Annotated in this window: 48 protein-coding genes, 1 tRNA gene and 1 pseudogene; 23 read left to right on the top strand and 27 right to left on the bottom strand. The window is 64.7% G+C overall.

All coding sequences use genetic code 11. The features are described from left to right. From J0M27_RS16130 to J0M27_RS16110, 5 genes and pseudogenes are all read left to right on the top strand, one after another. Positions 1-489: pseudogene (locus J0M27_RS16130) on the top strand (SDR family NAD(P)-dependent oxidoreductase); the annotation flags it as partial. Beyond that, the gene (locus tag J0M27_RS16125; protein ID WP_294993889.1) at positions 477-893 is read left to right on the top strand and encodes a CopD family protein; all 417 of its coding nucleotides are present in this window, start codon (positions 477-479) and stop codon (positions 891-893) included. The pseudogene J0M27_RS16130 and the gene J0M27_RS16125, both read left to right, overlap by 13 nt. A 349-nt stretch (positions 894-1,242) precedes the next feature. Further along, positions 1,243-1,896 carry an HNH endonuclease signature motif containing protein gene (locus J0M27_RS16120; protein ID WP_294993887.1) on the top strand — a complete coding sequence of 218 codons (654 nt, stop codon included), beginning with the start codon at positions 1,243-1,245 and terminating at the stop codon, positions 1,894-1,896. Between the two features lie 117 nt (positions 1,897-2,013). After that, a complete protein-coding gene (locus J0M27_RS16115) occupies positions 2,014-3,066 on the top strand; it encodes a hypothetical protein (RefSeq protein ID WP_294993884.1) in 1,053 nt (350 codons plus the stop codon). Between the two features lie 841 nt (positions 3,067-3,907). Beyond that, a complete protein-coding gene (locus tag J0M27_RS16110) occupies positions 3,908-5,077 on the top strand; it encodes a THUMP domain-containing protein (RefSeq protein ID WP_294993881.1) in 1,170 nt (389 codons plus the stop codon). 149 nt (positions 5,078-5,226) lie between these two features. Here the strand turns inward: J0M27_RS16110 and J0M27_RS16105 are convergent, their stop codons facing one another. The 3 genes from J0M27_RS16105 to J0M27_RS16095 form a co-directional block, all read right to left on the bottom strand. After that, positions 5,227-6,129, bottom strand: a complete 903-nt coding sequence (locus J0M27_RS16105) for a hypothetical protein (RefSeq protein ID WP_294993878.1) — start codon at positions 6,127-6,129, stop codon at positions 5,227-5,229. Positions 6,130-6,426: 297 nt separating this feature from the next. Next, positions 6,427-7,563 carry a PilT/PilU family type 4a pilus ATPase gene (locus tag J0M27_RS16100; RefSeq protein WP_294993875.1) on the bottom strand — a complete coding sequence of 379 codons (1,137 nt, stop codon included), beginning with the start codon at positions 7,561-7,563 and terminating at the stop codon, positions 6,427-6,429. A gap of 127 nt (positions 7,564-7,690) precedes the next feature. Further along, a complete protein-coding gene (locus J0M27_RS16095) occupies positions 7,691-8,734 on the bottom strand; it encodes a type IV pilus twitching motility protein PilT (RefSeq protein WP_294993872.1) in 1,044 nt (347 codons plus the stop codon). A gap of 46 nt (positions 8,735-8,780) precedes the next feature. Between J0M27_RS16095 and J0M27_RS16090 the strand changes: the two genes are divergently transcribed. The 4 genes from J0M27_RS16090 to J0M27_RS16075 all read left to right on the top strand — a co-directional run bounded on the left by J0M27_RS16090 (position 8,781) and on the right by J0M27_RS16075 (position 11,339). After that, positions 8,781-9,476 (top strand): YggS family pyridoxal phosphate-dependent enzyme, encoded by a 696-nt coding sequence (locus J0M27_RS16090; RefSeq protein ID WP_294993870.1) that lies wholly within the window; start codon positions 8,781-8,783, stop codon positions 9,474-9,476. Next, a complete protein-coding gene (gene proC, locus J0M27_RS16085) occupies positions 9,473-10,285 on the top strand; it encodes a pyrroline-5-carboxylate reductase (RefSeq protein WP_294993867.1) in 813 nt (270 codons plus the stop codon). The genes J0M27_RS16090 and proC overlap by 4 nt, the downstream gene beginning before the upstream one ends. A 185-nt stretch (positions 10,286-10,470) precedes the next feature. Continuing rightward, the gene (locus J0M27_RS16080) at positions 10,471-11,049 is read left to right on the top strand and encodes a YggT family protein (RefSeq protein ID WP_294993864.1); all 579 of its coding nucleotides are present in this window, start codon (positions 10,471-10,473) and stop codon (positions 11,047-11,049) included. Continuing rightward, the gene (locus J0M27_RS16075; RefSeq protein WP_294993861.1) at positions 11,046-11,339 is read left to right on the top strand and encodes a DUF167 family protein; all 294 of its coding nucleotides are present in this window, start codon (positions 11,046-11,048) and stop codon (positions 11,337-11,339) included. The genes J0M27_RS16080 and J0M27_RS16075 overlap by 4 nt, the downstream gene beginning before the upstream one ends. Positions 11,340-11,358: 19 nt before the next feature. Here J0M27_RS16075 and J0M27_RS16070 read toward each other — a convergent pair whose 3' ends face one another. From J0M27_RS16070 to J0M27_RS16040, 8 genes are all read right to left on the bottom strand, one after another. Then, complete coding sequence (locus tag J0M27_RS16070) at positions 11,359-11,595, bottom strand: hypothetical protein (protein WP_294993858.1); 237 nt, start codon at positions 11,593-11,595, stop codon at positions 11,359-11,361. A gap of 84 nt (positions 11,596-11,679) precedes the next feature. After that, positions 11,680-11,886 carry a hypothetical protein gene (locus J0M27_RS16065; protein ID WP_294993855.1) on the bottom strand — a complete coding sequence of 69 codons (207 nt, stop codon included), beginning with the start codon at positions 11,884-11,886 and terminating at the stop codon, positions 11,680-11,682. Between the two features lie 231 nt (positions 11,887-12,117). Continuing rightward, positions 12,118-13,401 (bottom strand): dihydroorotase, encoded by a 1,284-nt coding sequence (locus tag J0M27_RS16060; protein ID WP_294993852.1) that lies wholly within the window; start codon positions 13,399-13,401, stop codon positions 12,118-12,120. 245 nt (positions 13,402-13,646) lie between these two features. Next, positions 13,647-14,402, bottom strand: a complete 756-nt coding sequence (locus tag J0M27_RS21400) for a DpnI domain-containing protein (RefSeq protein ID WP_365962968.1) — start codon at positions 14,400-14,402, stop codon at positions 13,647-13,649. 26 nt (positions 14,403-14,428) lie between these two features. Next, positions 14,429-15,397, bottom strand: coding sequence for an aspartate carbamoyltransferase catalytic subunit (locus J0M27_RS16055; RefSeq protein ID WP_294993908.1), 969 nt, complete (start codon positions 15,395-15,397; stop codon positions 14,429-14,431). Positions 15,398-15,402: 5 nt separating this feature from the next. After that, on the bottom strand, positions 15,403-15,900 hold the full coding sequence (pyrR, locus tag J0M27_RS16050; RefSeq protein WP_294993906.1) for a bifunctional pyr operon transcriptional regulator/uracil phosphoribosyltransferase PyrR: 498 nt from the start codon (positions 15,898-15,900) through the stop codon (positions 15,403-15,405). Continuing rightward, positions 15,887-16,348 (bottom strand): Holliday junction resolvase RuvX, encoded by a 462-nt coding sequence (gene ruvX, locus J0M27_RS16045; protein WP_294993849.1) that lies wholly within the window; start codon positions 16,346-16,348, stop codon positions 15,887-15,889. The genes pyrR and ruvX overlap by 14 nt, the downstream gene beginning before the upstream one ends. Next, positions 16,341-16,913: a YqgE/AlgH family protein gene (locus J0M27_RS16040; protein WP_294993846.1), complete on the bottom strand. Its 573-nt coding sequence runs from the start codon at positions 16,911-16,913 to the stop codon at positions 16,341-16,343. The genes ruvX and J0M27_RS16040 overlap by 8 nt, the downstream gene beginning before the upstream one ends. Positions 16,914-16,973: 60 nt before the next feature. Between J0M27_RS16040 and J0M27_RS16035 the strand changes: the two genes are divergently transcribed. The 4 genes from J0M27_RS16035 to J0M27_RS16020 all read left to right on the top strand — a co-directional run bounded on the left by J0M27_RS16035 (position 16,974) and on the right by J0M27_RS16020 (position 21,061). Further along, the gene (locus J0M27_RS16035) at positions 16,974-18,401 is read left to right on the top strand and encodes a deoxyribodipyrimidine photo-lyase (RefSeq protein ID WP_294993843.1); all 1,428 of its coding nucleotides are present in this window, start codon (positions 16,974-16,976) and stop codon (positions 18,399-18,401) included. Between the two features lie 383 nt (positions 18,402-18,784). Beyond that, entirely contained in the window at positions 18,785-19,675 is an 891-nt protein-coding gene (locus tag J0M27_RS16030) for a 2-dehydropantoate 2-reductase (protein WP_294993840.1), read from the top strand. 97 nt (positions 19,676-19,772) lie between these two features. Further along, complete coding sequence (locus J0M27_RS16025) at positions 19,773-20,153, top strand: HIT family protein (protein ID WP_294993837.1); 381 nt, start codon at positions 19,773-19,775, stop codon at positions 20,151-20,153. Beyond that, the gene (locus J0M27_RS16020) at positions 20,150-21,061 is read left to right on the top strand and encodes a phosphorothioated DNA-binding restriction endonuclease (protein WP_294993834.1); all 912 of its coding nucleotides are present in this window, start codon (positions 20,150-20,152) and stop codon (positions 21,059-21,061) included. Before J0M27_RS16025 ends, J0M27_RS16020 begins: the two co-directional genes overlap by 4 nt. Before the next feature lie 83 nt (positions 21,062-21,144). Here J0M27_RS16020 and J0M27_RS16015 read toward each other — a convergent pair. Then, positions 21,145-21,220 (bottom strand) — tRNA-Arg (locus J0M27_RS16015). A 103-nt stretch (positions 21,221-21,323) separates the two neighbouring features. Here J0M27_RS16015 and J0M27_RS16010 point away from each other — a divergent pair. Beyond that, on the top strand, positions 21,324-21,761 hold the full coding sequence (locus tag J0M27_RS16010) for a c-type cytochrome (protein WP_294993831.1): 438 nt from the start codon (positions 21,324-21,326) through the stop codon (positions 21,759-21,761). 61 nt (positions 21,762-21,822) lie between these two features. Here J0M27_RS16010 and J0M27_RS16005 read toward each other — a convergent pair whose 3' ends face one another. From J0M27_RS16005 to J0M27_RS15995, 3 genes are all read right to left on the bottom strand, one after another. Then, positions 21,823-23,802: a UvrD-helicase domain-containing protein gene (locus J0M27_RS16005; RefSeq protein WP_294993828.1), complete on the bottom strand. Its 1,980-nt coding sequence runs from the start codon at positions 23,800-23,802 to the stop codon at positions 21,823-21,825. Positions 23,803-23,855: 53 nt separating this feature from the next. Further along, the gene (locus J0M27_RS16000; protein ID WP_294993825.1) at positions 23,856-24,536 is read right to left on the bottom strand and encodes a DUF4197 domain-containing protein; all 681 of its coding nucleotides are present in this window, start codon (positions 24,534-24,536) and stop codon (positions 23,856-23,858) included. A gap of 65 nt (positions 24,537-24,601) precedes the next feature. Then, positions 24,602-26,272, bottom strand: a complete 1,671-nt coding sequence (locus J0M27_RS15995; protein ID WP_294993822.1) for a long-chain-fatty-acid--CoA ligase — start codon at positions 26,270-26,272, stop codon at positions 24,602-24,604. 230 nt (positions 26,273-26,502) lie between these two features. Here J0M27_RS15995 and J0M27_RS15990 point away from each other — a divergent pair, with 230 nt between their 5' ends. Then, the gene (locus J0M27_RS15990; protein WP_294993820.1) at positions 26,503-27,318 is read left to right on the top strand and encodes a hypothetical protein; all 816 of its coding nucleotides are present in this window, start codon (positions 26,503-26,505) and stop codon (positions 27,316-27,318) included. Here J0M27_RS15990 and J0M27_RS15985 read toward each other — a convergent pair. Further along, the gene (locus J0M27_RS15985; protein WP_294993816.1) at positions 27,218-28,000 is read right to left on the bottom strand and encodes a helix-turn-helix transcriptional regulator; all 783 of its coding nucleotides are present in this window, start codon (positions 27,998-28,000) and stop codon (positions 27,218-27,220) included. The two genes, J0M27_RS15990 and J0M27_RS15985, sit on opposite strands and share 101 nt — an antisense overlap. Before the next feature lie 140 nt (positions 28,001-28,140). Here J0M27_RS15985 and J0M27_RS15980 point away from each other — a divergent pair, with 140 nt between their 5' ends. The 6 genes from J0M27_RS15980 to J0M27_RS15955 all read left to right on the top strand — a co-directional run bounded on the left by J0M27_RS15980 (position 28,141) and on the right by J0M27_RS15955 (position 33,875). Continuing rightward, the gene (locus J0M27_RS15980) at positions 28,141-28,614 is read left to right on the top strand and encodes a YiaA/YiaB family inner membrane protein (protein WP_294993813.1); all 474 of its coding nucleotides are present in this window, start codon (positions 28,141-28,143) and stop codon (positions 28,612-28,614) included. Positions 28,615-28,637: 23 nt separating this feature from the next. Further along, positions 28,638-29,087 carry a hypothetical protein gene (locus tag J0M27_RS15975; RefSeq protein ID WP_294993810.1) on the top strand — a complete coding sequence of 150 codons (450 nt, stop codon included), beginning with the start codon at positions 28,638-28,640 and terminating at the stop codon, positions 29,085-29,087. Continuing rightward, on the top strand, positions 29,087-29,965 hold the full coding sequence (locus J0M27_RS15970) for a DUF2145 domain-containing protein (protein ID WP_294993807.1): 879 nt from the start codon (positions 29,087-29,089) through the stop codon (positions 29,963-29,965). The genes J0M27_RS15975 and J0M27_RS15970 overlap by 1 nt, the downstream gene beginning before the upstream one ends. 39 nt (positions 29,966-30,004) lie before the next feature. After that, positions 30,005-31,879: an MFS transporter gene (locus tag J0M27_RS15965; RefSeq protein ID WP_294993803.1), complete on the top strand. Its 1,875-nt coding sequence runs from the start codon at positions 30,005-30,007 to the stop codon at positions 31,877-31,879. A gap of 218 nt (positions 31,880-32,097) precedes the next feature. Next, positions 32,098-33,672: an anti-phage dCTP deaminase gene (locus J0M27_RS15960; protein ID WP_294993800.1), complete on the top strand. Its 1,575-nt coding sequence runs from the start codon at positions 32,098-32,100 to the stop codon at positions 33,670-33,672. 11 nt (positions 33,673-33,683) lie between these two features. Next, positions 33,684-33,875 carry a hypothetical protein gene (locus tag J0M27_RS15955; protein WP_294993798.1) on the top strand — a complete coding sequence of 64 codons (192 nt, stop codon included), beginning with the start codon at positions 33,684-33,686 and terminating at the stop codon, positions 33,873-33,875. 115 nt (positions 33,876-33,990) lie between these two features. Here the strand turns inward: J0M27_RS15955 and lipA are convergent, their stop codons facing one another. From lipA to J0M27_RS15900, 11 genes are all read right to left on the bottom strand, one after another. Continuing rightward, positions 33,991-34,926 carry a lipoyl synthase gene (gene lipA, locus J0M27_RS15950; protein ID WP_294993796.1) on the bottom strand — a complete coding sequence of 312 codons (936 nt, stop codon included), beginning with the start codon at positions 34,924-34,926 and terminating at the stop codon, positions 33,991-33,993. Continuing rightward, positions 34,923-35,543 (bottom strand): lipoyl(octanoyl) transferase LipB, encoded by a 621-nt coding sequence (gene lipB / locus J0M27_RS15945; RefSeq protein ID WP_294993903.1) that lies wholly within the window; start codon positions 35,541-35,543, stop codon positions 34,923-34,925. Before lipB ends, lipA begins: the two co-directional genes overlap by 4 nt. A gap of 8 nt (positions 35,544-35,551) precedes the next feature. Beyond that, positions 35,552-35,764, bottom strand: a complete 213-nt coding sequence (locus J0M27_RS15940) for a DUF493 family protein (RefSeq protein ID WP_294993901.1) — start codon at positions 35,762-35,764, stop codon at positions 35,552-35,554. 160 nt (positions 35,765-35,924) lie between these two features. Next, positions 35,925-36,800: a D-amino acid aminotransferase gene (locus J0M27_RS15935; RefSeq protein ID WP_294993795.1), complete on the bottom strand. Its 876-nt coding sequence runs from the start codon at positions 36,798-36,800 to the stop codon at positions 35,925-35,927. Beyond that, complete coding sequence (locus J0M27_RS15930; RefSeq protein ID WP_294993794.1) at positions 36,797-37,927, bottom strand: D-alanyl-D-alanine carboxypeptidase family protein; 1,131 nt, start codon at positions 37,925-37,927, stop codon at positions 36,797-36,799. Before J0M27_RS15930 ends, J0M27_RS15935 begins: the two co-directional genes overlap by 4 nt. Positions 37,928-37,984: 57 nt before the next feature. Next, positions 37,985-38,953, bottom strand: a complete 969-nt coding sequence (locus tag J0M27_RS15925; RefSeq protein WP_294993793.1) for a septal ring lytic transglycosylase RlpA family protein — start codon at positions 38,951-38,953, stop codon at positions 37,985-37,987. Then, positions 38,950-39,987 (bottom strand): rod shape-determining protein RodA, encoded by a 1,038-nt coding sequence (rodA, locus tag J0M27_RS15920; RefSeq protein WP_294993898.1) that lies wholly within the window; start codon positions 39,985-39,987, stop codon positions 38,950-38,952. The genes J0M27_RS15925 and rodA overlap by 4 nt, the downstream gene beginning before the upstream one ends. A gap of 68 nt (positions 39,988-40,055) precedes the next feature. Beyond that, complete coding sequence (gene mrdA / locus J0M27_RS15915; protein ID WP_294993895.1) at positions 40,056-41,951, bottom strand: penicillin-binding protein 2; 1,896 nt, start codon at positions 41,949-41,951, stop codon at positions 40,056-40,058. A 153-nt stretch (positions 41,952-42,104) separates the two neighbouring features. Beyond that, complete coding sequence (gene mreD, locus J0M27_RS15910) at positions 42,105-42,626, bottom strand: rod shape-determining protein MreD (protein ID WP_294993792.1); 522 nt, start codon at positions 42,624-42,626, stop codon at positions 42,105-42,107. Beyond that, positions 42,626-43,543, bottom strand: coding sequence for a rod shape-determining protein MreC (gene mreC, locus J0M27_RS15905; protein ID WP_294993789.1), 918 nt, complete (start codon positions 43,541-43,543; stop codon positions 42,626-42,628). Before mreC ends, mreD begins: the two co-directional genes overlap by 1 nt. A gap of 90 nt (positions 43,544-43,633) precedes the next feature. Then, complete coding sequence (locus tag J0M27_RS15900; RefSeq protein ID WP_294993787.1) at positions 43,634-44,677, bottom strand: rod shape-determining protein; 1,044 nt, start codon at positions 44,675-44,677, stop codon at positions 43,634-43,636. Between the two features lie 199 nt (positions 44,678-44,876). Between J0M27_RS15900 and gatC the strand changes: the two genes are divergently transcribed. Next, positions 44,877-45,164 (top strand): Asp-tRNA(Asn)/Glu-tRNA(Gln) amidotransferase subunit GatC, encoded by a 288-nt coding sequence (gene gatC / locus J0M27_RS15895; RefSeq protein ID WP_294993785.1) that lies wholly within the window; start codon positions 44,877-44,879, stop codon positions 45,162-45,164. A gap of 5 nt (positions 45,165-45,169) precedes the next feature. Continuing rightward, positions 45,170-45,705, top strand: a 536-nt coding sequence (locus J0M27_RS15890) for an amidase (RefSeq protein WP_294993892.1), incomplete at its 3' end; no start/stop codon positions are given.

The following is a 45,705-nucleotide window of genomic DNA, read 5'->3' as shown; positions in this document are numbered from 1 at the left end:
GAACGCCGCCTGCGCCGCTTCGGTCGCCAGCGCGGGCGCCGCTGCCAGGTCAGCATCCTGCGCGCGCCGGGCATCTATGCCGGCGACCGGCTGCCGCTGGAGCGCCTGCAGCGCGGGCTGCCGCTGATGCTGCACGCCGACGATAGCCACACCAACCACATCCACGCCGAGGACCTAGGGCGCGCCTGCATCGCCGCGCTGGCCCGCGCGCGACCCAACCGCGCCTACAACATCAGCGACGACTCGGCGCTGGCGATGGGCGAATGGTTCGACGCGCTGGCCGACGCCTTCGCCCTGCCGCGCGCCCGGCGCCTGCCGCGCGAGGAAGTGCGCCGCGCGGTACCGGCGATGCAGTGGTCGTTCATGAGCGAATCACGCCGGCTCGACAACGCCCGCATGAAGCGCGAGCTGCGACTGCGCCTGCGCTATCCGACCGTGCACGACGGCATCGCCGCCGCGAAACAGGGAATGACGCCATGCTCTGGGTAAAAACCTTTCACATCGTCTTCGTCACCAGCTGGTTCGCCGGACTCTTTTACCTGCCGCGCATCTTCGTGAACCTCGCCATGGTTCCCGCCGACAGCGTGGCCGAACGCGAGCGCCTGCTGCTGATGGCGCGCAAGCTGTTCCGCTTCATGACCCCGCTCGGCGTGCTTGCCGTGGCGCTCGGCCTCTGGCTGTGGTTCGGCTACGGCTTCACGGGCGGCTGGCTGCACGCCAAGACTGCGCTGGTGATCGGGCTGGCCGCCTACCACGCCTGGTGCGGCATGCTGCTCGCCGAATTCACCGGTGGCAGTTCGATCAAGAGCCACGTATGGTTCCGCTTCTTCAACGAGGTGCCGGTGCTGGCGCTGGTCGCCGTCTGCTACCTCGTGGTGCTGAAGCCTTTCTGAACCGTGAGTGCGGGAAACCACCTCGCCTCACTTGGATTGCCGTAGCGTCAGCGCCGACTTTTGACGTCATTCCCGCGTATGCGGGAATCCAGCTTCGATGGGACATGCCGGGACTCGCCCCGGCGAGCGAGGTACTTTCCTGTTGCGCGGCAAGAAAGTAGCCAAAGAAACGCGGCAGCTCCTTCCGGCCACTTCCCGTCATTCAATAGCTATCCCCATAGCAGTCATTCGGCATGGAGTAGTATGTGACTTGGATCTTTCTTCATGCAGGATTTTCGGGAGAGTTTAGTTGGCACAATAGTAAGTCGACTTGCCGAATCCTTTGATAAGCGGACATTTTGCTTGACGTGTGTTCCAGGTTCTGCAACAAGCCGTCTGCGAAGCCCTGCAACATTTCTGCCCGTTTCACGTTAGCTATAAGGAACTCCGCGTGGTCACACGAACCCAAATTCTCGCTGCGTTTCGGCGCTTTGAAAAAGGTGATCGTCCTTCTTCGCATCGGAAACCGAAACGGTGGTTCGTCCAAGGAAATTCCTCGCGACTCTACCCGCTCAAGCTCATCTACTCGCTAGCTACTGAGCTTCCTCCACCACGTTTTCATACCAATGACGCCAAGCGCGAGCTAACAAGCATCGGGTTCATAGTTGTGGATGTGACTACCGCAGATGAAGTTGGAGACCACTTTGAGGACGCCGTTCGTTGGTCTCTCGCAGATCCAGCTCGCAGAAGGGAGCGGCTAAGCAAGGCTTCGGCGCATGCGCCGGAGCAGTTTGTCATCCAGCGAGTATTTCAACGAAACCCTGACGTTGTTGCAGAAGTTCTTTCACGCGCAAAAGGGGTCTGCCAAGCTTGCAAGAAACCGGCGCCGTTTCTCAAGAAATCGGACGGCGAACCGTACTTGGAAGCTCACCACGTCAAGCAGTTGGCTGACGGTGGGGAGGACACCGTCGAAAATGCCATCGCGGTTTGTCCAAACTGCCATCGCAAGGCTCATTATGGCTAACCCATCAGTCACCGGACAGCCCGAGATGCAGCGCTACGCGCAGCTCTTGGATGCCCTCCGCGCTTTGTTAGGCTGCACAGAAACCACTATGCGTCGCACAGCTTGGAGTATTCAACAGTGAAGTCTCTGGTCCTAGTGCTCGGTGCAGGTGCAAGCAAGGAGGTGAGCCTTCCAATCGGAACGGAACTCAAGTCCGACATTGGCCGCTTGCTTGACATACGCTTCGAGCACGGGCTTCGGCAAGCGAGCGGTGACTACAAAATCGCAGAGGCACTTCGCCTGATCGCGTCCAAAGAGAAGGAGCAAACCAGGAATATCAATCCGTTCGTGCACATGTGCTGGCGCATCCGCGATGCGATGCCACAAGCGATATCAATCGACAACTTCATTGACTGCCATGCTGATGAGCCGAAGATCGCCGTTTGCGGCAAGCTGGCGATTGCCCGGGCGATTCTGGCGGCTGAGGGGAAGAGTACCCTGACCATCAATGGGAGAAACATCCACAACAAGCTCGACTTCGCGAGGAACGCCAAGACTTGGTTCAACAGCTTCTTCCAACTGCTCACTGAGAATTGCCGCGCTGAAGATTTGCCGGCGCGCCTTCGCAGCGTCGGAGTCATTACGTTCAACTACGACCGATGCTTCGAGCACTATCTATTCAACGCAATCCAGAACTACTACGGCTCCAGTGCTGATAAGTCCGCTGAGCTACTCACAAACCTGGAGGTTCACCACCCATACGGTATGGTTGGCAGTCTTCCATGGATGCGGCGGCAAGCCTCGATTGACTTCGGAGCCGACATACATGTCAATGAGTTGGTCACCGTGTCGCAACAGCTCAGAACCTTCACTGAAGGTACCGACCCGACTGTCAGCGACATCGATTCAATTCGCGCCACTGTCGCTGATACGAAGCGCCTAGTTTTCCTCGGCTTCGCCTTTCATCGTCTGAACATGGAACTGCTATTCGGCACCAGTGGATCATCGATGAAAAAGACCACGCAGGGCGTCTTTGGTAGCGCGTTTGGGATCTCCCCAAGCGACTGCAAAGTGGTCGCCGATGAGCTTTCATCTCACACAGGGCTGAACATTGGCCCGATTCAGCTCCGAAATGACCTAACCTGCGCAACGCTCGTTCAAGAATATTGGCGCAGCCTCTCGTTGGTCTAACATGCATGTGAGTGAAGGGCAGCGTAACCATCCCCCGGCAAAGCCGGGGGCTTTCGGGATTGCGGCCCCCTCAAAGGGGGCTTATCGCAATCCAAAGTCGAGAACCCCGTGAAACAACCGCCGCGAACATATGCAATCCTGCAACAGCAGATTCCGGCACTCCAGAAAATGTCAAACTGCTACTGTCACCCCGGCAGAGCCGAGGGGCTTCCTGACTTGGCTAAAACCTTCAATCGAGCGGACGTCAAAACGACTGCGCCTTTTGGACGCCACTCATGTCGAACTTTGAACTTCTGCTTTCCCAAGCGACTAACTTCCGCTTAGGGCACAGAACGGATGTTCCAACTCATCGACCTCCGGCCTTCTTTCTGCACCGCAGCCGCAATGCGACGGTCTTCCTTCTCCTCTGACCCGCCGAGCGAGGAAGGTTCGCCGGGGGAAGTCCGGGCACTTTGTTCGACGCCGGCCGCTTTTAGGCCGGCTAGTTTAGCGACCGGCCCGGCGGGCCTTCCGCAGAGAGGGGTGGGCGCGGGTTTTCGCAAGGCCGATTGATTGGCCTTGCGCCGCGCGAACGGGCGAGCCTCTGGCGAGCCCTCCGCCGTCAGGCCGTGGAAGCGGGGCGCGCTTCTTTGGGTACTTTCTTGCCGCGCAGCAAGAAAGTACCTCGCCCGCCGGGGCGAGTCCCGGCGACCTTGCATTGCTTCTGGATTCCGGCTTTCGCCGGAATGACGGAACATCAAGAGTCGGCGCTGGCGACACGGCGATCCAAGCCGTTCCGATGCACTCGGACCAAACCAATTGCAACGATAATGTCGGCGTCGACCGCCACAGGACTCCCGCCGTGAACCACTATTTCGCCACCTGCCCGCGCGGCCTCGAAGCGCTGCTCGCGGAAGACCTCGTCCAAGCCGGCGGCAAGGAGGTGGCGACGGTGCCGGGCGGGGCCAGTTGCAGCGGCGGCATCGACACCGGCTACCGCATCAACCTCGAATCGCGCATCGCGACGCGCGTGCTGTGGCGCGTCGCGCGCGGCGCCTATCGCAACGAAGCCGACATCTACCGACTGGCCCACGACATCGACTGGACGCGGCTGTTCTCGGTCGATCGATCGATCCGCGTCTATGTCACGGCGATCCGTTCGCCGCTGAAGAGCATCGAGTTCATCACGCTCAAGGTCAAGGATGCCGTCTGCGACCGCTTCCGCGCCGACACCGGGCGCCGCCCCAGCGTCAATACGAAGAACCCCGAGGTGCGCATCCACCTCTTCATCACCGCCGACCAGGCCACGCTCTACCTCGACACCTCGGGCGAACCGCTTTACGTGCGCGGCCACAAGCTGGCCAAGGTCGGCGCGCCACTCAAGGAAAACCTCGCCGCCGGCATCCTGCGCCTTTCCGGCTGGCAGCCCGGCACCGCCCTGCTCGACCCGATGTGCGGCAGCGGCACCTTCCTGCTCGAAGCGGCGCAGATGGCGCTCGACGACGCGCCCGGCCTCTCGCGCGAGCCGGGCGACTTCGGCTTCGAACACCTCAAGTCCTTCGATGCCGGCCTCTGGCGCACGTTGCAGCGCGCCGCCGCCGAGCGCCGCCGCGAGGCGCGCGCGCTGCCGCTGTATGGCAGTGACATCGACGCCGACGCCGTCGCGCGCACGCGGCAGAACCTAGCCGGTGCCGGGCTGGACGACCTCGTCACGCTGGAAAGGGCCGACCTGCTGAGCCGCACCGCCCCCGCCCCGGCCGGCGTGCTGGTGGCCAACCCGCCCTACGGCGAACGCCTGGGCAGCGAAGAAGAACTCGCCGCCTTCTATCCGGCGCTGGGCAATGCCCTCAAGCAGCATTTCGCCGGCTGGAGCTGCTGGTTCCTCTCCGCCGACACGCGCCTGCCGAAACTGATCCGCCTGCAAACCTCGCGCAAGATCCCGCTCTTCAACGGCGCGCTCGAATGCCGCCTCTACAACATCGAAATCGTCGCCGGCGGCAACCGCCGCGAACGGGGGACTGAAGGGGGCTGAGCAGCGTGTGGCGACGGCATTGCCGCGAGGCGAGGGTGGAGAGGTAAATGTTTCCGAATCCCCAGGCTCCGAAAGTCAGATCACTCGGAGGTAGGCCGGCTTTACGGTTTTCCGATGGTCGCCGGCACGGCGCGCGCCATCGGACGGGATCACTTGAAGTACAACTTCGCCAACAGGATAAGCACAATCACGGCAATCAGATACTTGTTGGTCGCCAGCATCATCAAGAGATCGATAACGCGCTTCAGCAGGCTCCCCTGCCAGTCCGGGCCGGCGCGGTCTCGCTGACGGTCCGCCGTCGGGGCAGGCCCCTGCCGGCCGAGTGCATCGCGCGACGAGATCGGGTTGCTCCACGCGTCGCCGCCGACGTTGATTCCTACATCGGCTGCCTGGACCCGGCGAAAGGCCTCGTCGAATCGGATCCCACACACTTTCGCCATGTCCAGCGCACGTACCGAGCGATTCAGGTCGATCAGGAACATGACGTCGCTCGCCGCCTCCCATGGCAACCCCTTGCGCCCGCCGTCGCGCGAATCGACGATCAGCGTATTGAGGAAGGCATCCAGTTCGCGCGACCCCCAGGTGCCGCAAATCTTCTTCGTCAGGTGTTCGATCGACTCGATCGCCGCCTTGGCCTCGACCCTTTGCGGGGGCGATGAGGTCGCTTTGGCGTCGATATCGATGAAGGTGAAGTCGGCGAATGCCCCCCCGCTGCTCGACGCCGTCCGGGCTGCGTCCGCCGACGTCGAGCCGGTGCGTGCGCGGATCAGGTCGGCGATTTCCGGCAGCAGATCGAGGCACCCGAACCTGGCCAGCGTGGAGACGTATGAGCTCTGCGAATCCGTCAGGTTTGGCGTGAGTTCCTCGTAACGCGCGGCAAGCAACTTCGCGACCTCCTCCCAGCCGACTTCGCCCTGCTTCGCCAGGATGTCGGAAAACGCGGAGCCAAGGGATGTAAGGGCTTCCGCCCAGCCCGGAAGATCGCCCTCCCCCAGCGCCATCAACAGCGCGGGTTCCGCCAGCCTTCGCGCGTCGTCCTGACGGTTGCTCACTGGCGGCCTCGCGGCCTGCAAGCACTGGACCCGCTGTCCCGGCAGCCCCCCCGATCTCCCTTGTCGAGCCCGCTGCGATCGGCATGAAGGTTCCGCCTGAGCCTGCCTTTCCGATCGTTCCGAGCCTGTCGAAGGAGGGGCGCGCGGTGCTTCGCCCGTCCGGCAAGCCGACGGCTCGGCCCGAACGGTGGTTTCAGGTTCACGAACGCCGACTCAACAGGCACTGCTTGGGATATCCCCGCGACGATGGGTACCCCGTGGCTATTGAGGTCCCTCATGGCCGGGCCTCATGTCTTTTCAGACGATGTCGAGGTGCTGGATCCCGGCGTTGCGGTCCATGTCCTGCGATTCCTTGCTGTGCAGCTTGATCATGAGGCGCACTTCGTTCATCGAGTCGGCGAAGCGAAGCGCGTCGTCGTAGCTGATGCGACCCTCCTCGAACAGGTCGAACAGCGCCATGTCGAAGGTCTTCATGCCGAGCTCCTTCGACTTCTTCATGATTTCCTTGATGCCATGGACCTCGCCCTTGAAGATCAGGTCGGCGATCAGCGGCGAGTTGAGCAGGACCTCGACCGCGGCGGCGCGCCCCTTGCCTTCCTTGACCGGGATCAGTCGCTGGGAAACGATGGCCTTGAGGTTGAGCGAGAGGTCCATCAGCAGCTGCGGGCGGCGTTCCTCGGGGAAGAAATTGATGATGCGGTCGATGGCCTGGTTGGCGTTGTTGGCGTGCAGCGTGCCCATCGCCAGGTGGCCGGTTTCGGCGAAGGCGATGGCGTGCTCCATGACCTCGCGATCGCGGATTTCGCCGATCAGGATCACGTCCGGCGCTTGGCGCAGGGTGTTCTTCAGCGCGATTTCCCAGGAGTCGGTATCGACGCCGACCTCGCGCTGCGTGATGACGCAGTTGCGGTGGTCATGCACGTACTCCACCGGGTCCTCGATGGTGATGATGTGGCCGTAGCTGTTCTGGTTGCGGTAGCCGATCATCGCCGCGAGCGAGGTCGACTTGCCCGAGCCCGTGCCGCCGACGAACAGCACCAGCCCGCGCTTGGTCATCGAGACGTCCTTCAGCACCGGCGGCAGCTTGAGGTCCTCGAACTCGGGGATCTGGACGTTGATGGTGCGCATGATGATGCCGACGCGGCCCTGCTGGACGAAGGCATTTACGCGGAAGCGCCCGATGCTGGCGGGCGAAATGGCGAAGTTGCATTCCTTGGTCGCCTCGAACTCGGCGGCCTGCTTGTCGTTCATGATCGCGCGCGCCAGTTCCTGCGTGTGCTGCGGCGACAGGGGCTGGGTGGTGGCCGGCGTCATCTTGCCGTCGATCTTCATGGCGGGCGGAAAGCCGGCGGTGATGAAGAGGTCGGAACCCTTCTTCTGCATCATCATCGTCAGCAGCTGGTACATGAACTTCAGGCCTTCATCGCGTTCCATGAGTCAATCTCCGGTTGTTTCTTCGTACGACAGCCGCGCCAGCGGCTCTAACTTTGTCACCTCCCCCGCGAGGGGGAGGCCGGGAGGGGGCGGGCCCCTTATTGCGATAAAGACAATTACCCGGTCATCAGACCGGGAAATTGTCTTTATTCGCGGCCTTGCTGCGCGCCTCGACGGGCGAGATGACCTTCTTCTTGACCAGGTCCTGCAGGTTCTGGTCCAGCGTCTGCATGCCGAATTGCTGGCCGGTCTGGATCGCCGAATACATCTGCGCCACCTTGGCCTCGCGGATCAGGTTGCGGATTGCCGGCGTGCCCACCATGATCTCGTGCGCGGCGACGCGGCCGGTGCCGTCCATGGTCTTGCACAGCGTCTGCGAGATGACCGCCTTCAATGATTCCGACAGCATGGCGCGGATCATTTCCTTTTCCGCCGCGGGGAAGACGTCGATGATGCGGTCGATGGTCTTCGCCGCCGACGAGGTATGCAGCGTACCGAACACCAGGTGGCCGGTCTCGGCGCCGGACATGGCCAGCCGGATGGTTTCCAGGTCGCGCATTTCCCCGACCAGGATCACGTCCGGGTCTTCGCGCAGCGCCGAGCGCAGGGCGTTGTTGAAGGACAGCGTGTGCGGGCCGACCTCGCGCTGGTTGATCAGGCACTTCTTGGTTTCATGGACGAATTCGATCGGGTCCTCGACGGTGAGGATGTGGCCGTACTCGTTTTCGTTCTTGTGATTCACCATCGCCGCCAGCGTGGTCGATTTGCCCGAACCGGTCGGCCCGGTGACCAGCACCAGTCCGCGTGGCTGGTCGGCCAGTTCCTCGAAGATCTTCGGGCACTTGAGCTCTTCCAGCGTCAGGATCTTCGACGGAATGGTCCGCATCACGGCTGCCGCGCCGCGGTTCTGGACGAAGGCGTTGACGCGGAAGCGCGCGAGGTTCGGGATCGCGAAGGAGAAGTCGCATTCGAGGACTTCCTCATAGATCTTGCGCTGACCGTCGTTCATGATGTCGTAGATCATCGCGTGCACGTCCTTGTGTTCCATCGGCGGCAGGTTGATCTTGCGCACGTCGCCATGGACGCGAATCATCGGCGGCAGGCCGGCGGAAAGGTGCAGGTCGGATGCCTTGTTCTTGACCACGAAGGTGAGCAGTTCTGTGATATCCATGAGCGCTTTCCTGTAGTTGGGCTGCGATATACTTTGCAGACGCTATATGACATCAATCGCCGCCAACTTGCAAGCCGTGCGTGCGCGCATTTCCGCCGCCTGCCTTGCCGCCGGGCGCGCGCCCGATTCGGTGCAATTGCTCGCGGTTTCGAAAACCTGGCCGGCGGCCAGCCTGCGCCGGGCGGTCACGGCCGGTCAGCGCGCCTTCGGCGAAAACTACGTGCAGGAAGCGCTCGACAAGTCCGCCGAACTGGCCGACTGCGACCTGGAATGGCATTTCATCGGCCCCCTGCAGAGCAACAAGACGCGGCCGGTGGCCGCGCACTTCGCCTGGGTGCATTCGATCGACCGCCTCAAGGTGGCGCAGCGGCTTGCCGCGCAGCGCCCGGCGGGCATGGCGCCGCTGCAGGTGTGCCTGCAGGTGAATGTCTCCGGCGAAGCGTCGAAGGGCGGCTGCACGCCGCAGGAGGCTCGCGAACTGGCCGTCGCCATCGGCGCCTTGCCGAATTTGCGGCTGCGCGGCCTGATGGCGATACCCGAGCCCACCGACGACATGCAACTGCAACGGCGCCAGTTCGGCCTGTTGCGTCGGACGCTGGAAACGATCGATCGCGACGCCGGCCTTGCGCTGGACACCTTGTCGATGGGCATGAGCCATGACCTCGAAGCAGCGATAATGGAAGGTGCCACCATCGTGCGCATTGGCACGGCAATTTTCGGACAGAGGCAATACACACCATGAAAATCACCTTCATCGGCGGCGGCAACATGGCCGTCGCCCTGATCGGCGGCCTGCGCAAGCAAGGGTTCTCCGCCGCCGGCATCCAGGTGGTGGAGCCCTTCGCCGCATCGCGCGAGAAGCTCACCGAAGCCTTCGGCGTGCGCTGTACGGCCGCGGTCGATGCCGCCACGCTGGACTGCGAAGTGCTGGTGCTGGCGGTCAAGCCGCAGCAGATGCGGGAGGCGGTCGCCCCCTTGCGCGGCAAACTGGGCACGCAACTGGTGGTCAGCATCGCCGCCGGCCTGCGCATGGCCGACATGTCGCGCTGGATGGGTGGCTACGCGAACCTGGTGCGCACCATGCCCAATACCCCGGCGTTGATCGGCGCCGGCATCACGGCGCTGTGCGCCGACCCGAGCGTGGATCGCGACGGCCGCGCCCACGCCGAGAAAGTGCTGCAGGCGGTGGGCCGCACGGTCTGGATCGCCGACGAGACGCAGATGGACGCCGTTACCGCCATGTCGGGCAGCGGCCCGGCCTATGTCTTCTATTTCCTCGAAGCGATGGAGGCGGCCGGTATCCAGCTCGGCTTCGATGCCGCCACCGCGCGCCAATTGAGTATAGAAACCTTCATCGGTGCCGCGCGCCTGGCCGAGCAGAGCAGCGAATCGATATCCACCCTGCGCGAGCGGGTGACCTCGAAGGGCGGCACCACCGAGGCCGCGCTGCTGTCCTTCGCCGCCAGCGACATCGCCGGCGCCATCGCCAAGGGCATCCTCGCCGCCGATTCGCGCGGCCGCGAACTCGGCGACGTGCTGGGCAAAGATTAGTCACTGAAGGCCAAATCATGACGCATCCTGCAAAGAACTTCGAGCGAAGCGAGCCAATCAGTCACCTCCCCGTGAGGGGAGGATGGGAGGGGCGGGCCTTCAATTCGCCTTTCCGGCCAAGCATCAGGGTTCTTCATCGAAGCCTTCCCTGTTGGGTTCCGGCTTGGCCGGCTTAAGGCGCAGCGATGCTGGTCCAGATCCTCCTCTTCGTCCTCGACAGCATCTGCGGCTTCCTGTCGCTGGCGCTGCTGGTGCGCTTCGCCATGCAGTGGGCGCGCACTCCCTTCCGCAATCCGCTGGGACAGTTCGTGGTCGCCGTGACCGACTGGATGGTGCGCCCGGTGCGCCGCCTGGTGCCCGGCCTGTTCGGTCTCGACATGGCGAGCCTGCTGCTGGCCTGGCTGTGGCAGGTGGCCTACCAGGGCGTGGCGCTGGGCTTCAGCGGCGTGCTGGCCGCCGTGTCGCCAGCGCCGACTCTCGTGGTCGCGGCGCTGGCACTCCTGGAAGTGGCCAAGTTGGGGCTTTACCTTGTATTCGGCGCGGTGTTGGTGTCGGCGGTGTTTTCCTGGGTCAATCCCCATGCGCCGCTGGCCGACGTCTTCAACACGCTGACCCGCCCCCTGCTGCGCCCGTTCCGCCGCATCATTCCGCCGGTCGGCGGCGTTGACCTGTCGCCGCTGGCGCTGCTGCTGGTGCTGCAGATCGCCCTGTTCGTGATCGCGAGCCTGCGCCACAGCGTGATGCCGCTGATGCTCATGCAATGAGCTGGCTTCTGGCCGACGGCGATGGCGTAATCCTGCGCCTGCACGTCCAGCCCGGAGCGAAGACGACGGAGGTCGCCGGACCCCACGGCGATGCCCTGAAGATCAAGCTCGCCGCACCGCCGGTGGACGGCAAGGCGAATGCTTGCCTGGTGAGGTTTCTTGCCGACCGCCTCGGCATCGCCAAGACCGCTGTCGATCTGCTCGGCGGCGAGTCGTCGCGGGCCAAGCGGGTGCGCGTGGGCGGCGTCGATGCGACGCGGGTCAAGCGGGTCTTCGCGATCGCGGACTGATGCCGGAGGCCGGGCCGGCTCAGTACAACAGCGCCGCCTCGATATCCTTTTGCTTGACGCCCTGCCTTGCCAGACAGGCAGCCACATACCCCAGCGCGATCGGCGGCAAGCGCTGTTCGCGCATGAAAAGCCCGGCGTCGCGGGTACGGCCGGCGGCCAGATGCTGGCGAACGGTATCGGCCAGCCTGCGCAGCCCTGGAATCGCGCTCGCGCGGGACCGGATCGGTTCGTTATCGATGGCCAGCTGCATGTTCATGGTGTCGGTGCTCCCCTGAATTCCACGGGTGTCGAGACGGCAGCCTTGCGTCGGCGCCTGCCCCGTCCCGCGCCCGGACCGGACTCAGTCCAGGGTCCAGTCTTCGCAGGGCTTCCAGAAATCCGGAACATGGCCGACATCCACCGCATGGCCGATGTCGTCCAGGTTGCGCACCACCACGCCGGAACGTTCGGGTTCATGGTAGCTCCCGTGGTCAACGGGCCGGTACTGCGCAAGATGCAAGGGCTGGCCTGAATAGCCAGAAATCAGAAGATTGCGTGATTGGGACATGATCGCCTCCTGTCTGTCGGGGTGCTCAGGCGGTCTGGAACTCGTCACCTTGAACCGATTCCACTGCCCTTGCTCGTCATCCTAGGCGTGGCGGGAAATTCGGCAATAGTCCGTTCGGGCCTCGGCGCGATTCCACGATAGTCCGTTCGGCCTATGGCGTGACCTATTTCACGCCGCCGCGGGAAGGCGGTTCCGGATTGCGGCAGTGCGGTCGCGGAAGGAGCGCCGCTGTCAGGCGAGCGTGCCGTCGAAGGCCAGGTGGCCATCGATCAGCGTGTAGCGCACGCGGCCGGGAAACTCGACGCCGAGGAAGGGCGTGTTCTTGCCCTGGCTGCGCAGGTTCTCGCGCGTGACGGCATATTCCGCCACCGGATCGAAGACGCAGATGTCGGCGGCGGCGCCGACGCCCAGGCTGCCGGCCTTGACGCCGAGGATGCGCGCCGGATCGGAGGTCACCCGGGCCAGCGCGGTGGTCAGCGGCAGCTTCATTTCCCGCGCCCACTTCAGGGTCAGCGGCAACAGGAGTTCGAGTCCGGTGGCGCCGACTTCCGCTTCGTCGAAGGGCATCTGCTTGCCGTCATCATCGACCGGCGTATGGTCGGAGCACAGCGCGTCGATCGCGCCCGAGGCCAGTCCCGCACGCAAGGCATCGCGGTCCCGGACCGAACGCAGCGGCGGGTCGAGCCGGGCATGGGCATTGAAGAAGCCGATATCGACCTCGCACAGGTGCAGGTGGTGCACCGCCACGTCGCAGGTCACGCCGATGCCGGCGGCACGCGCCGCGACGATCATGTCGACACCCGCCGCCGAGGAAACACGCGTCACATGCACGCGCGCGCCGGTCTCGCGGGCCAGGTGCAGGATGGTCGCCAGGGCGATGGTTTCGGCCGCCACCGGGATGCCGGCGAGGCCGAGGCGGGCAGCGACCTCACCGTCATGGGCGACGCCCTTCTTCGCCAGGAATGGGTCCTGCGCCTGAAGCCAGACCGGGAAATCGAAGGTCGCCGCGTACATCATGGCGCGCAGCAGGACCTGGGTATCGACAATGGCGCGATTGGCCTGGCCGAAGGCGACGCAGCCGGCCTCGCTCAATTCCGCCATCTCGGTCAGCGCCTTGCCTTCGAGTTGTGCGGTCAGTGCGCCCACCGGATGGACGTGGGCAAACTCGGGCAGGCGCGCGCGATGGGTCAGCATTTCCACCAGGCCGGGTTCGTCCAGCACCGGATCGGTGTCCGGCGGACAGGCCAGGGACGTCACACCGCCCGCCGCCGCCGCCGCCATTTCGGATTCCAGCGTGGCGCGGTATTCGAAGCCCGGCTCGCGCAAGCGTGCCGCGAGGTCGACCAATCCGGGACAGACGACGCAGCCCGTCGCGTCGAGCACGCTGTTGGGCTCGAAACCGGCCGGCGCCGTGCCGATGCCGACAATGCGCCCGGCACCGATGAACAGGTCGAGCGGCTTGTCGGTGTTGCTGGCCGGGTCGATCAGGCGACCGTTCTTGATGTGGATTTTCATGGCGTCAAAATGCTAAGAATTTGAAACCGGAATATCGCAATCGTTAGCCATGTCGGCAAATAGGGCTGATGGGATCGGAGTGCCAACCGGATCGGCTCGATAGTTGTCCCAGTCGAAGACCGCGACTTCCACTCCGGTGTCGGCAACAAACTCGGCGACGCCGCCCGAAACGATCACTAATACACGTGGTCGATTCTTTTGTGTGGGGCCTGGGCGGCATTCAGGAGACGGGAAAAGGCTGGAAGTCATTGTGGGGGCACACCATGGGTCAAGCGATACGTTCCCCGCGACAAGAACTCTAGCCACCCTTTATCGCGGAGCACCTGAAGTTGCTGGCGCAGCTTCTCTCGAACATGCAAGTTGTCAGGAAAGGCCAATTGGGCCTCACTTTCTAGCGCATACACGTCCCGAAGCGAGAACGTCTCAGTTCCGATTCGTCGCACTAGCGACATCGTTAAGGTAATCCAGCCGCGTTGCGAACTTCGATATTCGTCCAAGAACTCTGAGCGCGTCCAAGCTGCGCGAACTCGCTCTGTAGGCTCCGCCTTGAAGTCCGTAACGCAACACACGCGCCCGTCGGGCGGTAGCATTCCAATATTCAGATTACATCCTCGCCAACCCGCGCGGCGACAGTGAGCCCCCAACGGCCTCCGCGGAATAACAATCTCTTCGACGAGAAATTGGCGCGGAACCGCCGCAACGCTTTGTACTCGATAGTCCTGCGTGTAATTCAGCAACAGCAGATGTGGCCTTTGGTCTGAGCGAATCGACGAAACCATCGAATCATAGGCGCCATCCGGCACGATTGCGCCAAAAAGTCCCTTCTTGCTTTTCAGCTCAAACCCCGCCCTGCAACTCTCGCAGGTGAAGTCTCGCGCCATTGTGTTGTTCCTGGTCCGCGAAAGACGATGGTTACACTTGGGACAATTCAGATTTGCCTCCACCCACGACTCGCTGAAGACGCGGGCGCGCTGGGCCCCGCTTTTGTATTGAGCGAGCATTAGCTCGTATTGCGACGCCATCGGGTTCAATTTCCCGCCAGCATGACCATCACTGCCATTCGCACCGCGATGCCGAAGGTGACCTGCGGCAGGATCACGGCCTGGCTGCCGTCGGCGACGGCGGAATCGATTTCGACGCCGCGGTTCATCGGCCCCGGATGCATGACGATGGCGTCGGGCTTGGCCAGCGCCAGCTTCTCCGGCGTCAACCCGTAGGACTTGAAGTATTCCTGCGTCGAAGGCAGCAGCGCGCCCTGCATGCGTTCGTTCTGCAGGCGCAGCATCATCACCACATCGACGCCGCGCAGGCCCTCGCGCATGTCGTTGAACACCCGCACGCCGAGGCGCTCGATGCCCGTCGGCAGCAGGGTCTTGGGCGCGATCACGCGCACTTCGGGTACGCCCAGCGTGGTCAGCGCGTGGATCTGGCTGCGCGCCACGCGCGAATGCAGCACGTCGCCGACCACGGCGACCGTGAGCTGGCTGAAATCCTTCTTGTAGTGGCGGATGGTGTACATGTCGAGCAGGCCCTGCGTCGGGTGCGCATGGCGACCGTCGCCGGCATTGACGACATGAATGTGGTCGCGCCCGGTGGCGGCCAGGTGCTGCGCGATCAGGTAGGGCGCGCCGCTTGACGCGTGGCGCACGACGAACATGTCGGCCTGCATCGCGGCGAGGTTGTCCGCGGTGTCGAGCAGGGTTTCGCCCTTGTTGGCCGACGAGGTGCTGATGTTGAGGTTGATGACGTCGGCGGACAGCCGCTTGGCGGCGATTTCGAAAGTGGTGCGGGTACGCGTCGAATTCTCGAAGAACAGGTTGAACACGCTCTTGCCGCGCAACAGCGGCACCTTCTTCACCTCGCGCTCGGCAACCTCGGAAAATGGCGCGGCGGTATCGAGGATGCGCGCCAGTACTTCGCGTGGCAGGCCCTCGATGGTCAGCAGGTGGTTGAGTTCGCCATGCTTGTTCAACTGGGGGTTGCCGCCGGCGGACATGAAATTCATTTCTCCATCACCCGGAAGGACAGCCCGCCGTCGGCCGCGCGCTCCAGCGCCAGCATCTGCGCCGGCGGCAGGCTCATGGCATGCGGGCAGAAGGTCGGCGCGATGGGCAGTTCGCGGCCCCCGCGATCCGTCAGCACGGCAAGGTCGATCCGCGCCGGGCGGCCGAAATCGAACAGTTCGTTCATTGCGGCACGGATGGTGCGTCCGGTGTAAAGCACGTCGTCGACGATCACCACATGGGCGCCCTCGACGTCGAAGGGGATGTGCGAGGCCCGCGCATTCGCGTGCAACCCCCGCTGGTTGAAATCGTCGCGATAGAAGGACACGTCCATCGACCCGGAAGGAATCTTCAGGCCCAGCGCGGCGTGCAGGCGTTCGGCGACCCAGACGCCGCCGGTGTGGATGCCGACCAGCGCGGTACGCCCGGAATCGACGCACGGCCGCATGGCCTCGGCGAGGGCGGAACAGAGTGCTTCGGCGTCAGGCAGTTGCATGGGCTGAAGGTTGGTCATGGGTCTGGAACCAGCTGTTGAGGATGACGAGCGCGGCTTCGGCGTCGACCTGCTGCTTGCGCCGGCGCCAGTCCAGCCCGCGCTCGCGCAGCGTCGCGTCGGCCTCGGTCGAGCTGAAGCGTTCGTCGACGGCATCGACCGGCAAGTGGAACCGGCCGCGCAGCTGGTTGGCGAAGCGGTCGCAGCGCGCCGTCATCTCGTGCGGCGTGCCGTCGTCGTTGAGCGGGCGCCCCACCAGCAGGCGCCGCGGCTGCCACTCGGCGATCAGGGCGGCGATCGCGGCGAAGCGCACGTCGCTGGCTTCGCCGTCGATGGCGGTCAGCGGCCGCGCCGCGCCGGCGCAGCCCGATTCCATTTGCATGCCGATGGCGACGCCGATCCGCTTCAGGCCGAAATCGAAGGCGAGTACCGCCCCCCCCGCCTCAGGCATGTCCGGCCACATCCGAGAGCCTGGCGAAATCCACGCCCAGCAGCTGCATCGCGGCCGGCAGGCGTTCTTCCGGCGGTGTCACGAAGATTATCCCGGGATCGGCTTCGACGGTCAGCCAGGAATTCTGCGACAGTTCCCATTCGAGCTGGCCGGCGGTCCAGCCGGCATAGCCGAGGCTGACCAGCACTTCGGCGGGCTCGCCGGTACTGCCCATCGACTGCAGGATGTCGCGCGAACTGGTCAGGGCGATCTTCTCGCTGACGTTGAGCGACGATTGCCAATGCCCGGCCGGGCGATGCAGGACGAAGCCGCGATCGGTCTGCACCGGGCCGCCGAAATATACCGGCAGCTCGGCGAAGCGGGCTTCGGTCTCACCGTCGTCGAGCGGAATGCTGACGCGGTCGAAGAGCCCGGCGAGGTTCATGTCCATAGGCCGATTGACGATGATGCCGATGGCGCCATCCGCGTTGTGTTCGCAGATGTAGGTCAGCGTGCGCGAAAAATTCGGGTCGGCCATGGCGGGCATGGCGATCAGGAAGTGATTGGCGAGGCTGATGGTTTCCATGAATGTGGCGCCATTGTAATCTGTCGGCCCGTGCCCGAGCGTCCCCGTCCGAAAACCCCCATGTCCACTGCCCTCGTCTGGTTTCGTCGCGACTTGCGCGTGCAGGACCACGCCGCGCTGCACCTCGCGCTGCGGGATTTCGAAGGCGTGCATTGCGCCTTCGTCTTCGACACGACCATCCTCGACCGCCTGCCACGCCGCGACCGACGCGTCGAGTTCATCCTGCGCGCGCTCGAGGAAGTGGATGCGGCCTTGCGCGCCATGGGCGGCGGCCTGATCGTGCGCCACGGCGATCCTTGCGAGGAAATCCCCCGCCTTGCCGCCGAACTCGGCGTCGCCGCCGTGCTGGCCAACCGCGACTACGAGCCGGCGGCGATCGCGCGCGATGCCGAGGTCGCACGCCGTGTCGCCGCCGCCGACTCTTGCTGGATCGACTGCAAGGACCAGGTGATCTTCGAACGCGACGAGGTCATGACGCAGGGTGGCAGGCCCTTCTCGGTATTCACGCCCTACAAGAACGCCTGGCTCCGGCGCCTCGCGGCCGCCGACCTCACTGCTTTTCCGGTCGAGCCGTTCGCCCCGCGGCTGGCGCCGCCGCGCGCCAGCGAGCGCGTGCCCACGCTCGAGGAACTCGGCTTCGAAAGCACCGACCTCGCCGCGCTGCGCCTGCCCACCGGCATGAGCGGCGCGCAGACCATGTTCCGCGATTTCGCCGAGCGCATCGACGACTACGCCGCGAAACGCGACTTCCCCGCGCAGAAGGGCTGCTCCTACCTTTCCGCCCATCTGCGCTTCGGCACGATCTCGATCCGCCAGCTCGCCGGCTACGCGCAGTCGCAGCCGGGTCGCGGCGCCCAGACCTGGCTCTCTGAACTGGTCTGGCGCGACTTCTACCACGCGATACTGTGGCACCACCCGCGCGTGGTCACGCAGTGCTTCAAGCCCGACTTCGACGCCCTGCGCTGGGATGACGCACCCGACCTGCTCGCCGCCTGGCAGGCCGGGCGCACCGGCTACCCGCTGGTCGACGCGGCAATGCGCCAACTCGACCAGGCCGGCTGGATGCACAACCGGCTGCGCATGGTCACCGCCTGCTTCCTGAGCAAGGACCTCGGTCTCGACTGGCGCCTGGGCGAAGCCTGGTTCGCCGAGAAGCTGCTCGACTTCGACCTCGCCGCCAACAACGGCGGCTGGCAATGGGCCGCCTCCACCGGTTGCGACGCCCAGCCCTGGTTCCGCATCTTCAATCCCGTGACCCAGTCGGAGAAGTTCGATCCCGCGGGCCGCTTCATCCGTCGCTACGTGCCGGAACTGGCGGCGGCGCCGGCCCGGTTCATCCACGCGCCATGGCGCATGGATGCGGCGCAACAGGCCGCCTGTGGAGTCGTCATCGGCCGCGACTACCCGGCGCCGGTGGTGGACCATGCGGCGGCGCGCGAGCGCACGCTGGCGCGCTTCAAGGCGGTGCGCGGCGCGGCCGGTGACTGATCCGAGGCCGCCGCAGGCGCCGGGATTTCCGGAGGACATCCCGGCCATGGACAAAAGTCGGCGCCCCGCCGGGACTTGCTTCGGTCGCCGGCGACGCGGCAAGACCCATCGGTACGCGGCCGCTTGGCACGCCCTGAGGCGGAAATGCCTTGCCCATACTAGAATCATCGATGACCCCGCAACGCGGGGCCGGCATTTCCACGGTTTCGTCCCGTCCGAGGCAGGTCCAGCAAAGGTACGCGCCAGCCATGAATACGCATCGCCCCTCCTCGCCTTTCAGCAGGTCGCGCTCGATTTCATGAACGGCGACCACCAGGAGTTCGCCAGGATTCGCGGGAAACTGCCGGAGCGAATCGTCGCGGTCAGGCTGGGAAGCTGAGGCCATGAAGACCGCGGTACTCGGTGCCGGCGCCGTGGGCTGCTACTACGGTGGCATGCTGGCCCGCGCCGGCCGTGAAGTGGTGCTGATCGGCCGCCAGCAGCATGCGGACGCCATCAACCGCGATGGACTCTACATGGAGACCCGGAGCTTCAAGGAACACGTCAGGGTGGCGGTCCGCACCGACGCGGCCGGCATCGCCGGCGCCGACATGGTGCTTTGCTGCGTGAAGTCGACCGACACCGCGCAGGCCGCCGCCGAGATGGCGCCGCACCTCGCAGCCGATGCCACAGTGCTGAGCCTGCAGAACGGCTACGACAATGCCGAGCGCCTGCAGGCGGCACTGGAGCGACCTGTGCATCCGGCCGTGGTCTACGTCGCCACCGAAATGGCCGGGCCGGGCCACCTGCGCCACCACGGGCGCGGCGAACTGGTGATCGGGCCGTTCTCGCGCGGCGCCGAGGTCGTCGCCGAATTCGCCCTGGCCGGCGTGCCGGTAACGGTCTCCGACAACGTCGCCGGCGCCCTGTGGGCCAAGCTGATCATCAACTGCGTCTACAACGGCCTGTCGGCGATCACCCAACTGCCCTATGGCCGCATCGCGCCGGGCGAAGGCGTCGCCGATGTGATGGACGACATCGTCGCCGAATGCCTGGCGGTGGCGCAGGCCGACGGCGTCACGGTGCCCGGCGACATCCGCGCCACGGTGGCCGGCATAGCGCAGTCGATGGCGACGCAGAAATCGTCGACCGCGCACGACGTGGCGCGCGGCAGGAAGAGCGAGATCGACCATATCAACGGCTACGTGCTGCGGCGCGGCGCGGCGCTGGGCATCGCCACACCCGTCAATCGCGCCATCCACGCGCTGGTACGGCTGCTGGAGGGCGACCGCTGAGCGAGACGTCAGGGGTCTCAGCGCCCGCTACCACGTGTGCCGAATCCACACCCGCGTTCGCCCCTGCCGAAGGTGACATGACCACGGACCATCCCGGATGAATCGTCCCTGCCCGTTCTGCACCGTCGCGCCGACGCGCATCGTCGGCGAAACCGACCTCGCCGCCGCGATCACGGACGGCTTTCCGGTGTCGCCCGGACACACGCTGATCATCCCGCGCCGGCATGTCGCTTCGTTCTTCGAAGCCACGGCTGCCGAACGGGAGGAGATGCTGCGCCTGCTGGACGAAGCCAAGGCCAGGCTCGATGCCGAACGCCGCCCCGACGCCTACAACATCGGCATCAACGACGGCCCCGCCGCCGGGCAGACCGTCGCCCACCTGCACATCCACCTGATCCCGCGCTACGCCGGAGACGGCCCCGACCCGCGCGGCGGCGTGCGCTGGGTGTTGCCGGAAAAAGCCAAATACTGGCCATGACGCGCGACGAGATCCTCCGGACATTCGACCGCATGCGCGTATGGCAGCGCGGTGACCAGCGCGCGGTGCACAAGCCGCTGCTGGTTCTGTTCGCGCTCGCAAGAGTCGGCGCCGGCGACACGGCGACGATCGACTGGAACGAGGCCGAACCCCGTCTGAAAAGCTTGCTCGACGAATTCGGCCCGGATGGTTCGGGGAATTCCCGCCACCATCCGTTCTGGCACCTGCAGACCGACGGCCTGTGGCGGCTCGAGGGGCCGCCGGACATCCTGTCCCGGCCGCCATCGGCGACACCGACCCTGGGTGAATTGCGCTCCAACCATGTACGCGGCGGCTTCCCGCCGGCGCTGCGAGCGGACCTGTTGCGCGATCCGCAACTGGTCGCCACCATCGCCCAGCGCATCGTCGACGCCCACTTCCCGGAGTCGATCCGACCCGACGTGCTGGCCGCGGTGGGCTTGCCGACGCACCTGACGGAAGCCACATCGACGCCGGAACAGATCCGGCGCCGCGATCCGGCGTTTCGCGAAAAGGTGCTGCTCGCCTACCAGTACCGCTGCAGCGTCTGCGGCCACAACCTGCGCCTCGGGCATCAGCCGATAGGGCTCGAAGCGGCGCACATCAAGTGGTTTCAGGCCAACGGGCCGGATGTCGTCCCCAACGGCATCGCCCTATGCTCGCTACACCATAAGGTGTTCGATCTCGGCGCCTTCACCATCCTGCCACGCAGCTACCAGATGGTCTTCAGCCAGCACCTCAATGGTAGCGACGAGTCGGCGGAAAAGATTCTTGCGTATCACGGCGCCAGCCTGATCCTGCCGCAGAGCAGTGATTACATGCCCCAGCCTGAATTTCTCGACTGGCACCGCAAGCAGGTTTTCAAGAGTCCGGAACGCAGCCTGCGCTGACCCGGCATCGGGCGCGACCGGGTTGGAATTGCCGACGATTGCGGATCGGAACTGCCGGTCGCCAAAATCAACGAAACAAAAACTGGCGCGCTCGGCGGGGATCGAACCCACAACCCCTGGCTTCGGAGGCCAGTACTCTATCCATTGAGCTACGAGCGCGCGGAGGGGGCGAAGCATAGCGCGTTCGGGTGCCTGCGTCCAATGCCAGCGGGCGATTCCGCTATAATCACGCCCTCTGTTCGACTCACTCGGGAAGATGCTCATGGCACACTTGAATGGCCGTACCCTCGCCGCGGCGGGCGTACTTGTACTCTCCGTAAGTGCTTTCGCCATGGGCAGCCGCCCCAAGGACGCCGACGAGGCCACCAACAAACGCATCGCGCCGGTGTCCCGGGTGCAAATGGCCGCGGAGTCCGCCACGGCGGCGGTGGGCAGCCGCAGCGGCGAACAGATCTACAAGGCGGTCTGCGGCGCCTGCCACGATTCGGGCGTGGCCAATGCCCCAAAACTCGGTGACAAGGCGGCCTGGGCGCCGCGCATTGCGCTTGGCCTCGACGGCCTGATGAAATCGGCGATCGCCGGCAAGGGCGGCATGCCACCGCGCGGCGCCTCGGACGCCAACGACGCGGAACTGGCGCGCGCCATCGCCTACGTGGCGAACAAGTCGGGCGGCAACCTCAAGGAACCGGCCGCCAAGTAGGCCGGCCCCGCGCCACGCCAAAGGGACCGCTTGCGGTCCCTTTTTGCTTTCCGGATGATGCTCAGCGTTTCCCAGCCAGCATGGCGCGCAATGCGCTGGCGCGCGCGCGCGCGGCATCCGGCTCGGGAACGGTGTTGCGCTGTTGTACGGCCGAGGCGACCTCGGCACCCATTTCGACGATGAAACGCGAGGGCTCGCGCAGCATCAGTTCGCGGCCCTGCTTGCGCTTTTCGCAGTGGCTGACGGTCAGGCTGGCCTGGGCACGGGTGATGCCGACGTACATCAGGCGCCGCTCCTCTTCGAGCTTGCCCGGCTCCAGCGAGTCGCGATGCGGCAGCAGGCCCTCCTCGACGCCGACCAGGAAGACGTGGCGGAACTCCAGTCCCTTGGCCGCGTGCAGGGTGGCGAGTTGCACGGCATCCTGTTCGCCGTCGTTCTGGTCCAGCATCGACAGCAGCGCCACGGACTGCGCCAGTTCGAGCAGGTTCCTGCTCTCCTCGACACCCTTCTTTTCCAGCCACGCGACGAGGTCGCTGACATTGGCCCAGCGGGATTCGGCCTCGCGCGGCTCCAGTGACTCGAACAGCCAGCTCTCGTAGCCGATGGCGCGCACCAGGTCATTGAGCACCGCGCCGGCCGCTTCCTTCGCCGCGCGCGCTTCCATGCGCTTGATGAAATCGCCGAACTCGCGGAGCGCCGCGCGCTGCTTGACGTTGAGATCGGCGTCCAGGCCCGGAGCGTAGATCGCCGCGAACAGGCTCTGGTGGCGACGGCCGGCGGCGCGACCCAGGGCTTCCAGGGTGGTGCCGCCGATGCCGCGCTTCGGCGTGGTGACGGCGCGGATGAAGGCCGGATCGTCGTCCTGGTTGGAAAGCAGGCGCAGGTAGGAGGTGATGTCCTTGACCTCGGCGCGATCGAAAAAAGATTGCCCGCCGGAAATGACGTACGGGATGCGCTGCGCGCGCAGTTGCTGCTCGATGGCGCGCGCCTGGTGGTTGCCGCGATAGAGGATGGCGTAGTCGGAAAAATTGGTGCGTCGCTCGAAGCGGTGGGCCGAGAGGCGCGAGACCACCCATTCGGCCTCGTGCTCGCCGTCGCGGCAGTTCTGGACGTGGATCGCCTCGCCCTGGCCGTGCTCGGACCAGAGCTTCTTTTCAAACAGCTTGGGATTGTTGGCGATCAGGGTGTTGGCGGCGTGCAGGATGCGCGCCGTGGAACGGTAGTTCTGCTCCAGCTTGACCACCTTGAGGCCGGGATAGTCCTCCTTCAGCAGGCGCAGGTTCTCGCTGTCGGCGCCGCGCCAGGCATAGATCGACTGGTCGTCGTCGCCCACCGCGGTAAAGGAATCGCGGCCCCGGGTCAGCAAGCGCAGCAAGCGGTACTGGCCGCGGTTGGTGTCCTGGTACTCGTCGACCAGCACGTGCCAGAGCCGGCTGCGCCAGCGCTCGGCCACCTCGTCGTGTTCGCCGAAAAGCTTCACCGGCAAGCGGATCAGGTCGTCGAAATCGACTGCCTGGTAGGCGCGCAAGGTGCGATCGTACGCGGCATACAGGGTGGCCGCAGTCGACTCGATGTCATCGGCAGCCTCGGCCAGCGCGGCCTCGGGTTCGACCAGCTGGTTCTTCCACAACGAGACGCGCGACTGCAGCGCACGCAGGCGCAGTTTGTCGACATTGCCGGCCAGCTCCTGGTAGAGCGCCGCGGTGTCGGCCGCATCGAGGATGGAGAAGCCGGGCTTCAGGCCCAGCTTGCCTGCCTCCTGGCGCAGGATGCGCACGCCGAGCGCGTGGAAGGTGCTGACGATGAGGCCCTCGGCTCGGCCGCCGATGAGCTTGCCGACGCGCTCCTTCATCTCCTTCGCCGCCTTGTTGGTGAAGGTGATGGCGGCGATCTGGCCCGGTTTGACACCGTAGTCCTCGACCAGCCAGGCGATCTTCTGGGTGATGACGCGCGTCTTGCCCGAGCCGGCGCCGGCCAGCACCAGCAGGGGGCTGTCGAGGTGGCGTACGGCTTCGAGTTGCGCCGGATTGAGCTTGAACATGGGCGAGATCGGCGTACCGCCAGCGCCGACTCTTGGGACTGGCGGCGGCGAAATTACTTCAGCGCGCCGAACACCTTCTGCGCCAGCTTGCCGGCCGCGCCGGCCGGATCCTTGCGAATGGCTTTCTCCTCTTCCGCGATCATCAGGTAGAGGCCGTCCAGCGTCTTCTGCGTCACGTAATTTTCCAGTTGCGCATCCTGCTCGCGCACCAGGCCGAATTTCGATGCCTTGCCGGCGAGCCGGTCGTACTTCTCCGCCAGCTTGACCTTGGCCATGGCCTGCTTGACCACCGGCTTGAACTTCTCCGCCAACGGGCCGGAGGTGGTGCGGCGGAAGTACTGCGTCGCCGCGTCCTCGCCGCCCGAGAGAATGCCCTTGGCATCCTGTACCGACATCTGCTTGATCGAGTTCACCAGCAGGGTCCTGGCCTGCGGCACGGCGGCCTCGGCGGCGCGGTTCATGGCGTTGACCAGCTCGTCGGCCTGCTTGCCCATGCCCAGCCCGCGCATCACGCCCTCGACCTTCTGCACGCTTTCCGGCAGCGGGATCTTCACTTTCGGATTGCCGAGGAATCCGTCCTGTTTGCCGAGCAGGTCGACGGCCTTGGCGGCACCCTGGGTCAGCGCCTCCTTGAGGCCGCCACCGGCGTCTTTGCCGGAAATGTCGGCGAGGCTCAGGGCGTGGGCGGAAGTGGCCAGCAGCAGGCCGGCAAGCAGGGTGAATAAGGGACGCATGTTCGGACTCTCCTTGAAAAGCAACGGCCGCCGCCCGAATGGACGGCGGCCGACGAGCGTGAAGCTTACTTCGGCCGCAGTTCGCGACGCAGGATCTTGCCCACCGGCGTCTTCGGCAGGTCGGGGCGGAACTCGACATACTTCGGCCGCTTGTAGCCGGTGAGATGCTCCTTGAGGAAGTCCATGACCTGCGCTTCGGTCAGGTTCGGATCCTTCTTGACGATGAAGATCTTCGGCACCTCGCCCGAGTGCTCGTCGGGCACGCCGATTACCGCCGCCTCCAGGACTCCCGGGCAGTTCATCGCCACTTCCTCGAGCTCGCTCGGATAGACGTTGAAGCCGGAGACCAGCACCATGTCCTTCTTGCGGTCGACGATGCGCGTGTAGCCGTTCTCGTCCATGATGCCGACGTCGCCCGACTTGAAGAATCCGTCGGCGCTCATCACGTTGGCGGTCTCTTCCGGGCGCTGCCAGTAGCCGGCCATCACCTGCGGGCCGCGGATGCAGATTTCGCCCGACTCGCCCAGCGGCACGTCCTTGCCCTCGTCGTCGCGGATGGCGATTTCCGTCGACGGCATGGGCAGGCCGATGGTGCCGGTGAAGCCCTTGAGGGTGGCCAGGTTGCAGGTCGCCACCGGCGAGGTCTCGGACAGGCCATAGCCCTCGACGATGCTGCTGCCGGTGATCGCGGTCCATTTTTCCGCCACCGGCTTCTGCGTCGCCATGCCGCCGCCAAGGCTGATCTTGAGGCTGGAAAAGTCGAGCTTGGCGAACTCCGGGTTATTGGCCAGGGCGTTGAAGAGGGTGTTGAGGCAGGGGAAGATGTTGAACTTGAAGGTCGACAGCTCCTTGACGAAGCCGGGAATGTCGCGCGGGTTGGGGATCAGCAGGTTGCAGGCGCCGATGCGCGTGCCGATCATGTTGCACACCGTCAGCGCGAAGATGTGGTACAGCGGAAGGCAACAGACGAAGTTCAGCTGCACGTTGGCGGTGCGCGTGTTGACCGCCGGTTGCAGCCATTCCTCGACCTGCAGCATGTTGGCCACCACGTTGCGATTGAGCAGGGTCGCGCCCTTCGACACGCCCGTGGTGCCGCCCGTGTATTGCAGGAAGGCGACGTCCTCGCGCGTGCGCGGCACGCTCTTCAGCGTCATGCCCGCGCCCTGCGCCACCACGTCGTTGAAGCGGAAGGAGCCGGGCAGCGAGAACTCGGGCACCATCTTCTTGACCTTGCGCACCACGAGGTTCACCAGCATGCCCTTGAGGCCGCCGAGCAGGTCGCCCATCGCCGCCACCACCACGTGCTTGACCGGCGTGTTGGCGATCACCTTCTCCAGCGTGGTGGCGAAGTTCTCGATGATGACGATGGCCTGGGCGCCGCTGTCCTTGAGCTGGTGCTCGAGTTCGCGCGGCGTGTATAGCGGGTTTACGTTGACCACCACGTAGCCGGCGCGCAGGACGGCCGCGACGCAGACCGGGTACTGCATGATGTTGGGCATCATCAGCGCCACGCGGCTGCCGGGCGCGAGGCCGCGCGACTGCAGCCAGGCGCCTAGCTTCGCCGAGGCGGCATCCAGTTCGCCGTAGGTGATCGACTTGCCCATGCAGACGAAGGCCGTGCGCGCGGCATACTTCTTCATCGATTCCTCGAGCATCGCCGCCACGGTTTCGTACTGCGTGTAATCGATCTCGGCCGGCACGCCGGCGGGATAGTTCTTGATCCAGGGCTTTTCCATTGCGGTCTCCTCCGTTTGGTTATCGTCCATTATTGCATCTGGTTCGCCTGCCGTCAGCAACGGTCGGGACCGGCGGAGTATAGCCATCCGCCCGTGTCAGCACGGCCCTGCCGCAAAAAGGGTATCGTTTCGCGATCCCGGCGGGCGCGGACGCCGCGCCTTCCGCATTCGTGCTTTACCGGACCCCGCACCGAACGCATCCTGGCTTCACCTTCAACCCGGAGAACGCCATGAAATCCACGCTGCAATACCTGCCGACGGCGGTAACCTTGCTGCTCGCCGCCGCTGCCTTGTTCCACGGTCCCATCCACCAGCCCGCGGGCTATCACGACTTCGCCGACCAGACGCACTGGCTTGGCATTCCCCATTTTTGCGACGTGACGTCGAACCTCGGCTTCGCCCTGGTTGCTTTCTGGGGCTGGCTGCGGCTGATGCCGAACCGCAGCCATCCCCATCTGCGCCATGGTTTCGCCGGCTACCGCCTGTTCCTGGCCGGGCTCTTCCTTACCGCGCTGGGCTCGACCTGGTACCACCTCGCCCCGGACAACGCGCGCCTGGTCTGGGACCGCCTGCCGATCGCCCTGGCCTGCGCCGGGTTGCTGGCCGGCGTGCTGGGCGACCTGCGGAGCATCGATAGCCGCAAGCTGACCCACTGGCTGGCCCTCGCTGCCGTCGCCAGCGTCGCCTGGTGGTACTTCACCGACCTCGCCGGCAGCGGCGACCTGCGCCCCTACCTGCTGCTGCAGGGCCTGCCCATCCTGCTGATACCGCTCTGGCAGTGGATATACCGCGCGCCCACCGCCGATCGCCTGGCCTTCGGCGGCGCCCTGGCAATCTATGTTGTCGCCAAGCTGACGGAAATCAACGACCACCAGATCGCCGCAGTCCTCGACCCGGTCTCCGGCCACACGCTGAAGCACCTGCTGGCGACGGGCGCGGCCGCCCTCATCGTCGGCCGCCTGGCCTTCCGGCTGCGGGCGCCGCAGCCGGCTTCCGCCGCTGCATGTCCGCCAGTGCCGCCATCAGCCATGAGCGCATGCCGATGACGATGGTGTAGGGCCGCCGCTGGTCGGGCGGCAGCTTCTGGTCGGCCAGGTGCTGGTTGGAAAAGTCCTGGCCGACGCGCATCAGCCGTTCGCGGAAGGAATTGGCCAGGCCGCGGCCGATTTCGCCATGCACCACCATCAGCACTTCAGACTCGCCGTCGAAACCGCCGGCGAAATAGTCGTCCAGCACCTCCTTGCGGAAGAACTCCATCACCGGACCCTGCGGCAGCCAGCGGAAGCCCTTGGCCACCTTCAGGCGGTAGCGGTTGCCGGGGCGCAGGTCGATGATGCCGATGCGGTCGAGTTGGGTCAGCGCCTTCACCAGCCTGGCCTCGGTCAGTTCGTAGGTGGCGAGGATTTCCTCGGCCGGTACCTGGCTGATGACGCAGATCGCCACCACCAGCAGCGTGCGGTCGGCCACCACCGCCTTCTCCTGCGCCAGCGTCAGCTCCAGCATCAGCGGCTGGGTATCGGCGACGCGGCGCGCGAGGTCGGCGAAATCGAGGTTGATGATGCGGCAGATGTCGTCGATGCGCGACACCGGCATGTCGCCGCCCTTGCCGAACATGCGCTTGACGCTGGATTCGGCCATGCCGAGACGTTCGGCGACCACGGCATAGGTAACGCCCGCGGCCTTGAGTTCGTTCTTGAGCAGCGAGATCAGATCGGCGGTAGTGCTCATGACGTTGGCGACTTCCTAAAAAAGTATCTTGAAACGATACTGCAAGTCACGCATTAGAGCACATCGTCGCCCTTGCTTGTACCGTCGAACGGCCTTGCCCATGATGCGTCCGTCACATCAACAACCACAAGGAGCACATCATGGAAAACATCGTACGCATCGTCCAACGCGACACCGGCGCCTGGCGCCTGCAGGTCTGGATCTCCTTCGGCATCGCCCTGCTGGTCTGCGGCACCGGACTGGCCTGGCTGCCGGGCGGAGACCTCGACCGCGCCTTCATGGTCATGGGCTATTTCTTCTGCCTCTCGTCGGCCTTCGTGCTCGCCAAGTACGTGCGCGACAACGCTGCTTCGCCCGCGGACACGCCGATGTGGGCGCTGGTGGTCTGGGGCGGCTTCGCGCTGTCGATGGCGCTCACCGCCTGGGGCCTGTGGCGCATGGAGATCAACCCGACCTGGAAAGCCTACCTGCTGGTGAGCTGGCTCTACCTGATCTCGTCGGCCTTCACCCTGGCCAAGACCCTGCGCGACTCCTACGAGGCCGACCGCCTGGAGCGCGGCGAGGAAGCCGCCAGCACCCCAGCCGCTTCGGACGTCGCTGTCGCCAACCACTGAACCACCCGTACAAGGAGACCATCATGACCACCTCAATTTCCCGTCGCCGCGCCTTGCGTACACTCTGCGGCATCGCCCTCGCCCCGGCCGCCGTGCTGTTCGCCGGCCCCGGCCGCGCCCATGGTGGCGCGTCGGATGCCAGCGCCGCGTCGAGCCTTTCCCTCTCGCTGCCGATCGCCGTGCTCAGCGCGGCGCCGGTGATGATCCTCAGCGCCGGCGCGGTGCTGACCGTGGTCGCCGTCGAGGCCTCGGCCGCGGGTACCGTCTGGCTGCTGCGCCGTGCTTCGGACGGCGCCACCGCCAGCCTGCGCCTCAGCGGCCAAGCCGCCGCCGCGTCGCTGGTGGTGGCCGGGACAGCGATCTCGGTCACCGTGATCGCCGCCGGCTGGTTGCTGTCGGTAGCCGGCGAGGTGGTCTGCCTGGTGCCCAACGCCCTGGGCGAATCCCTGCTGCATAACGAAAGGATCCGCTGATGAAGGCCCTCGACAAGATCAGGCGCGTGCTCTGCGCCGCCGTGGCCGCGCTGATGCTGGCCTGCCTCGCCACCCCGGCGCTGGCGGGACAGAACTGCGAAGCGCGCCGCCCGACGCTGGACTCGATCCGCCGCGACCTCGCGCTGGCCGCCAGCGTGGCGCAACAACTCGACGAGATGGCGCAGCGCGACGGCAGCACGGTGCTGCTGATCGCCCGCGCCGGACAGGACCTGGGCCAGTACGGCCTGCGCTATTCGCACCTGGGCATCGCCTACCGCGACGATGCCGCGGCAAACGGTCGCGGCGCCTGGCGCGTGGTACACAAGCTCAACGAATGCGGCTCCAGCCGCAGCACGCTCCATCGCCAGGGCCTGGCCGAATTCTTCGGCGACGGCTTGTACCTGCATGAAGCCGGCGTGGTCGCGCTCAAGCACGAGATCGCCGCTCGCATGGTCGAGCAATTGAAGGACGACGGCCTGCTGGCCGTGCTTCACGAACCGCGCTACAACATGCTGGCCTACCCGTGGTCCGGCCCCTACCAGCAGAGCAACCAGTGGGCGATCGAAACCCTGGCGATGCTGATCGAGCCTTCCGTGACCAGCCGCGCCACGGCGCGCGACTGGTTGCGCTCAAACAACTACCGGCCGACCACCCTGCAGATCGATCCGCTGAAGCGACTGGGCGCGCGCGTGGCTACCGCCCACATCGCCTTCGACGACCATCCCTTCGGCCGGAGAATGGCCGGGCAGATCGACACCGTCACGGTGGACTCGGTGTTCGCCTGGGTGGAGCGCGCCGGCTTCGGCAGTGCGCCCATGCGCCTGCGCACGCTGCCGCCGGCCGGCGCGCCCGCCCGGGCCGGCATGCAAACAACTTAGAATCCGCCACTTCGCCTTGTATCCGCAAAGGACACGTTCATGAGCAACCAATCCGGCCTGCTGCGCGCGCGCCGCTTCGCCCCGCTGTTCGTCACCCAGTTCCTCGGCGCCTTCAACGACAACGTGCTGAAGAACGCGATGGTGGTGCTGCTGACCTTCCAGGCGGCAAGCTGGACCACGATGAAGCCCGAACTGCTGGCCAACCTTGCGGCGGGCATTTTCATCCTGCCCTTTTTCCTCTTCTCGGCCACCTCCGGGCAACTGGCGGACAAGTACGACAAGGCGGAGCTGGCACGGCTGTCAAAGCTCCTCGAAGTCGCCATCGTCCTCATCGCCGGCGTCGGCTTCTTCGTGCAAAGCCTCAACGTGCTGTTCCTCAGCCTGTTCCTGATGGGCGCGCAATCGACGCTGTTCGGGCCGGTCAAGTACGCCATCCTGCCGCAGCACCTGAAGAGCGAGGAACTGGTCGGCGGCAACGCGCTGATCGAGGCCGGCACCTTCGTCGCCATCCTGCTCGGGACGCTGCTCGGCGGACTGCTCGCCGCCAGCGAGGCGGCTACCGTCTGGATCACCGCCGTCGGCCTGGTCGTCGCCGTCGCCGGCTACCTGGCCTCGCGCGCGATCCCCGTCGCCGTACCGCCAGCGCCGACTCTTGCGATCAACCCCAATCCACTGACCGAGACCTGGCGCAACATCGGCTTCGCGCGAGAGAATCAGGTCGTATTCCTGTCGATCATGGGCATCTCGTGGTTCTGGCTGTTCGGCGCGTTGTTCCTCGCCCAGTTCCCGGCCTATACCAAGGACGTGCTGGGCGGCAGCGAAACCGCGGTGACGCTGCTGCTGGCGACCTTCACCTTCGGCATCGGCGTCGGCTCGCTGCTGTGCGAAAAGCTTTCGGCGAAGCGCGTGGAACTTGGCCTCGTACCGCTGGGTTCGATCGGCCTGACCGTGTTCGCGCTCGACCTCGCCTTCGCCTCGCCGGCGACGCCGGCCGCCGGCATCGGCGCCATCGCCCTGCTGCAGTTCGCCTCGACCTGGCGCGTGCTGGCCGACCTGGTCCTGATCGGCATTTTCGGCGGCTTTTTCATCGTGCCCTTGTATGCCCTGGTCCAGCAACGCTCCAACCCCGAGCATTGCGCCCGCGTCATCGCCGCCAACAACATCCTCAACGCGCTGTTCATGGTGGTCGGCGCGCTGGCCGCCGCGGGCATGCTCGCCGCCGGCCTGAGCATACCGATGCTGTTCGCCGTGGCCGCGGTCTGCAATGCGGCGGTGGCGCTGTTCATCTACGGCCTGGTGCCCGAGTTCCTGCTGCGCTTCATCATCTGGATGCTGATCCACACCGTGTATCGCCTGCGCATACAGGACCTGGACCATGTGCCGGAAGGGGGCCCGGCGGTGATCGTCTGCAACCACGTCAGCTTCGTCGATGCGCTGGTGATCATGGCCGCCTGCAAACGCCCGATCCGCTTCGTCATGGACCACCACATCTTCCGCTGGCCGCTGCTCAATTTCGTCTTCCGCACCAGCAAGGCCATCCCCATCGCCTCGGCCAAGGAAGACCCGGCGATGATGGACAGGGCCTTCGAGGAAGTCGGCAAGGCGCTCGATGCCGGCGACCTGGTCGGCATCTTTCCCGAGGGCAAGATCACCGCCGACGGCAACATCAACCCCTTCCGCCCCGGCATCACCCGTATCCTCGCGCGCAACCCAGTGCCGGTGGTGCCGATGGCCCTGCGCGGCCTGTGGGGCAGCTTCTTCTCGCGCAAGGACGGCCCGGCGATGACCAAACCCTTCCGCCGCGGCCTGTTCTCGAAGATCGAGCTTGTGGGGAGTGCCGCCGTGCCGGCGGCAGCAGCGCTGCCGGAACGCCTGCAGGCCGATGTTACGGCCCTGCGCGGCGACTGGGCTTAGCCACTGTGAAGTTTTCGATGAATCCCCTAATCCGCTAAATTGGGCATAGGTCCTAGTGCATCTTTCGCAATCAAAGACATGATATTGAAATATGCTAACAATGTACTGCAATGAGCGAATTGATTTCTAGGCTGCATCATTGTGAAGGCCCTGGCACATATGATCTAGTCGCCTAGCCTGTCCGTACCGCAACCTTTACCAACTGGAGTGCTGATGGCATGACTGGAACTAGTGGTACCGGGCAGCGAAAAACTAACCATCCAGAACCCAGTCGTTTTCCAGAGTTGTTTTTCGGCTTGATCGGCCCGGCTGGTACCGACCTTAAGATAGTCTTCAAAATCTTGCGAAAGGCGCTAATGGAGGTCGGTTATAACGTGCCGAAGCAAGAGATTCGACTGAGCAAGCTCATTGAGGAACTACTTGTAGTAGATTTCAGCGGTCTTCCACACGATGAGCGCGTTGATAACCTCATGAATGAAGGGACACGAATTCGTGAGGTTGCAGGAAACGGCGGCGCAGTGGCTTTGCTTGCACTTGCTGGAATCGACAAAATTAGACGCAGCGAGTTCCTAGATTCACCTGAGCGAAACGCTTACATATTGCATTCCCTCAAGCACCCGGATGAAGTTGAGGCCCTTCGAAATATCTATGGCCGATTCTTTTTTGCGATTTCCGTCTACGCGCCACGCGAATCCAGAGTTGACTCCTTGGCAGCGAAGATCACCAAATCGAAGCATCTCAATTCGACTGGAGCGAGAGCAGAGGCGGAACGACTAATCGAGAAAGACGAATCGGAGGCAGGGAAGTCGCTCGGTCAAGACGTAAAGGATGCCTTTCCGCGAGCAGACTTATTCGTAGACGTTACTGACAAGGAACAATTGGAACGCAATATCAAACGATTCGTCGAGCTAGTTTTTGGGCACCCTTTTCACACTCCAACACGCGATGAATTTGGGATGTACCACGCTAGGTCAGCCGCATTGCGATCTGCCGACTTGGCTCGACAGGTTGGTGCCTCGATTGCTTCCTCCGAATGTGACCTCATCGCCGTTGGCTGTAACGATGTGCCGAAAGCGGGGGGTGGGTTGTACTGGGTAGGCGACAAACCTGATGGAAGAGATTTTCATCTCGGCCGTGATGCAAGCAACGAACAACGCGAACAAACCTTGGCTGAAATACTTGGCCGGTTCAAAGACCATGGCTTACTCAGGGATAAGAACGTTGATATCAAGCAGTTGGTATCTTCTTTGCTTACAGGCAAGGAAAAGAACGTCTTAAAGGGTACTCAAATCTTGGGCCTTATCGAGTTCGGTCGAAGTGTTCATGCCGAAATGGCAGCTATAATCGATGCGTCTAGACGAGGTGTTCCAGTTAAGGCGGCGACGCTTTACACGACGACCTTCCCGTGCCACCTTTGCGCAAGACATATCATTGCTGCTGGAATTGATCGGGTGGTCTACATTGAACCTTATCCGAAGAGCAAAGCGCGAGATTTCTATTCGGACTCAATCGTAGTGGACCCCGCAAAGCATACAGTTGGACGAATTCGATTCGAGCCGTTTGTTGGAGTAGCGCCTAGGCAGTACATGGAAATTTTCGATATGCCAAGCCCCGATAGTAGGAAAGATGACTCTGGGCGAATTGTCGACTGGCCAAAAAGTGATCACCGACCGAGATTTAGACAGTACGGTACAACCCATACATTTTTAGAAAAACAAATCATTAGGGAATTCATTCCAGAACTCGCAAAGAAGCTCGGTTTGAATTCGGCGTTGTTTCACGAATCAAGTTAAGGAGAAAATTGATGAAGAAGCCGCTGTCGTTAGCGGAACAAGTTAAAGCTGCCAGAGATGAAGTGGCTAGCTGGCCTGAGTCTGTAAGGTCAGCAACGGAATTGCGCCACTCAGATCTTTTTCAGTGCTTTCAACAAGAGTCATCACGCAACACCGCTGGAACTAACACACAGAAGTTGCATGATGCCGCTCTAGAAGCCTGATATCCAGCAACCTTCTTGATTAATTGCAAGATACATAGGCCCTATGGGGCCTATGTGCATTTTTAACCATACTTTTCCGCTCTTCACCGAGCATAGCGAAACAACCACTATCGCTTTAAGCCACGCCCGCGCCGTGCGCCTGCAAATCAGCGTGGTAACTGGAACGCACCAGCGGCGCCGACGCCGCATGGGTGAAGCCCATGGCCTCGGCTTCCTGCGCGTACATGGCGAAGACATCAGGATGCACATAGCGCAGCACCGGCAGGTGATGGCCGGAAGGCGCGAGGTACTGGCCGATGGTCAGCATCTCGACGTGGTGGGTGCGCAGGTCGCGCAAGGTTTCTAGGATTTCCTCGTCGGTCTCGCCCAAGCCGACCATCAGGCCCGACTTGGTCGGGACATGCGGAACGCGCGCCTTGAAGGCTTTCAGCAGTTGCAGCGAGTGCGCGTAGTCGGCGCCGGGGCGGGCCTGCTTGTAGAGGCGCGGCACGGTTTCCATGTTGTGGTTCATGACGTCGGGCGGCGTCGCCGCGAGGATGTCGATCGCAATGTCGAGCCGGCCGCGGAAGTCCGGCACCAGCACTTCGATCTTCGTTCCGGGTGAGTATTCGCGCACCCTCGCGATGCAGTCGGCGAAGTGCTGGGCGCCGCCGTCGCGCAGGTCGTCGCGGTCCACGCTGGTGATGACGACATACTTGAGTTTCATGGCCGCGATGGTGCGCGCGAGCTTTTCCGGCTCCTCGGCATCGGGCGGCAGCGGCTTGCCGTGGCCGACGTCGCAGAAGGGGCAGCGTCGGGTGCACAGGTCGCCGAGGATCATGAAGGTGGCCGTGCCGTTGCCGAAGCACTCGCCGATGTTGGGGCAGGTGGCTTCCTCGCAAACGGTGTGCAGCTGGTGTTCGCGCAGGATCTGCTTGATCTCGCCGAAGCGCGCCGCGCTGTTGCCGGCCTTGACGCGAATCCAGGAAGGTTTCTTCAGCGTGGTCTCGGCCGGCACCACCTTGATCGGGATGCGCGCGGTCTTGGCTTCGCCCTTTTGCTTGGTCGTCATTTGTAATCCGTTTCCAGTTGCCTGGCCAGGTGCGCGGCCAGCTGCCTGCCTACTATCGCAGCTTCCAGGCCGGCGCGCCATTGTGGAGAACACGCACTCAGTTGTGTCACGGCCATGCCCGCATAGCCGCAGGGGTTGATCGCGTCGTAGGGCGCGAGGTCCATGTCAATGTTGAGCGAGACGCCGTGATAGCTGCAGCCATGCTTGATGCGCAGGCCCAGCGCGGCGATCTTGGCGGCGCCGACATAGACGCCGGGAGCGCCGGCGCGGCGTTCGGCAAGCACCTGGTAGTCCGCCAGCAGATCGATCACCGCCTGCTCGATGCGATGGACCAGGCCGCGCACCGAGAACTCGCGACGACGCAGGTCGAGCAGCAGGTAGATCACGACCTGTCCGGGGCCGTGGTAGGTGATCTGACCGCCGCGGTCGATCTGCACCACGGGGATGCCGATGTCGGCCAGCAGGTGCTCGGGCCGGCCGGAGAGGCCCTGGGTGAACACCGGCGGATGCTCGCAGAGCCATAGTTCATCCGGCGTATCCGCAGCGCGCGCGGCGGTGAATTCCTGCATCGCGGCGAAGGTCGGCGCGTAGTCGACGCGGCCGAGTTCGCGCAGCATCGGCGCGCTCACAACACGACCTTGACCATGGGATGCGCGGTCAGCCCGCGATAGAGCGCATCGAGTTGTGCCTGCGAGGTGGCGCGCACGGTGCAGGTCAGCGCCAGGTAGTTGCCGGCTTTCGAAAGCCTCCTCTCCATGGTCGCGGCGTCGAAGTCCGGCGCATGGACGCACACCAGTTCAGCAATGGACTGCGCGAAACCGTCGGCATTCGCGCCCATGATCTTGAGCGGAAAGTCGCAGGGGAATTCGAGCAGGGTGGTCAAGGACCTTCCCCCCATCCCCCTTCCCACGGAAGGGGGTGACAAGGGTTCGCCGCTGCGCGGCTCCATACTTGTGACTGCGCCGCCCTTGGGGCGGCCCTGCGAGCGGCGCATTTCATCATGCGCCTCGCATCACCGTGGCCTTGAAGTCCTGGTACCACGAGTACATCTGCGCGAACACCGGTCCTGGCGTACCGCCCGCGCCGACTTTTCTGCCAACCGCGCTTCCATCGAGCGTGACGATGGGCAGCACCTCCTTGGTCGAGGAACACATCCAGAGCTCGTCGGCGGCGCGCGTTTCGGCGTCGGTGATGTCGCGCACTTCATAGGGCAGGCCGTGGCGTGCGGCGAGTTCGAGGATGACGTCGTAGGTGATGCCGGGCAGCATCAGGTGGTTCTGGATCGGCGCCAGCAGCACGCCGTCCCTGACGACGAAAATCGAGGAGGCCGAGCCTTCGGTGAGGAAGCCGTCGCGAAACAGCACGGTCTCGACGCAGCCGGCGGCGACCGCCATCTGGCGCAGCAGGCAGTTGGCCAACAGCGAGGTGGTCTTGAGGTCGCAGCGCAGCCAGCGGATGTCGGCCGCGGACACCGCGGCGATGCCCTGCTCGCGCTGGCTGGCCGGCGGCGTCGTCATCGGCTCGGCGAGGATCACCGAAGTCGGCGTCACCTCCTTCGGGAAGGCGTGGTTGCGCACCGCCATCGGCCCGCGCGTGACCTGGATGTAGATCGACTGGTCTTCCCATTCCGCCTCGGCGGCGAGTTGCGTAACGTAGCCGATCCACTCGCTCATGCCATGCGGATTGGCAAGCTGGATGCCGTCGAGGCTGTGCTGCAGGCGCTGCAAATGTTGTTCGAGGCGGAAGGGCCGCCGCGAATAGACCGGGATCACTTCGTAGACGCCGTCGCCGAAAAGGAAGCCGCGATCCATGACGGAAATCCGCGCCTCCTCGGGCGGCAACCACCGACCATCGAGAAAAACGCGCGCCGTCATTGGAAGAACAGCCGGATGTCGTCCCACAGCCGGCCGATAATGCCGGCGACGGGAACTTCCGCCTGGGCGACGACCGGATATTCGCCCCAGGGCTGGCCGGCGACGGTGAGGCGCAGCGTGCCGACCTGGCTGCCGGCGGCGATCGGCGCCAGCAGCGGCTGGCGGCTGACCAGTTGGGCGCCAACCTTGTCCGTCGCGCCACGTGGAATCGAGATCACGAAGTCCTCGGCGAAGCCGGCACCGACGGCGTTCTGCGCCCCCTTGAACACCCGCAGCTGTGAAATCGCCTGCCCCTTGTCATAGAGCTTGACCGCGTCGAAGGCGGTGAATCCCCAGTTGAGCAGATTGAGCGAATCGCGGGCGCGAGCTTCTTCGGAAGCGGTGCCGAGCACCACGCTGATGAGCCGGCGCGGTCCGCGCTTGGCAGTGGCGATCAGGCAGTAGCCGGCGGCACTGGAATGGCCGGTCTTGAGGCCGTCGACGGTCGGGTCGGCCCACAGCAGGCGATTGCGGTTGTGCTGGCGGATGCCGTTGTAGGTATATTCCTTGATCGCATGCAGGGCATGGGTTTCCGGATGGTCGCGGATCAGGGCGGCGGCCAGCTTCGCCATGTCGCGCGCGGTCGAATAATGGGTCGGCGCGGGGCCTTCGAAATAGCCGCTGGCATTGAGGAAATTGCTGTCCTTGAGGCCCAGCCGTTGCGCGCTGCGATTCATCATCGCGGCGAACTGGTCCTCCGTGCCGCCGATGGCCTCGGCCAGGGCCACCGAGGCATCGTTGCCGGACTGGATCACCATGCCCTTGAACAGGTCGTCGACCGACACGCCCTTGTTCACCGGCACGAAGCTGCGCGAGCCCTGGGTGCGCCAGGCGCGCTCGGACACCGTCACCGGCTGCGTCAGGGAGAGCGTCTTGTTCTGCAGCGCCTCGGCGACCAGGTAGGTGGTCATCACCTTGGTCAGCGAGGCCGGCTCCAGCTTGAGGTCGGGCTCCTGCGCGGCCAGAACCTGGCCGCTGGCATAGTCCATCAACAACCAGGCGCGCGCGCTCAGGGTTGGTGCGGGAAGGGGTTGGGCATGGCTGGCGGCCCCGGCCAGCAGGGTGAAAAGCAGAACGAGAAATCGCATGGGGTGTGCCGAAACGCGGAAGGATGGTGATTATAAGTTGGCCGGCGCCGGCAGCCGCTAGCGCTGCACGATGAGCGGGGTCATGCCCAGGCTCTCGCGCAGGCGCCCGCCGGCGAGCTGTGCGGCGGCGGCGTCGGGCCAGGGGCCGAGCTGGACGCGGAACAGCTTGCCGGCCGACTGCACCGCCAGCCTGCTGGCGAGATCACCCAGTTCGCGTGCCAGGCGCGCGCGCAGCGCGTCGGCGTTGTCGCGGTTGCCGAAGGCGCCCAGTTGCAGGAAATGGCCGCGGGCGTCCTGCACCTGCGGCAGCGGCGGCTCCGGTTCGGCCGCCGCCAGTTTCGCGATCGGATCGTCCTCGTCGCGGCGCGGCGGCGCGGTCGCCGAACCCGGCGCGGCGGCAAGCACCTGGCCCGGCAGGACGCTTTCCACCTCGACCAGGGTGCTGCCGCTGCCGATGTATCCGAGCTTCCAGGCCGCAGTCCACGACAGGTCGATCTCGCGTCCGGCATGGAAGGGCCCGCGATCATTGACGCGCACCACCACCGACTTGCCGTTGGCGGGATTGCTCACGCGCACATAGGAGGGGATCGGCAGCGTCGGATGCGCCGCCGTCATGCCGAACATGTCGTAGGGCTCGCCGCTGGAGGTTTTCTGGCCGTGGAACTTGCGGCCGTACCAGCTGCCGATGCCGCGCGCCCTGTAGGGCTGCAGCGTGCGCAGCGGCACGTAGTCGCGGCCGAAGACGGAATACGGGTTGTTGGCGAAGCGGTGCAGCGGCTCCGCCTTCGGCACCGCATCGGGAATCGCCTCGATGTCGGCAGGCACCTGGTCGCCGGGACCGTCATCCTTGTAGAAACCACCGCTGTACTTGATCGCAGGCGGCGGCTTTTTCGCTTCGGCCTTGAGAGTCGGCGCTGGCGGCACGGCGGCTGGCGGCGCCTCGCCCCTGTCATCGACCGGTCGTGGCGCCTGCGTGCCGCAGGCGGCAAGCGCCAGGGTCAACATCAATGGCGCAAGGCGGGTCACTTCTGCACCAACATCCGATTGCCGTGGATCGACATCAATATGCCGATGCCGATGAACAGCGTCACCAGCGCCGTGCCACCGTAGCTGACCAGTGGCAACGGCACGCCGACCACCGGCAGGATGCCGGAGACCATGCCCATGTTCACGAAGGCATAGGTGAAGAAAATCATGGTCACCGCGCCCGCCAGCAAGCGCGAAAACAGGGTCGCTGCGTTCGCGGCGATCATCAGCCCGCGGCCGATCAGCAGGGCGTAGAGCACCAGCAGGATCAGGTTGCCGAAGAGACCGAACTCCTCGGAGTACACCGCGAAAATGAAGTCGGTATGCCGCTCGGGAATGAACTCGAGCTGGGCCTGCGTGCCGGATTTCCAGCCCTTGCCGAAAATGCCGCCGGAGCCGATGGCAATCGTGGACTGGATGATGTGGAAGCCCTTGCCCAGCGGGTCTTTTTCCGGGTCGAGCAGGGTGAGTATCCGGTGACGCTGGTAGTCGTGCAGCAGATTCCAAGCCAGCGGCGCTGCGGCGATGGCGGCCACCGCCATGCCGATAATGATCTTCCACGACAGGCCGGCGAAGAAGATCACATAGAAGCCGGCGGCAAGTACCAGGATGGCGGTGCCCAGATCCGGTTGGCGCGCGATCAGGCCCACCGGCAGCAGCAGCAGCAGCGCGGCAATCGCGTAATCGCGCAGGCGTGGCATGGCCTCGCGCTGCTGGAAGAACCAGGCCAGCAGCAGGGGCATCGCGATCTTCATCAGTTCGGACGGCTGGATGCGCATGAAGCCGAGGTTGAGCCAGCGCCGCGCCCCCTTCGAGATGTCGCCGAACAGGGCGACGCCGACCAGCAGCAGCAGGCCGAGCAGGTAGATCGGCACCGCAAGATGCATCAGCCGCTGCGGCGGCACCTGGGCCACGACGCGCATCACCCCGATCGCCACCGCCATGTTGAGCAGCTGGGCGTTGATCCGCTCCGGCGAGGCGCTGACCATGATGCCGAAGGCCAGCAGCACCAGCAGGGCGGTGATGCCCAGCAGCGGGCCGTCGAGCGGCGCCACCAGCTTCTGCCACCAGCCGCGCAGCGTGGACAGTCCGAAGCCGGGGTTCACCGCGTATCTCCTTCAACGGCGTCCTCATCGGCCGGGGCGGGAGCCTTCGGTTTCTTGCCCAGCAGGTAATAGTCGAATACCTGGCGCGCGATCGGCGCCGCAGCCCGGGCGCCGAAGCCGCCGTTCTCGACCAGTACCGCCAGCGCGATCTTCGGCTCGTCGGCCGGGGCGAAGGCGATGTACAGGGCGTGATCGCGCAGGTGGGCCGCCATGGTTTCGGTCTTGTGCTCGGCGCCCTTGTAGGAGAACACCTGTGCCGTACCGGTTTTGCCCGCGGCGACGTATTCGGCGCCGGCGAAGGCGCGGGCGCCGGTGCCCTCCTTGTTGACGCCCACCATGGCGTGCTTGATGACCTCGAGGTGCTCGGGCTTGAGCTTGAGGTCACGCAGCGGCTCAGGCTCGATCAGGCGCTTGTCGCCGCTGCGCGTGTCGGTGACGTACTTGACCAGGTGCGGGCGGAACATCACGCCCTTGTTGGCGATGATCGCCGTCGCCTGCGCCAGCTGGATCGGCGTATAGGCGTTGTAGCCCTGGCCGATGCCGATGGAGATGGTCTCCCCGGCGTACCACTTCTGCTGCTCGGGCTTGCGAAAACGCTTCTTCTTCCATTCCTGCGACGGAAGGACGCCTTCCGATTCGCCGTCGATGTCGATCCCGGTGCGCTGTCCCAATCCCAGGCGACCCATGAAGGCAGCGATGTTGTCGATACCCATGTCGTTGGCCAGGATGTAGTAGTAGGTGTCGCAGGAATGCACGACGGACTTGTACATGTCCACCATGCCGTGGCCGCCCTTCTTGTCGTCGCGGAAATGGTGGCCGCCGAAATTGAAGAAGCCCGGATCGGAAATCGCCTGCTCGGGGCGGCGCTTGCCCAGTTCCAATGCCGCCAGCGCCATGAAGGGTTTGAAGGTCGAGCCAGGCGGGTAGGCGCCGTTCAGGGCGCGATTGACCATCGGCTTGTCCGGCGATTCGTTGAGTTCGCGCCAGCTCTGCGTGTCGATGCCATCGACGAACAGGTTGGGGTCGTAGTTGGGTACCGAGACCATGGCCAGGATGCCGCCGGTCGCCGGCTCGATCGCCACCAGCGAACCCTTGCGATCGCCGAAGGCCTGCTCGGCGATGCGCTGCAGTTCGGCATCGATGGTCAGCGTCAGTTGGTTGCCGGCCACCGGCGGCGTGTGCGTCAGGGTGCGCACGGCGCGGCCTCCAGCATCGACTTCGACCTGTTCATGGCCGCTGATGCCGTGCAGGTCGAACTCGTAGCGCTGCTCCAGCCCCGTCTTGCCGAAGTGGTCGGTGCCGCGATAGTTGGCATCCTCCTCGCGCGCCTCGATCTTCTCCAGGTCGCGGTCGGTGATGCGGCCGATGTAGCCGAGGATGTGCGACGCATAGGCGCCGCCTGGATACTGGCGGAACAACCGCGCCTTGATCTCGACGCCCGGGAAGCGATAGCGGTGGGCGATGAACTTCGCCACTTCCTCGTCCGAAAGCCGGGTGCGAATCGGCAGCGTCTCGAAACTCTTGCTCTCGTCCATCAGTTTCTTGAAGCGGCGGCGATCCTTGGCCTCGATTTCGATGATCGTGGCCAGGCCGTCGATGGTCTTCTCCAGGTCGCCGGCGCGCGCGGGGGTGATCTCCAGCGTATAGGCCGAGTAGTTGCGCGCCAGCACCGTGCCGTTGCGATCGACGATCAGGCCCCGGTTGGGCACGATGGGCACCAGTGAAATGCGGTTGTCCTCGGCACGCGTCTGGTAGTAGTCGTGCTGCACGACCTGCAGCCAGAGAAAGCGCGCGAACAACAGGGTGAAACAGACCAGCACGAAACCGCCGGCGACCGCGATGCGTGACCGGAAGCGTTCGAGTTCCTCCTGGGGGTTCTTGAATTCCACTATTGACGTGAAACAACTCGTTCGAAGCGACCGGTAATAGTCGAGCGAAGCGAGCTGCTTGGTAGCCCCGCCCTGGGGCGGGGATGGGGGTGGGGGGCCTTCAATTTGCCTTTCGCGTGTTTCATCTTCGGTGAGTGTATCTGGGTGCAGTGAGCGTTAAATCGGACGGTGGACATCTTTGTCTTCCGGCCGGAACTGCGGGATCAGCAACAGGTAGGTCACCGGATGCCACAGCAGCGTCGCCGTGAAGCTGGAGAGGAACCACAGCACGCCGGGAAATTCGGAGCCGCCGATCATGCGCGTCACCATCATCACCAGTTGCATGCCGAGGAACATCGGCAACACGTGCAATGCCTGCTGCGCCAACGGAAACCACAACACCCGGCGCGACCACCCGGCGGCGCCAAAGGCCAGCAGCACGTAGGCCAGGGCGTGCTGGCCCATGACACTAGCGTCGGCGACGTCCATCGCCAGGCCGAGCACGAAGCCCGCCGCCATGCCGACCTTCAGCGGCTGGTGCACGCACCAGAAGGCCAGTACCAGGGCCACCCAGTCGGGAATGCCGGGCAGGCGGCCGAACGGCACCAGGTTCAGCACCAGGGCCACCATCAGGGTGAACACGATGAACCAGTTCCTGACCGGCAGCAGGATGCGACGCGAGGAATGTGTGGGTTGCATCAGCGGACTTTCTTCTTCACGCGCTTGCCCTTCGGCAGGTCAGGCGTAGCGGGCGCATCGTCCGGCTGGGGCGGCAAGGCCGTGCGGCTACCGAGCACCAGAACCAGGCCATGGCGCTCGACACCCGCCAGCGGCTCGCAGGTGATGCGGGCGAAGGAATGCGAACTGTCGCGGTCCATCTTCACCACCTTGGCCACCGGCAGGCCGGGCAGGTAGACGCCGTCGAGACCCGAGGTGACCAGTACATCGCCGACCTGGACCTCGGCGTTGGCGGCGAGGAAGCGCAGCTCCATCATCCCGGCACCGGCGCCGGCCAGCACCGCGCGCAGGCCGTTACGCTGCACCGCGACCGGGATCGCCTGTTCCTTGTCGGTCAGCAGCAGCACTTCCGAGGTCAGCGGAAATACCCGCGCCACCTGCCCGATGACGCCGATGTCGTCGACCACCGCCTGTCCGGCGGCGATGCCCTGCTGGCTGCCCTTGTCGATGATCACGCGGCGCGAAAACGGGTCGCGCGCGGCATAGAGTATCTCGGCGATGCGTCCTTCCACCGGCTGGCGCTCGCGCATATCGAGCAGCGTGCGCAGGCGCTTGTTTTCCTGTTCGAGGTGATCCTGGCGCAGCAGCAGGTTGGCGGTGCCAAGCTGGCGCCGGCGCAGGTCCTCGTTTTCCTTGAGCAGCGTCGCCTGGCGCGACAGGTAGGCGCCGAAATCGCCGGCGGCATCGATCGGCATGCCCGTCGCGCGCTGCAAGGGCCACGCCGCCGTGGCCACGGCCAGCCGCGCCCATTCCAGGGTATGGAAACGCAGGTCGGCGATCAGCAGGACCAGCGAAAGGGACACAAAGAAAGCCAGCCGCACGAGCGGTGCCGGACCCCGCTTGAAGAAGGGTGGCGGAGCATGGCCAACGACTGACATCAAGGCAGGTGCGCCCTCGGAAGAATTGGACCCGGAAGGGCCCCGCGCGGGAAAGCCCGGGGCCAGCTTGCAAGCTACACGGGGCCGGGCTTACTCGTTGGCAAAAATACTGCCGAGTTTGTCCATCTTTTCGAGCGCCATGCCGGAGCCACGGGCGACGCAGGTCAGCGGGTCGTCGGCGACGATTACCGGCAGGCCGGTTTCCTCGGTCAGCAGGCGGTCAAGGTCGTGCAGCAGGGCTCCGCCGCCGGTCAGCACCAGGCCGCGCTCGGCGATGTCGGCGCCGAGTTCGGGCGGGGTCTTTTCCAGCGCGTCCTTGACCGCCTTGACCACCTGGTTGAGCGGCTCGGAAAGCGCCTCCAGCACTTCGTTGGAGGAAATCGTGAACTTGCGCGGGATGCCCTCGGCGCGATTGATGCCGGAGACTTCCATCTCGCGCACTTCGGCGCCGGGGAAGGCCGAACCGATCTGCTTCTTGATGTTCTCGGCGCTGTTGTCGCCGATCTGCATCCCGTAGTTGCGGCTGATGTAGGAGATGATGGCCTCGTCGAACTTGTCGCCGCCGACACGCACCGAATTGGCGTAGACCATGCCGCCCAGCGAGATCACGCCGACCTCGGTGGTTCCGCCGCCGATATCCACCACCATCGAGCCGGTGGCGTCCGACACCGGCAGGCCGGCGCCGATCGCCGCGGCCATTGGTTCCTCGATCAGGTACACCTGCGAGGCGCCGGCGCCCAGCGCGGACTCGCGGATGGCGCGGCGCTCGACCTGGGTCGAGCCCGAGGGCACGCAGATGATGATGCGCGGGCTCGGCGAAAACAGGCGCGACTCGTGCACCCGCTTGATGAACTGCTTCAACATCTGCTCGGTAACGGTGAAGTCGGCGATTACGCCATCCTTCAAGGGCCGGATCACCGAAATCTCTTTCGGATTGCGGCCGATCATGGTCTTGGCCTCCTTGCCCACCGCCTGGATGGTCTTCTTGGCGTTGGGGCCGCCTTCGACGCGAATGGCGACTACGGAGGGTTCATCGAGCACCACGCCCTTGCCGCGCACGTAAATCAGCGTGTTGGCGGTACCGAGGTCGATGGCGAGGTCGTTGGAAAAATAGGAGCGGAGAAAGCCGAACATCGTGGTCCCAGTGTTGAAGCCCGCCTTGGGAAGGCCGGGGCTGAAATCGATTGTCAGTTTAGGCTGACGCAGGTGCTTGCCGGCATCTCGCGCGGCGGCATAGCCAAGGTCGCATATGATAACCTATCGCGCCCTTCGATTCAGGCCGCAGACCGCCTTGTTTCCGTTGGGCTCCACGTTATCCACCCCACTCCTCGCCATGTCCCTCAGTCCGGAAGACGTCTCCCGCATCGCCCTTTTGTCGCGCATCGAACTTTCCGCCACGGAACTCGAAACCACACGCGACCAGTTGAATGGCATCCTCGGCTTCATCGAGCAGTTGCAGGCCGTCGACACCACCGGCATCGAGCCTATGGCCCACGCCGTCGATGTGGTGCAGCGCCTGCGCCCCGACATGGTCACCGAAACGGACCGCCGCGCCGACTTCCAGGCGGTGGCGCCGGAAACGGAGGCGGGTTTGTATCTGGTGCCGAGGGTGGTGGAATGAGCGATCTGATCAACGCATCCCTACGTGAGTTGTCCGCCGCGCTGAGGGCGAAGAAGGTCTCATCCGTCGAGCTGGCCACGCTGTTCCTCGACCGCATCGACAAACTCAATCCGGCGCTCAACGCCTTCATCACCGTCGACCGCGAGCAGACGCTGGCGCAGGCGCGCGCGGCCGATGCAAGAGTCGGCGCTGGCGATACGGCGACCTCGCCGCTGGCCGGCATCCCCCTGGCGCACAAGGATATTTTCTGTACCAGGGGCTGGCGCACGAGCTGCGGCTCACGCATGTTGGAGAATTTCGTTTCGCCCTACGACGCCCATGTCGTGGAAAAGCTCGCCGCCGCCGGCATGGTCACGCTGGGCAAGCTCAACATGGACGAGTTTGCCATGGGTTCGTCCAACGAAACCTCGTTTTTCGGCCCGGTGAAGAATCCCTGGGACACCGCCCGCGTGCCCGGCGGCTCCTCCGGCGGCTCGGCCGCCGCGATCGCCGCGCGTCTCGCTCCGGCCGCCACCGGCACCGACACCGGCGGCTCGATCCG

This window comes from Sulfuritalea sp. (assembly GCF_017302275.1).
Taxonomy (GTDB): domain Bacteria; phylum Pseudomonadota; class Gammaproteobacteria; order Burkholderiales; family Rhodocyclaceae; genus Sulfuritalea.
The sequence above is the reverse complement of the archived record's forward strand: the minus strand, read 5'-3'. Positions and strand labels throughout refer to the sequence as shown.

Excerpts from the sequence above, each read along its gene's own strand:
- J0M27_RS16125 (WP_294993889.1), top strand. The coding sequence starts at position 477 with ATGCTCTGGGTAAAAACCTTTCACATCGTCTTCGTCACCAGCTGGTTC.
- J0M27_RS16100 (WP_294993875.1), bottom strand. The coding sequence starts at position 7,563 with ATGGAACGCGATGAAGGCCTGAAGTTCATGTACCAGCTGCTGACGATG.
- J0M27_RS16095 (WP_294993872.1), bottom strand. The coding sequence starts at position 8,734 with ATGGATATCACAGAACTGCTCACCTTCGTGGTCAAGAACAAGGCATCC.
- J0M27_RS16090 (WP_294993870.1), top strand. The coding sequence starts at position 8,781 with ATGACATCAATCGCCGCCAACTTGCAAGCCGTGCGTGCGCGCATTTCC.
- proC (WP_294993867.1), top strand. The coding sequence starts at position 9,473 with ATGAAAATCACCTTCATCGGCGGCGGCAACATGGCCGTCGCCCTGATC.
- J0M27_RS16080 (WP_294993864.1), top strand. The coding sequence starts at position 10,471 with ATGCTGGTCCAGATCCTCCTCTTCGTCCTCGACAGCATCTGCGGCTTC.
- J0M27_RS16075 (WP_294993861.1), top strand. The coding sequence starts at position 11,046 with ATGAGCTGGCTTCTGGCCGACGGCGATGGCGTAATCCTGCGCCTGCAC.
- J0M27_RS16070 (WP_294993858.1), bottom strand. The coding sequence starts at position 11,595 with ATGAACATGCAGCTGGCCATCGATAACGAACCGATCCGGTCCCGCGCG.
- J0M27_RS16065 (WP_294993855.1), bottom strand. The coding sequence starts at position 11,886 with ATGTCCCAATCACGCAATCTTCTGATTTCTGGCTATTCAGGCCAGCCC.
- J0M27_RS16060 (WP_294993852.1), bottom strand. The coding sequence starts at position 13,401 with ATGAAAATCCACATCAAGAACGGTCGCCTGATCGACCCGGCCAGCAAC.
- J0M27_RS21400 (WP_365962968.1), bottom strand. The coding sequence starts at position 14,402 with ATGCTCGCTCAATACAAAAGCGGGGCCCAGCGCGCCCGCGTCTTCAGC.
- J0M27_RS16055 (WP_294993908.1), bottom strand. The coding sequence starts at position 15,397 with ATGTCCGCCGGCGGCAACCCCCAGTTGAACAAGCATGGCGAACTCAAC.
- pyrR (WP_294993906.1), bottom strand. The coding sequence starts at position 15,900 with ATGCAACTGCCTGACGCCGAAGCACTCTGTTCCGCCCTCGCCGAGGCC.
- ruvX (WP_294993849.1), bottom strand. The coding sequence starts at position 16,348 with ATGCCTGAGGCGGGGGGGGCGGTACTCGCCTTCGATTTCGGCCTGAAG.
- J0M27_RS16040 (WP_294993846.1), bottom strand. The coding sequence starts at position 16,913 with ATGGAAACCATCAGCCTCGCCAATCACTTCCTGATCGCCATGCCCGCC.
- J0M27_RS16035 (WP_294993843.1), top strand. The coding sequence starts at position 16,974 with ATGTCCACTGCCCTCGTCTGGTTTCGTCGCGACTTGCGCGTGCAGGAC.
- J0M27_RS16030 (WP_294993840.1), top strand. The coding sequence starts at position 18,785 with ATGAAGACCGCGGTACTCGGTGCCGGCGCCGTGGGCTGCTACTACGGT.
- J0M27_RS16025 (WP_294993837.1), top strand. The coding sequence starts at position 19,773 with ATGAATCGTCCCTGCCCGTTCTGCACCGTCGCGCCGACGCGCATCGTC.
- J0M27_RS16020 (WP_294993834.1), top strand. The coding sequence starts at position 20,150 with ATGACGCGCGACGAGATCCTCCGGACATTCGACCGCATGCGCGTATGG.
- J0M27_RS16010 (WP_294993831.1), top strand. The coding sequence starts at position 21,324 with ATGGCACACTTGAATGGCCGTACCCTCGCCGCGGCGGGCGTACTTGTA.
- J0M27_RS16005 (WP_294993828.1), bottom strand. The coding sequence starts at position 23,802 with ATGTTCAAGCTCAATCCGGCGCAACTCGAAGCCGTACGCCACCTCGAC.
- J0M27_RS16000 (WP_294993825.1), bottom strand. The coding sequence starts at position 24,536 with ATGCGTCCCTTATTCACCCTGCTTGCCGGCCTGCTGCTGGCCACTTCC.
- J0M27_RS15995 (WP_294993822.1), bottom strand. The coding sequence starts at position 26,272 with ATGGAAAAGCCCTGGATCAAGAACTATCCCGCCGGCGTGCCGGCCGAG.
- J0M27_RS15990 (WP_294993820.1), top strand. The coding sequence starts at position 26,503 with ATGAAATCCACGCTGCAATACCTGCCGACGGCGGTAACCTTGCTGCTC.
- J0M27_RS15985 (WP_294993816.1), bottom strand. The coding sequence starts at position 28,000 with ATGAGCACTACCGCCGATCTGATCTCGCTGCTCAAGAACGAACTCAAG.
- J0M27_RS15980 (WP_294993813.1), top strand. The coding sequence starts at position 28,141 with ATGGAAAACATCGTACGCATCGTCCAACGCGACACCGGCGCCTGGCGC.
- J0M27_RS15975 (WP_294993810.1), top strand. The coding sequence starts at position 28,638 with ATGACCACCTCAATTTCCCGTCGCCGCGCCTTGCGTACACTCTGCGGC.
- J0M27_RS15970 (WP_294993807.1), top strand. The coding sequence starts at position 29,087 with ATGAAGGCCCTCGACAAGATCAGGCGCGTGCTCTGCGCCGCCGTGGCC.
- J0M27_RS15965 (WP_294993803.1), top strand. The coding sequence starts at position 30,005 with ATGAGCAACCAATCCGGCCTGCTGCGCGCGCGCCGCTTCGCCCCGCTG.
- J0M27_RS15960 (WP_294993800.1), top strand. The coding sequence starts at position 32,098 with ATGACTGGAACTAGTGGTACCGGGCAGCGAAAAACTAACCATCCAGAA.
- J0M27_RS15955 (WP_294993798.1), top strand. The coding sequence starts at position 33,684 with ATGAAGAAGCCGCTGTCGTTAGCGGAACAAGTTAAAGCTGCCAGAGAT.
- lipA (WP_294993796.1), bottom strand. The coding sequence starts at position 34,926 with ATGACGACCAAGCAAAAGGGCGAAGCCAAGACCGCGCGCATCCCGATC.
- lipB (WP_294993903.1), bottom strand. The coding sequence starts at position 35,543 with ATGCTGCGCGAACTCGGCCGCGTCGACTACGCGCCGACCTTCGCCGCG.
- J0M27_RS15940 (WP_294993901.1), bottom strand. The coding sequence starts at position 35,764 with ATGGGCGCGAATGCCGACGGTTTCGCGCAGTCCATTGCTGAACTGGTG.
- J0M27_RS15935 (WP_294993795.1), bottom strand. The coding sequence starts at position 36,800 with ATGACGGCGCGCGTTTTTCTCGATGGTCGGTGGTTGCCGCCCGAGGAG.
- J0M27_RS15930 (WP_294993794.1), bottom strand. The coding sequence starts at position 37,927 with ATGCGATTTCTCGTTCTGCTTTTCACCCTGCTGGCCGGGGCCGCCAGC.
- mreD (WP_294993792.1), bottom strand. The coding sequence starts at position 42,626 with ATGCAACCCACACATTCCTCGCGTCGCATCCTGCTGCCGGTCAGGAAC.
- mreC (WP_294993789.1), bottom strand. The coding sequence starts at position 43,543 with ATGTCAGTCGTTGGCCATGCTCCGCCACCCTTCTTCAAGCGGGGTCCG.
- J0M27_RS15900 (WP_294993787.1), bottom strand. The coding sequence starts at position 44,677 with ATGTTCGGCTTTCTCCGCTCCTATTTTTCCAACGACCTCGCCATCGAC.
- gatC (WP_294993785.1), top strand. The coding sequence starts at position 44,877 with ATGTCCCTCAGTCCGGAAGACGTCTCCCGCATCGCCCTTTTGTCGCGC.